The following is a 57,671-nucleotide window of genomic DNA, read 5'->3' on the forward strand; positions in this document are numbered from 1 at the left end:
GGTTTGTTTACCGATAACCACCGCTAGTTCTGATTCAAATTTCACCTTATCTATTTTATTTGGGATAACAATTGGTTCCCCGTTTCCGATTACGGAAGAAACCGGTTTATAAAAGAACACAGGTATTTCGGGCAACTCAGAAGGTAAATCATCTGTTTTGCCGACGTAATTTGCACCAATTCCAATGACATGCCGTGGCAGAAGCGGTTCCAGCAAATCAATGTCTTCTGCGCGATGGATTATTTCTGTCTGTTTCCAATCCGAAAAAATACTTCCATCAATTTGTTGAATGCCTCGATCCGTAACGATGCCGTACAAAATAGTATCATCCGTTGTTTTTTTAAACCTGGCAAATTTCATGCATTTCACTCCTTGGGACGGTGAATCACGTCCCCTTGTATATTTATTACAGGATAAAGAACCCGTTCCAGTCCTTATCCTGCACCCTTAACTTCAACACAGCGGCCCGGCTGCGGGAAAAGTTTCCCCGGATTTAATTGGTCCTTCGGGTTAAATACAGCGCGTATATCTGTTTGGGCAGCCATTTCTTCCTCACTGAAAATGAAGCGCATTTCGGCTGATTTTTCAATTCCCACACCATGTTCACCCGTGATGGAGCCACCAACATCGGCACAAACCTTCAAACACTCGGATCCAGCCTTTGATGCCCGTTCACTTTCACCGGGTACACTGGCATCGAATAATATGAGCGGATGAAGATTTCCGTCACCCGCATGAAAAATGTTCGCGATACGAAGCTCATACGCAGCACTTATTTCCGCAATTTTTGACAGCACTTCAGGCAATCGTGTTCGCGGAATAACTCCGTCCTGAACAAGGTAGTCCGGAGATATCGCCCCCATTGCACCAAATCCCATTTTTCGATTTGCCCACCAAAGGGACCGTTCCGCTTCATCTTTTGCCACTTTTACTTTGCGGACATTGTTATTTTTGCATACGGTAAGAATTTCATCGATTTGATCATCAATTCCAGCTGCAATACCATCAACTTCAATCAGCAAAAACGCAGCAATATCGTTTGGATGGCCAACCGGATATGCAGCAGATTCCACACCTTCAATTGCTATTGAATCCATCATTTCCAGCGCGGCCGGAATGATGCCTGCAGCAATAATCTCGGAAACGGCCTGGCTGGCGTCATTTATATCATCATAATAAGCAAGAACAGTTTTCTTCCCTTCAGGATTTTTTAATACCTTTACAGTTATTTTGGTCACAATACCGAGGGTTCCCTCTGAACCTGTCAACAGTCCGAGCAAATCGTAGCCTGGCCGATCAGGGACGCCATCTTCACCTATTTCCACAATTTCACCATTTGGAAGAACTATCTCTAGCCCTAAAATATGGTTTGTCGTTACACCATACTTTAAACAGTGAGCACCACCTGAATTTTCAGCAACATTTCCACCAATCGTACATGCGTATTGGCTGGAAGGATCTGGTGCGTAATAATAACCTTTATCTGAAATGGATTGTGTCAGCTTCAAGTTAATATAACCAGGCTCGACAACTGCTTTTCTATTTTCCAAATCAAGATCTAGCATCCGTTTCATACGAACCAGACTAATGATCACTTCGCCACCAAACGGAGTAGCGCCCCCGCTTAACCCCGTTCCCGCCCCACGTGCAATATATGGGATCTTTTCTTTGTTCAGGCATGTTACAATCTTCGAAACTTGTTTTGCATTTCGAACAAAGACAACTGCTTTCGGCATTCCTTTTGACATCGTATAGCCGTCACATTCGTAGGAAACGAGATCTTCCTTCATATAAAGAACTTCCTTTTCACCGACAATGCTGATTAATTGCCTGACAACCGCATCCGGCTTTTGTTTCACTTGTTTTCTTCCAAACAACCCCTTCACCTCCCATTAAGACTTGACGAATTTGTTTGCTGCTTCTTTATCTTTTTGATATGCCAAATCAAGCAGTTGAACGGTATGGACTACTTTTTCACTTCTTCCATATTTTTTAACACCCATCGCAATTTGCAGCATACAGCCAGGATTCCCCATCGAAATCATTTCAACGTTATCGGGAATATCCTCCATTTTCCGGTCGAGTAGCGCACCAGCCATATCGGGATGTGTAAGATTGTATATTCCCGCACTCCCACAGCATCTGTCCGCATCAGGCAATTCTGCCATCTCCACCCCTGGAATTTCGTTTAAAAGCTGACGGGGTTCAAAGCGGACACCTTGTCCATGGGCAAGATGGCACGCATCATGGTATGTTATTTTTGTATTGATTTCCGATTTGGGACGTTCAAAATCATGGTCATACAAAAACTTGGAAACGTCTTCAACTTTTGCCGAAAATTCTTCAGCTAAAGGCAGCATTTCCGGATCATTGCGGAACAGTTCATCATATTCCTGCAGTGCACATCCGCAGCCGGCAGCATTTACAAGCACCTTATCGTAATCCTTAAAAGCCTCGATATTTTGTTTCGCAAGCTTTTTCCCAGCATTCCGCTCACCAGCGTGAATATGAAGCGCACCACAACAACCCTGATTTTGCGGCAGACCAACTTCAAATCCATTATGTGTAAGCACACGAATGGTCGATTCATTTACATCACTGAACATGACATCCATGATACAGCCGGTTAACATTCCCACCCGCTGTTTTGGTTCGCCTTCAGCCGGAACAATTTCCGGATATCTGCCAAGTACTGGTTTTTCCACTTTTGGGAGAATGGATTCCATATCTTTCAGATGTGCTGGCATAACATTCAACAAACCTGTTTTCCGCACAGCAGATTGCATACCGCTATTTTGGTAAAAACGCATTAGACTGCCAACCGCGTTCATACGTTTCTGATACGGGAAAAGTCCCTTCAAAACTGTCCTGCCAAAAGCACCTTTAAAGCCTGTTAAAGGCATCGCCTGGCGAATTTGTCCGCGTGCTTCTTCAATCAGTCCGCCGACTTGGACATCTGCCGGACATGCTGTTTCACAAGCACGGCAATCAAGACAATCAAAGACAGGTTTTGAAAAAGCTTCATTAATATCAATTTTGCCTTCCGCAACGGCTTTAATTAAATAAACTCGACCCCTTGGCGAATTATGCTCTTCACCGGTTTCCTGATATGTCGGACATGCCTCAAGACACATACCGCAGTGTACACAGTCCGCCCACTTCGTTTCATCCGGAATATCATCCCAAAGATAGTTTCCTAAAGTCTTCGTCTGACAGAGTGCATCAGCTTTACCGTTTTTCAGCATTGCTGCCAATCTATTCTCATCCCTGCTCATTTATATCCCCCCTACAAAACGTTGACGGTTCAAAATTTTCCGAGGGTCAATTGTACGCTTAATTCCTTCCAGCAAAGCAAAGTATCCAGGCTTATCTCCCCAAACATCAATCGTATCCCGAAGTAAAAACGGCAAATGTGTACAGACGACATACCCATTCTTTTCTTCTGCCGTAGTCCTCAGTTTCTTAATATAGGAAACAATATCTTCCGGAAACCCTTCTATAAACACTTTGGAAATACCATGGCCAATACCGCCGTGTGCCTCGACTGCAACATGATGATCCAAGGCAAGCCGGTCAGCAGCTTTCAAATTTTCAATGACATCCAAATTATTGCTCCCAATTTTCAGTGCTGCTTGTGTTTGAGCAGCGTCATCCACATCATTGTATCCATTAGGACCAAAATGCCGGAACCTTTCCCACCACTGTCTCGCTTTTTCTTTATACAGTACAGAATGTGTTACACCGTCCGGCAAATGTTCCGCAACCCATTTTTCCTGATCAAGTACGGCACTTTCCCTGTCTTCAAATGCAATTGCCAATGTATATTGACTTTTGCCGGTCATTTTTTCCGAAATAGACGGATTTAAAATTTCAAGTGAAACAGGTTCCATCATTGAATCAAGAATAGATACAGAAAAATCGTGTATAACCTGTTCACTGCCTTCAGGAAAGTGCAGTAGTGTCAGTCCCTCATATTTTGGAAGCGGACGTAATTTAATTGTGATTTCACTAATGATACCTAGCGTACCCATTGCACCGACAAAAAGTTTGTTCATATCATATCCGGCAACATTTTTTACAACTTTTCCTCCTGTACGGATAACGTTGCCATTCGGATATACAATTCTTGTACCAATGACTAAATCTCTTGCAGATCCGTAATGCAGTCGTTTAGCCCCACTGTCGTTCGCAGCAATAATGCCGCCAATTGTTGCCATTTCCGGCCAGGAGGGGTCGAGGGAAATGTGCTGCCCTTTTTCACCTATTTCGTCAGTAATTTCCTTTAATGTTGTCCCTGGTTTCACCGTCATTGTCAGATCACCAACTGAATGTTCGACAATACCTTTGTATTTGGCAAGCGATACTAAAATATCAGCCTGTTCAATTGCACCACCGTAGCCTCGCTTCGTTCCACCTGAAATAACATTGACAGTTTTATCGTGTTTGTGCGCATAGGCAAGAACGTTTGAAATATCTTCCTCCGAATGAACTTCTATGAATTGATCCCCCCCGTTTCCCAGCGGATGCCCTTCCACATTATGTTGAATTTGCGCTGCAGGTAAAACCCCGGTTAAATCTTGGGAACTCATGTCATCACCCCCCCTTGATTTTGCACTCTAGCTATATGTTCTTTTCTAAATCCATTTATGAAAACGCTGTCATTTAATAGGAAATTCTTGCCCCCCTGATAACTTTGTCTACATTTAAGCACTGCATGATGGAAAAGTCAACATAATATTTATAAAAATGCAACTATTTGTACAACAATGATTTATTCCGGATTTCTCGAACAAACATATAAAATAATGAAAAATTAGAGTGAAGGTTGTAATGGAATGAGGGGAAGGACAAGGAAATCCTTCCCCTTGTCCTGTTAACTAAGTTTAAGTGAACCGTATTTTTCTTTTGCTTCCAGGCGGCGTTTGTGCAGAATTGGTTCTGTGTATCCGCTTGGCTGTTCTTTTCCCTTGAAAACAAGCTCACAAGCTGCTTGGAAGGCAACCGAGTCATCGAAGTCAGGCGCCATCGGACGATATAATTCATCTCCCGCATTTTGCCTGTCAACTATTGTTGCCATGCGCTTCAGTGTATCTGTCATTTGTTCTTCTGTACAAACTCCATGGTATAGCCAATTTGTCAGCATTTGGCTGGAGATACGCAATGTGGCCCGGTCTTCCATAAGGGCTACATCGTTAATATCAGGGACTTTGGAGCAGCCTACACCTTGCTCAACCCAGCGAACAACATAACCAAGCAAGGTTTGCGCACTATTATCAAGTTCCTCCTGAATTTCATTCGCCGACCAGTTTGGATTTTTGGCAGCCGGTATTTGTAAAATGTTATCGTGGTAAGTCTTTTTTTCGTTAGCGAGTTCCGCCTGCACCTTTTCGACATCCACTTCATGGTAATGCAGCGCATGCAATGTTGCTGCCGTTGGTGAAGGTACCCAGGCTGTATTCCCGCCAGCTTTTAAATGACCTGCTTTTTGTTCAAGCATCGCCGCCATCAAATCAGGCATTGCCCACATTCCTTTGCCGATTTGTGCTTTTCCCTTTAAACCTGTATCCAAGCCAACACGTACATTATTTTTTTCATAACCGTTCAGCCAAGTGGATGCTTTCATTTCTCCCTTGCGAATCATTGGACCCGTTTCCATTGATGTATGAATCTCGTCACCTGTTCGATCCAAAAAACCGGTATTAATGAAAACAATTCTATCCTTCACTTCATGAATACAATTTTTCAGGTTTATACTGGTACGGCGTTCTTCATCCATTAAACCAATTTTAAGTGTGTTGCGCTTCATATCAAGCATATCTTCTACACGATCAAACAATTCATTCGCGAATGCAGCTTCCCCTGATCCGTGCATTTTCGGTTTAACAATGTAAACAGAACCTTGTTGGGAATTTTGGTACGGACCATTGCCCAACAGACCATGTTTGGCCATTAAACTTGTCAGCACACCATCCATTATCCCTTCAGGAATTTCCTGTCCATTTTCATCCAAAATCGCACTGTTCGTCATTAAATGCCCGACATTCCGGACAAACATCAGTACGCGGCCGGATAGCGAGATTGCTTCACCATTTGGTCCTGTATATTTACGATCAGGGTTCAACGTTCGTGTTATTTCCTTGCCGCCTTTGTGGAACACAGACGTCAAGTCACCTCTGTTCAAACCAAGCCAATTGCGGTAAACGAGAGTTTTGTCCTCAGCATCTACAGCGGCTACGGAATCTTCACAGTCCATAATGCTTGAGGTAGCGGATTCCAAGTAAACATCCTTGACGCCTGCTTCATCCGTTTTTCCAATCGGATGATTGTGGTCAATTTGAATTTCAATGTGCAGTCCATTATTTTTCAGCAGGACAGCATTTGGATTTTTCGTTTCGCCCTGATAGCCGGCAAACTTGGATGTATCCTTCAATCCCGTTGTTTCCCCGCTTTTCAAGGTTACTGCCAGCCTGCCGTCTACAATTGCATAAAGTGTCGCTTGTGCATGTGAAGATTCTTGAAGGGGTACATGGTTATCCAGGAAGTTTTTAGCAAAAGCAATTACTTTTTCACCACGGACGGGGTTATAGGAACCTGTCTTCTCAGCGCCGCCTTCTTCACTAATGACGTCCGTACCATATAATGCATCGTAGAGTGAACCCCAGCGTGCATTGGCGGCGTTGAGGGCATATCGTGAATTGTCAATCGGCACAACAAGCTGCGGTCCCGCTTGACGTGTAATAACATCATCGACATCAGCTGTCGTTATCTTAAAATCTTCCACCTCAGGCTCTAAATAGCCGATATCTTGCAGAAATGATTTATAAGCATCAAAATCATACGCATTATTTTCTTGATGCCATGTATCAATTTGCTTTTGAAGTTCATCTCTTTTTTTCAGCAATGCTCTATTTTTTGGAGCCAGATCAGCAACAAGCTTTCCAAAATCGGCCCAAAACGTTTCACCGTCAAGCCCCGTTTCCGGAAGTGCTTCTGAATTAACAAAATCATAAAGCTCTTTAGCTACTTGAAGATTGCCTGCCTTTACGTAATTTGTCATTCCTATTCCTCCCTTTCCTGCATCTATCTATTATTCTACTATCAGCTGAACAGTTTCAGAAATACTTGTTTTGCATAAATCCTATTCCTTTTAGCTATACCTTTTAGTATAATAAGGCACAATTACATTATGGTTTTGAAAGGGTGCCTATAATGGATATCAGGCAGATTGAATATTTTGCGGAAGTTGCAAGACAATTGAACTTTACGAAAGCAGCTGCAGTTCTTCATATTTCCCAGCCGTCACTAAGCAAAACGATGAAAAACCTGGAGGATGAGCTTGATGTAACACTGTTTTACAGAGGGACCAAACAATTAGAACTAACAGATGCCGGGCAAGCTTTCTTAATCAATGCCAAAAATGTTCTGGATGCTTTTGAAAATTTAACCACAGAATTAAATGATGTCATTGACCTCAAACGGGGGGAAATAAAAATTGGTATCCCGCCAATCATCGGTGCTGCATTTTTTTCAAAGCTGATCAGCCGCTATAAAGAAACGTACCCTTCCATTAATATACGATTGACAGAAGTGGGCAGCAACACCATAAAAGCCGGTGTCAGTGATGGAGAACTTGACATTGGTTTAGTATGTAATTTGCCTGTTCAAAAGGAAAACTTTGAGACAATCAAACTTTTAAAAGACCCCTTAATGCTTATTGCACATAAAGATAATCCATTGGCATGGGAAAAAGAAATCAGCTTCTCTCAGATTGCAGAAGAACCTTTTATTTTATACCGGCACGATTTTTCGCTTCACGACAAGATTATCCATGCCTGTGATAAACATGGTTTTTATCCGAATGTCGTTTGTGAAAGTTCACAAAAAGACTTTATGGTCGAAATGGTTGAAGCCAAACTGGGCATTGCTTTATTACCAAGTAAGATATGCGAACACATAAATAGTGACCAAATCATAACCGTCCCTTTTCATAAACCTGTCGTTAATCTGGAATTAGGCATGATCTGGAAAAAGAATAAATATCTCCCGTTCGCTGTTCGTCAATTTATCGCGATGTCCGAAACAGGAATTGGCACTGAAGAAATAATCCCGTATCCCAACCAGCAATAAATAAAAAGCTGCCAGTTTAACAAACCAGCAGCCCTAATAACATTCGACAAATTTCAGGTAATGCCTGACACCTGTTGAAAAATCTTATGAAACGTTTTTCTTCGATACCAGTTTAAACACTTCACTGGACTCTTGCTTCGTCACGAGCGAGATGCCTATGAATGCTGCTGCGGATATGAGAAAGGCAATGGCACCGGTATCCAGCGCTGGTGCATAGATCCCTTTAACCTTCAGGATGTATAGTCCAATACTGAACACCAACCCCAAGGATGATGACCAGATTGCTGCAGTTTTTGTTGCCCGCTTCCAATAGAGCCCGATACTTAAGACCGGTACGAGTGAAGCAACAAATATACCCCATGAAGCGTTCCCCAACCAGCCGACCAGATCAGGCGGATTCAGTGACAGCAAAAAAGTCAGCGCAATAACTGCCAAGGTTAACCATCTGGAGAGGGCTAACTCTTTTTTCTGCGGCAATTTTTCACCCTTTTTAATAATTTGCTGATAAATATCCCGTACAATGGAAGAACTTGCAATCAGCAAGAATGCTTCACTAGTCGACATGATTGCGGCCATTACCGCAGCAAAAATAATTCCTGCTATTGCTGGATGAAAAAAATTTTCGATAAACAAAGGCGCCACAAGGTCAGGTGACGTTGGAGCAGGCATTTCCCCGCGCTGAACCATGACTTTTGTATATAAACCTACAAACCATAGCAACGCAGTAATCGCATAAGTTGACGCAGCAATCACACAGGCCCATTTCAGCATGGAAACCTTCCGAATCATATAAAACTTTGATACAACATGCGGCTGTCCCTGATGACCAATGACATAAATAAAAAAGTAGGAAATAAACGCAAAGATTCCAATTGGTCCGGCTGTATGATATGCATTGACCATATCCGGGTTGATTGCCGAAATTTCATTATTCAATTGCGTCATACCGCCAACAAGATTCATCCCGCCAATGAAAACAATTAAAGCCCCGACAACCATAACAATCATCTGAATGAAATCCGTCCACAATGCACTAATCATTCCACCTGCTACCACATAGATGGTCAGAATCGCAACACCGATAAACAAAGCTATCTTATAATCAACACCCAAAACTGTCTGCAGCATGTTGCCCAATGCTTTGTATTGGGCCATCTGATAACCGATCGCACCGCCAAGAATGGCAAGTGCTGTAATCGCCCGAACTGCTTTACTGTTATATCTGGCTTCCAATATATCCGGAATAGTCATCGAACCAAATTTCTCAGCAATTTTGCGCATTGGCTTTGCTAAAATTAAAAAACTGACAAATATCCCTGCTGTTGCAAAAATACCAATCATAAAAACCGGATAACCATTCTGATAGACGAGACCGGTCAGACCGATAAAACCATAGCCTGACATCGTTGTGGAGGAAACCCCCAGAGCCACTAGCCATGGTCCGAACCTTCTTCCCCCGGTGTAATAGGTATCCATATCCTTTTGGTGCTTCATCGAATACACCCCGATGACCAATATTACCAACAGATATGCAACACCAATCAATAAGATAATCAAATTCCCATCCATCAGCTATCTTCCCCCTCTTCATCCCTGAATGCCAGCATTCCCCATAAGCCAGCCGCCACTATGGAAGCCGGCCAGAAAATAAACAACATAAATGTCATTAACGGTGATAACCCAAACATAAAACAACCTCCCCTTTAATTAAAACTTTCTCCGCTATGAACCAGATCATTCTGCCCCTTATATATTCATCCCTGCCCCATCACCATACTGACTTCGCAAAATATATTTTTGGACTTTCCCGGACGGTGTGCGTGGCAGTTCTTCAACAAAAATTACTTTACGCGGTTTCTTGTAACTGGCAACAAAATTTTTACAGTGGTCCACCACCTCCTGTTTTGTCAGCTCAACTCCTTCTTTTTTAACGATGATGGCACAAACCGTTTCAATAAATTTAGGATCAGGGACACCAATGATGGATGCATCGATTACTTTGTCATGCCGCATCAGTACGTCTTCAATTTCAGCTGCATAAATATTTTCACCACCGCTTCGAATCATATCTTTTTTCCTGCCAGCTATTGATAGATAACCATCCTCATCAAAACATCCCAAATCCCCGGTAAAACACCAGCCATCGACAAACGTTTCCGCTGTTGCTTCCGGTTTTTTCCAGTAGACATTGGAAACGACCGGACTCCTGACCGCTATTTCACCGATTTCATCAGTTCCCAATATGTTTTTATCCGGATCAACAATTTTAATATCCGTAAGAGGGAGCGGCTTTCCAACTGTATGCCCCTTTGTAAAAATATCTTCTGCATCAAGGGAGGCGGCAATTGGTGTACCCTCCGTCAAACCATACACCTGACTAATTCCGATATGCGGAAAACGTACACTCATTTGTTCAACCGACCAGGGCATAAGCGAATCTCCGCCGGTATATATATGTTTCAATGTTTCCAGTTTTATAGAATCATTTTCGGCCTGCAGCATTTCATAAATCATAAATGGATACATGAAACAATCTGTCACACCCTGTCTTTCCATTACCTGCATGATTCGGTTTATGTCAAAACCCCCACTCTTCGATATAACCAATGTTCCACCTGCCATGATGATGGGAAGTGCAGTATCTTCCATTGCACCGACATGGTATAGCGGTCCGGTGGTCATCCCGATTTCCTTTCCCGTAAAATTCCATTTCATAATCTGCATCATCGAAAACCAATATGTATTGGCATGTGTCCATACCGCACCTTTTGGCCTGCCTGTTGTTCCCGAAGTATACATCAGCATAACCGGGTCTTCCATTTGAATAGCGTCAGTATTAACTTCCATAGCTGCTGCTTTATTCATCGTTTCCCAGTCCAATGCCCATTCCGGTGCATGCTGATTTTTATTTGGCAGACATATATATTCTTCAACTTTCACCATATCCTTAATTTCATTTATGGTGTCTGAAAGTGCGGAATGAAAGCATAAAACCTTTACCCCGGAGTCATTCAATACATACTCAAATTCATGGCTGGTCAATCGAAAATTTAATCTGACTGCAATTGCACCAATTTTTGCTGCGGCAAAATAGAGCCCGAAATATTCCAGACAGTTATACAATAAAATTCCAACACGATCTCCCTTTTCAACGCCCAGTTCCTTTAACCTGTTTGCGTATTGGTTTGAGATCCGATCGAGTTCTTCGTACGACCACTTTGTACCGTTTTCCAGTTGTACAGCGATTTTCTGCTGCTGTTTTTTACTGCCATGCTTCATAACCCCGCTTGTCATATAACCAATATCCATAACAATCTCCTTCCTTCGCCAAGTAAGCGCATACATTTCCATGCGCAGCCCTCTGTCTGCTTCCTAAATATAAAGCAAAAACCATGCCAAGAAGAAAAGGTGCTTACTTATGCCTAATCCGACAAAACAAATACCGAATAATTCCGACATCCCGGAATGCATTTCAATTCTATGTACAAACCGAACATATTCCTGAAGCTTCACATAAAATTCCGGAAATCTGGAAAGCATTCCAGATTTCCGGAATCAAAAACATGCTAATACGTAATTTTATGCCGATTAATCTTGTCATACAAGCTTGATTTACCGATCCCAAGACTTTCCGCAGTTTTTAGTTTATCGTATTGATGCTGCTTCAATGCCTCTTCAATTATTTGCCTTTCCTTTTCGTCAAGTTGCTGTTTCAGCGTATTGTTTTTTCCGGATGACACATCATTTTTTAAATAGGCGGGTAAAGACTTAACATCAATTGTATCTCCTTCACACAAATGAACGGCTACTTCAATTGCATTCTCAAGCTCCCGTATATTCCCGGGCCAATGATAATTGTTAATTAATGCTAATGCGTCTTTTTCAATTTTGCCTACACGTTTGTTCATTCTTGCTGTTACCTTTTTCAAAAAGTGGCGGGCCAGTATGTTAAGATCTTCCCTCCGTTCGCGTAATGGCGGCAAAATTAACTGAGCAGCATTAATTCGATAAAAGAGATCTTCCCGAAATTCACCGCGCTCAATCATTTTTTCAATCGGGCGGTTCGTCGCAGTAATCACCCGTACATCCACTTTTTCGGAATATAGAGCTCCGACAGGTTCATATTCTTTCTCCTGAAGGACCCGGAGTAATTTTACCTGCATATATTCCGACATATCGCCAATTTCGTCAAGAAAGATTGTGCCGCCATCGGCAAATTTAAATTTCCCCATCTTTCCACCTTTTTTTGCTCCGGTGAATGCTCCTTCCACATATCCGAACAATTCCGATTCAAGAAGATGCTCCGGTATGGAACTGCAATTCACTTTAACAAATTGTTTACGGCTGCGATTACTTAACTGATGAATACTATGGGAAATGAGTTCTTTTCCCGTTCCGCTCTCCCCGCGAATGAATACCGAAATATTCCCGCCGGCAAGTTTTACAACCTGTTCCTTCAGCCGGTCAATTTCCGGCGATATACCAACCAGATCCTGAAGTGAATAATGAGCACCATTGGTTTCATTCCACTCTTTTCGGTAAAACTCCAATTCCGAAAGAAGCTTCTTAATATGTACATTCATCTTTTGCCATTTTTCCAGATCATCAAAAACAACAGTACCGATTGCACCGATTAGTTTCCCATTATCATGAATTGGTATGCGGTTCGCGACCACATAATCCCCTTGCAAAAATTGCAGGTCATTGATCTCTTCCTTGCCTGTTTTAGCAACAATATGCATTCTGGTATTATCAATAACCATATCCACATGTGTATCAATAACATCCGTTTCATTTACCTGAAGAAATTCACAATACTTGCTGTTCATATATTGAATAATACCGTCGCAATCAACGATGACTACACCGTCATAAACCCGATCAAAAAAACTTTTAACAACCTCTTCCCTGAAAAAATTCACCGCACCAACCACACACTCACCCCCAACACTGTTATCTGACAGTTTCTACTATTCTATCACAGAAAACAAACAGCAAAAAACCTTTCGACAAAATTCAGGTGGTGTCTGATACCTATTGAAAAATCTTCATAGGAAAAAGCCGCCATACACGAGCGCGCCTGCTATGACAAATGCGGGGTGGAGTTTGACTTGTTCGAGCAGCAAGTAGCTTACAGCAATCAATAGAGCTGTCTGCCAGATTCCAATGCCCTGATAGGATTCTGCAAAGAAGTTCCATGCCATGATGCCAAGCAGCAGTGCAATAACCGGACGTACATACATGGTCAGACGCTGGACTTTCGGCGAATCCTTATATTTATAAAGTACACCCAATAACGCAATCATTAGGATTAGTGATGGTGCCACCGTGGCGAACACACCTATAATTGCACCCGGGATACCGCCGACTTCATATCCGATGTAGCCTGCCATCTTCGTGGAAATCGGGCCTGGCAGTGCATTTCCAAGTGCAAGCACCTCACTGAATTCCTGAATGGTCATCCAACCATAACGCTGAACCACTTCATTTTCGACGAGCGGAATCGAAGCGGGCCCTCCGCCATAACCGAGAATTCCCGGAATGAAAAATGCCAGGAAAATATGCCAGTACAGTATCATGATTCCGCTCCTTTCCTTGTTTTCCCGCTCTCATCACTGCCTTTATCCTTCTGTACCAATGCCAGAATTAAAAGCGCCCCAATAACAATCCCGGGATGAACACCTAACTGCAGGACAATCAGGATAACAATCGACATCCCAATTGTTTTCACCCAGCCAAGACCTTTACCTGCCTTGTTCAAAAACTGCCAGGTTAGCACGGCCAGCATAACACCGACAACAGGTATGACAGCAGCAGTCATACCCTTCACCCAATCAAAATCTTTAAATGACGATAACGTAGTCAATAATATAATCATTAATAATATGGTTGGCAGAATCGAAGCAATCACTGCATTAAGCATTCCGAGAAAACCAGAATTGCGATGCCCGATATAACCAGCCATCTTCGTAATGATAGGTCCCGGCAACGTGTTGCATAGTGCCAATATGTCACCAAATTCCTCATCGGTCACCCATTTATATTTTTTTACTGTTTCAACATGAATCAATGGGATTGACCCTGGTCCGCCGCCATATCCAAGCATACCTACCCTAAAAAAAGCAATAAATAAATTCCATTGTGTTTTCACGTTTACACCACCTGTCTACCAACTTGCAATTGCTCCGTCCGTTCGCGATTCAGTACCACCAATCAAGACACCCGTTTCCGGATCTCTTAAAATAATTTGCCCGCGTCCAAAGCTGTTTGGCTCAATCTGAATCTGAATGTCATGCCCTTTTTCAGCCAATCCTTGTGCGATATGATGCGGGAAGCGATTTTCAACATCCACTTTTTTATCTTTTATCCACTGCCATCTTGGTGCATCCAATGCTGCCTGCGGATTTAAATGGAAATCAATCATATTCATAACGACTTGAACATGTCCCTGCGGCTGCATATATCCACCCATAACACCAAACGGACCAATCGGATTATTATCTTTTGTTAAAAATCCCGGAATAATCGTATGATAAGTGCGCTTGCCGCCTCTTAAAGCATTCACACGATTTGCATCCAGAGAAAACTCACAACCGCGATTTTGCAGGGCGATCCCTGTACCGGGAACAACTAGTCCGGAGCCGAATCCTTTATAGTTACTTTGAATAAAGGAAACCATATTTCCATCGTTATCAGCAGCAGCCAAATATACTGTCCCGCTGGATGCGGGTTCACCGGCTTTTGGCCGCAACGCTGTCTCGCTAATCTCACTTCTTCTCAAATCACCATATTCATCAGATAAAATTTCATCCGCTGTATACCGCATATCTTTTTCTTCCGTTACATGTTCATAACCATCTGAAAACGCCAGCTTCATTGCCTCAAATTGTTTATGATATGTATTCACTGTATCCTTTTCGCCAAACTGAAATCCCCCAAGGATATTAAGTGCCTGAAGTGCAATAATGCCCTGGCCATTTGGAGGTATTTCCCATACATCATATCCCCGATAGTTAACTTTAATTGGCTTTACCCATTCCGGTTTATAATCAGCAAGATCCCCGGCAGCCAAATATCCACCTGTTTTTCCCGCAAAAGAATCCATCTTTTCTGCCAGTTCACCGCGGTAAAATGATTCAGCATTTGTTTCAGCAATGGATCGCAGTGTATCTGCATGATCTTTTGACGACCATATTTCTCCTACCCGTGGCGCCCTTCCTTTTGGTGCAAATGTATCAAACCAATTCGAAAAAACAGAACCCGTTAACTCCCTGCTGAATGTATCATATGCTTTTTTCCAATACTTTCCCAGTGTCGGGGAAATAGGGAATCCTTCTTCCGCATAATTTATTGCGGGTTCCATCACATCAGTCAGCGGCAGTTTTCCGAATCGCCTGGATAGTTCCGCCCAGGCCCCGGGCGCACCGGGAACTGTAACCGGCAGCCATCCATATTGTGGCACTTTATCATATCCTGCATTTTTAACCTCATCGAGCGAGATACTTTTTGGGGATTTACCGCTCGCATTCAGGCCATGCAGCTCATCATTTATCCAAACAAGCGCAAATGCATCTCCGCCAATTCCATTCGATGTCGGCTCAACTACTGTGAGACAGGCTGCAGTCGCAATTGCTGCATCCACCGCATTTCCACCCTTCTTTAAAATATCCAATCCAGCTTGAGCTGCTAATGGCTGGGATGTAGCAACCATCCCATTATTTGCATATGTTGCATTTCGATTAACCGGATAAGGATGAGCCTGATGTGTAAAAGAATTCATTAAAACAACTCCTTCATCGTATATATTCTGTTCATAGATTTATATATTTAGATTATTTATTGAGTTGTGAATTATATTAGGGTATAAGATAGGAAAAGTCAATACTTTGCCAACAAAAATATTCCATCAATGAACTTTTACTTTCTTTTTTTAATGCATTTTAGTCATTTTTTATACATTTTGTTTAAATCCCTCTTTGCCTTTTTGCTTCGTTACTTGTTATAATAAGAACAATTAACGCATTCGTTATAAGGGGCATGGATATGAGTCTTGATAATACAGACAAGAAAATTATAGAAGAATTAGTAGAAGACGGAAGGATTTCATATGTCGATTTAGCAGAAAAAGTGGGGGTATCCCGTGTTGCTGTTAAGGATAGAATCCAGAGTCTTATCGATAAAGGAATCATTGAAAAATTTACCGTTTCCATTAACTCCGAAAAAATTGGTAAAAAGGTTTCTGCTTTTTTCGAAGTGGATGTGGAACCGAAACAACTGCAGGAAGTAGCACAAAATCTGGCCGACAACCCAAGCGTAGCCAGTATTTATCAAATGACAGGTCCCAGTACACTCCATACACATGTGTTAGTAGAAGATTTTAACAAGCTGGAAACCTTTATCAATAATGAACTTTATTCTGTACAGGGGATTACAAGAGTTGAAAGTTCTGTGCTTTTAAAACGGTTTAAAAGCAGAACAGGCTACAAATTGTAATGTAAATAGTTTATGGGGCTGCCCTTCTTTTAAGCAGCCCCATAATTATTATTTATGAATTTCCTTGCTCCATCATCTGCACGACTTTTTTTCCGATTTCAATGCTGGCAGTTGCCGCCGGGGATGGAGCATTACAAACATGCAATGCACGTCTGTCATGAATGATCGCAAAATCGTCGAGCAAATTTCCTTCCCGATTCAGGGCCTGTGCACGTACACCAGCCTGTGCGGGAATCAGATCATCTATGGCAATCTCCGGAACAAACCGCTGAACCTCTTTAATGAAAGCTTTCTTACTGTACGAACGAACCATTTCTTTTAACCCTTCGGACAGATTTCCACTCGCCAATTTAAGAAATCCCGGATATGTGAGCCCTTCAACGAAGTCTTTTAATTGAAAATCAGATTTTTTATATCCCTCACGTTTAAAGCTGAAAACAGCATTTGGACCCACAAGTACCCTTCCATCTATCATTCTGGTAAAATGAACACCGAGAAACGGAAAGTCAGGATTCGGAACCGGATAAACCAGATTTTTTACAAGATGTCGCTTCTCAGGTTTCAATTCATAATACTCCCCTCGGAAAGGGACAATTTTTAAGTCCGGCCGAATATTGGCCATTTGAGCAATCCGGTCACTGAATAACCCGGCACAGTTAATAAGAAAACGACTCTCAAAAGCACCCTTATTTGTTGAAATTTCAACATGACTCTGTTTAAACGAGATATCCTGCACCTCGGTATCCAATGAAATTTCTCCGCCATTTTCGGCAATAATAGCACTGAACTGTTCCGCAACTTTCTTGTAATCCACAATACCCGTACTTGGAACTTTAATTGCTGCAATCCCATTGACGTGCGGTTCAGCCTGCCGTAATTCTTCTGTTGATATTTTCCTAACTGCGAGCTGGTTTTCCAATCCGCGTTGATACAACTTTTCCAACAGTGGAATTTCCGCTTCACTGGCAGCAGCAATGACTTTTCCTGAAATCTTATGTGGAATTTGGTATTCTTTGCAAAAGTCCACTAATTGCTTATTTCCCTGTCGAGCCAGTTCCGCTTTTAAACTGCCCGGTTTGTAGTATATCCCTGAATGAATAACACCGCTGTTTCTACCTGTCTGGTGAAGCGAAATCCCGGATTCTTTTTCCAAAATAATAACCGAGGCATCCGGATGCTTTTTGGTTAGTTCCATGCCAACAGACAGGCCGATAATTCCTCCACCAATAATTGCATAGTCATACGTCAAAACCCGCTCACTCCTAATTAAAACATGTTAAACAGTTCAATAACTCCCAGATAACCAAATAATAGGACACAGGCGGTCAATACAGCATTAGCAAGCCACCCGTTTTTGAAGTCCTTATCCACCGCTTTTGAATTCAACAGCCACATGAGTGAAATCGCCAGAAATGGCATGAACAATGCCCCAAGAGCGCCATATAAAATAACGATAAACACTGGTTTGCCAAAGAATAAAATCAGCATCGGCGGAAACGTCAGCCACAGCAAATATGCACGATACGCCGGATCTTTTTCCGATACCGGTTTGTCTGGTCGTTTCCCTTTTGCCTTCAATATCCGAACGAAGTCTGCAAACAAATACGGAACGCCATTCCAGACACCCAATAAAGATGAAAATGCTGCAGACCATGCACCAATCAGGAACATCCAGCGCGCCACCGTTCCAAATTCAGCTTCAAACAAATTTGATAGTGTGACCAGTCCTTCTTCACCATTGATTTCAATACCTGTTCCATACAGAAACTCCGCACCAACGATCAATAACGATACAGTAAAAATTGCTGTAATCACATAACCAGTGGCGGTATCCAATTTCATCATCGGTATCCACCGCTTACCTTCCCATTTCTTTTCACGGACCCAATATCCATAGGAAGCCATTGTAATGGTACCGCCGACACCGCCAAGCAGCCCCATAACTAAGAGAAGTGAACTGTCACCAGTACTCGGCACCAAGCCACTTAAAATATTTCCGATTTCCGGCATTATAATAACTGCCGATCCCACAATCGTTACAAACATGATACCAATCATTATCGTCATGATATTCTCAAACAGTTTGTACTTCCCTGTTAAAACAAGCGTCATCCCCGCAAGTCCATGGATAATCGCCCAGGCCCATAACGGCATAATCGGGAACATCGTCACCATCATGATCGCACTTGTCGACATCGCCGCAGCGCCATAGCTAAAGCCCCATAAAACAGAATAAACACCAAAATACCCTGTTGCCCACTTACCTAGTGAGTGCCAGCCTTCCAAGATCGTCCTGCCTGTTGCCAGTTGCCATCTCCCCATGCCTTCCGTAAAAAAATACTTAAAAATTGATCCGATGATAATTGCCCATAATAACGTTGTACCAAAACCTGCCCCCGCCACAAGCGCGGCAATCAGGTCACCCGTTCCAACACCTGTGGCAGCTGTCACAAACCCCGGCCCCACTGATTTTAGCTTTGCCTTAAATGTACCCGGTGGAATCGGCGCTTCCGGGGAAGTTGATGGTTGATAATTAACCCCTTGTTCTGAACTCATAAAACGTACGCCTCCTTTTTATTAATTACAAATAACGCTCCTTGACGTTCTGGAGATGGATAGTCATGCATTCCTGTGCCATTTGCGCATCACCCTTTTTTATCGCTGCATAAATATTACGGTGCTCTTCAACGATGGCCTTGCTGTTATACGGCTGTTTCAAAGTATTCGAGCGACTTTCTTTTAATCCTTCAAGAACCTGATCTGACAGCATGTACATCACTTTCTCAAAAACGGAGTTACCAGCAGCTTTAGCAATTGCCATATGAAATGTTAAATCCTCTTTTGCAGCAACGTCACCCTTTAAAACAGCATTTTCCAAATCACACAATGCATCGTATATTGCTTGAACATCCTTCTCCAAACCACGAATCGCTGCATAATAGGCAGCATCCCGTTCAATCGCCAGCCTAAGTTCCATTAGTTCCACGATATCTACGGTAACACCCCGGATAATCGTATTCATTTTCGAAATAAGCCCGCTTTTTGTATCTTTTCTGAGATACACGCCACTTCCATGCTTAATCTCAACCACACCGGCAGACTCCAGTACACTAAACGCTTCTTTTACAGACGTTCTCGAAACAGAAAATTCATTTGCCAAGGATCTTTCAGAAGGCAGCTTTTCACCATGTACTATTTCCTCCTTTTCAATTGCCGACTTAATCTGCTCCACAATAGTGTGATATACCCTTTTCTTCTTCACTGGCAATAGATTCATAGCATGCAATCCCTTCAAACAGATAAAGTGGTAAAGTGGATGGTCCAATTTGTTGTATTATAATATAAAAGCGTTTTCAATGAAATGGGGATAACAGACTATTTTAAATGGTTACAAAAGTTAATAATATCTGGTAGAATATAAAAAAATTTACAGGGGGGAATATCATGGAATCATCTTTTAATTTCTTCTGACAATACATGGGCTCTTTGGACTTTTTTGACCGGATGGGCTGCAATTAGTATCTATTTGGAACAGAAATATACGTGGGCTTCCAAGGTTTCCGGTGCCATTATTGCATTGATTGGAGCTATGGTGCTTGCTAACCTCAATGTGATTCCACTTGAATCGAGTGTTTACGATGCCGTTTGGAGCTATGTAGTCCCGCTTGCAATTCCACTTTTATTATTTCAAGCCAACATTAAAAAAATTTGGCAGGAAAGTGGTCGCATGCTGACAATATTCTTTTTAAGCGCTGCTGGAACAATTGCAGGGACAATCCTTTCATTCATGCTGTTAAAAGATCTTATCCCACACCTGGATAAGATCGGCGCAATGATGTCAGCATCCTATACAGGGGGCGGGGTCAATTTCGCCGCGATGGCAGCCAAATTCGAAACACCGGGTGAACTTGTTTCCGCTACGGTGGTGGCAGACAATATGATGATGGCAACATTCTTTTTCGTACTTATGGCCATCCCGACATTTAATTTTTTTCGCAACAAATTTAAAACCCCGCATATTGACGAGGTTGAATCAGGAGCATCCGGTGATCAAGATGAAACACAGGCAGCTTCATTTTGGAAACGGAAGGAAATTTCCCTGAAAGATATTGCACTTAGTGTTGCATCTGCTTTTGCGCTGGTAGCTGTGTCCTTTCACCTGGCTGATTATTTTGCTGAAATCATTCCCAGCGGTGAAAATGTAACTATTTTCTATCAAATTCTTAGCGGAATCATAGGTGACCGTTATCTCATGCTGACTACACTAACAGTCATTGCGGTCATTTTGCTGCCGAATTACTTTGAAAATATTAAAGGCACTCAGGAAATCGGAACATTTCTGATTTATTTGTTCTTTGTAGTGATTGGTGTGCCTGCATCCATAGCTCTTGTAGTAACTACTTCTCCTTTATTGCTGGTGTTTGTTTTAATCATTGTTTTATTAAATTTATTATTCTCATTAGTATTGGGAAAACTGTTCAAATTTAACTTGGAGGAAATACTTCTTGCCAGCAACGCAAACCTTGGTGGTCCCACTACTGCAGCTGCAATGGCGATTGCAAAGGGATGGAATAAGCTTATTGTGCCTATACTGCTGGTAGGAACCCTTGGGTATATTGTTGGGAATTATATTGGAACAGGGTTGGGGTATTGGTTTCAGACGTTTATATAAAATTCGGGTGGTGCCAGGCACCACCCGAATTTTGTCGAATATATCTCCCAAAACATCCCTATGCGGTGTTATGTTAATAGATGACTAACTAAAGCTTATTATACTCATCTACCACTTCTTCACTAGGACCGGATGCACCAAATTCATTTACACTCATCACACTGCCACTGGCTCCGGCATACTCTTTCCATCCGACTTTAGATCTCAGCTCATTTACTAACCTTTTCTTCAACCCAGGTGGCAAAACGGAATTTATATTCCTTCCCTGCTTTTCAATTAATTCCCAAGAAGGCATGCTAACTACATTATAATAGATAGACGCAATCAGGACAAAAACACCATTAAAGGCAATCCCAGACATTTCTTCTACACCCTCCAATATCCAGCTTGTACCTCTCTCACCCGATTAACAGCATCCATCTGATTCTGATACAACGGCCCTTCATGAAATCCCTGATCAAATGGATCTTTCACACCGCTTTGTTTTCCATTAAACGCTTCCAAAATCCGAATTGTGCAAAATGGTACGTAAGCTGTGCTGTACCCTCCTTCATGACAGGCAACAAGCCGTCCATCACAGTGCTTTTCGGCCATCGCCTTAACTTTTTCAGCCATTTGATAAAAGCCATCTGCAGTCATCATCATTCGTCCCAAAGGATCAAAGCGGCTTGGATCCTGTCCTGCTGAAATCATTATTAATTCCGGCTCATACTGATTTATGATTGGCTCAATTATATGTTCAAACGTATAAAGATATCCTTCATTGCCAGTCCCCGCAGGTAGTTCGATATTTACAGTATAACCTTCCCCGGCATTCTCGCCGGTATAGGTTACTTGTCCGCGATTTTTCGGAAAAATATTTTCCTGATGAACCGAGATAAACAGCACGTCCGGGTCATTTCGAAACGCACTCTCCGTTCCATTGCCATGATGCACATCCCAATCAATAATTACAATGCGCTTCAGTCCATACGTTGCCTTCGCGTATTTGGCTGCTATCGCAATATTATTGAATAAACAAAACCCCTGCCCTTCGCCCTGCTCAGCATGATGCCCCGGCGGCCGGGTCAGTGCATAAGCATTGTTTACCTTACCTTGCATTACTGCGTCTGTTGCTGTTATCGCTCCTCCGGCTGACAATAGCGCTATTTCATATGTGTTTGGTCCAACAATGGCATGCTCACCGGCATCACCGCCGCCGTTATCACTCAGCCTGCTGATTTTTTCAATATATTCCGCGTCGTGGTTCATTTCAATTTCCTTACGAGTGGCACTCCGCGGTTCAATTTGATGTAACTCTTTCATAAATCTGGATCGCTCCAATAAATTTTTTACCCGGCGTTTTGTTTCCGGATTTTCCGCATGCGTATCCTCTTGTATCCATCCGCCGGAACCAATATTTAATGCGCCATTTCCGGTTTGATGCCAAAAATAACTTTCATCCCAAATGAATCCTGTTATCTTTTCCATTGAATTTCCTCCTCGCATTACAACAACCCTTCCTTTTTGTCAGCCAAATGAATCATTGTATCAAGCAAAACATTCGTTCCTTTAAAAATGTCTTCATCCAAGGTTAACTCCGATTCAACATGACTTTTACCACCAACACTTGGCAAAAAAATCATCCCGGTGTAGTCAATCGATCCTTCATTCGTTCAAAATTAATCGTAAGTGGTTCCATCAAAACATCTCCATTAATTAGTTTACTTGTGACCATATATCTTCTTTTTCTGCCTCATTATGCTTAGATGCCAACGATACAATGATTAGCGTCAAAGTGGATAGTGGCAGCCCGATAAAAACGGGATGAATGCCAAATGGATGCCCGGCTAATTGCCAAATAACGGCAATAGACAATCCTATCCACATTGCTGAAATACCGCCAGCCTTTGTTGCTCCCTTCCAGAACAATCCGAAAACAGATGGTGCTAATAATCCGGAAACCAGCATTGCTGTACCAATCACCCATAAAACTACCAGTTCCGGCATATATAGGGCGAGTAATACAGAAATTATTGAAACGGCGATTACTGAGTAGCGGCTGTAGCGCAGCATCTTTTTTTCTGAAGCATGTTTTATTCTAGGTTTTATAATATCGTTAATAATAGAAGATGAACCTGCCATAAAAAAGGAATCCGCACAGGATATGACAGTTGCCATCAATGCAATTACCATTATAACTACCATTGGGAAATTGAATACGGCACCAATCGCTTCATAATAAACAAGGTTCGGATTTATCTCTGTCATCTGCAACCCATATTTCAGAAAAGCGCCGGTTGAAATAATCGCTGCCCCGATTAAAAAAGCAATAATAATCGCAATCCAGTATCCGGATAAAGCAGTTTTGTAATCTTTAGCTGCCCAAAAGCGCTGCCATAAGTCCTGTCTGACAAATTGATAACCGCCTATCGTAAAGAAATAGACAAGCACTTCACTCGTGGAAATACTAGTGACACTTAATGCCCCGGAGTCACCTAATGAAGCGGCAAATGATTTCATTTCACCCCAGTCACTGCCAACCCAAAGGACAACCACAAATAATAGAAACACACCTAAAGTTTGTACAGTACCATGAATGGCATCCTGCCAAACGACCGATTTAAGCCCTCCAAAAAATGTTTTTATCGTCAGTAATACCCAACTGATTATGATTCCTGTCGTCATACTCAGTCCAATTGTCAGGTTTAAAATGGTCGCTATCGCAACAAATTGCATTCCGGTGACAGCACAATAAGCAAGGAGCACGCTGATTACCGTCGGAAGCCTGGCACCTTCACCATATCTGAGGGCTGTAAAATCCCCCAAAGTAACCATTTGATGTTTTTCACCAATCAAACGAATCCGCTTAACGAGAAAGGAAGCTGTAATAATTCCGGTAATTAATATACTGATATTCAGCCAATGCTGCCCCATTCCGAAACGATACGCATTCTCCATAAACCCAAGTAAAATAGATCCCCCAACCGCCGTTCCGACAAACGTTAAAATTAGCGGAAACATCGAAACAGATCGTCCCGCAACATTGTAGTCTTCATAATTCTTTATTTTGTGGTGATTAATATAATACGAAAAACCAATTAATAGTAGAAAATAGACCACTACGATAACCCCAAGTATCATTCGTTCCTGATCTGTAAACAATTTTCTCATCCTCTCATTTGGTATAAGCTCCAATAGACTTATTGAACAAAATCCGGGGAAGTGTTTTCACCTGTGTAACCCCTTTCAAAATACAATACAGGTATGAGTATACAAAAATAAACCAGCACTATGAACAGAACAGAATTGACATTACCTCTTCCCTGTTCATATAACTGGTTTATCCCCCTAGGTTTGCTCCCCTTATCCAGAAGAGTCAACTAGATTCAGCAGCTATTTAAGTATTAAACTATAGTGAATAATATATCAAACTAAGAAATTTCAGTCAATTACAAATATATTTCGACAAAATTCGGGTGGTGCCTGTCACCTGTCGAATTTTCGACAAGTGACAGGCACCCTCTAGTACCCTCATCCGCAAAATGCTATACTACTTACTGAAAAGGGGTGTGACAATGATTGTTTTAATCGATAACTATGATTCATTTACATATAATTTGGCTCAGTATATTGAGGAATTTGGACAACAGGTGCTTGTTGCAAGAAATGATGTCATTACAATCGGGGAAATCGAGCATATGAGGCCTGCAGCAATTGTCCTCTCACCAGGGCCGGGAAATCCGGGTCAAGCTGGAATATGTCTTGAACTTGTTAGAAAACTACACAATAAAATCCCAATTTTAGGTATTTGCCTTGGACATCAAATCATTGCACAGGCTTTTGGGGCAACGATCGAAAAGGCTGCCGCTCCAATGCACGGAAAGGTCTCATACATAACGCACGATGGAAAAGGCATCTTTCATTCACTCGACAATCCGCTCCGGGTAACGCGCTATCACTCACTGCTCGTCGATGCCGAAACCATCCCCGATTGCCTGGAAATCAGCGCTTCCACCAACAATGGTGAGATCATGGCCATTCGCCATAAAACACACAAAATTGAGGGCATACAGGCGCATCCGGAAGCTATTTTAACCGACAGTGGCAAGCAGCTTCTCAAAAACTTTTTCAATAGAATGGATGGTGAAATAAATGGGCACAGCAGGAAAGCCATATCTATCATTTGAATTTGCAGATCAGGATGGTAATAAAAGTCCCAAAACATTTCAAAACCCGCAACAAATCATTACGACAGACACCATCCGGGAAGTTCTTCCATGTCTTGAACAAGTCCGGTCCGCAGTTAATGAAGGGTATTATGCCGCGGGCTTTGTGTCCTATGAAGCAGCACCGGCCTTTGATAAAGCACATAAAGTCCATTCTGAAAGTGAGATGCCACTGCTCTGGTTTGGAATTTTCACCGAACCGACAAATGAAGTGATCCAAGGAAACGAATTTTTTCAAACGACTGAGTGGGAGCCTTCCGTTTCTGCACATGATTACAAGACGAATATTGAAAAAATCAAGCAGTACATCGAAGCAGGCGATACATATCAGGTAAATTACACGATACGGCTGAATGCACAATTCACGGGTGATTCGATGGCCTGTTTCCGGCAGCTTGCCAATGCTCAGGAAGCTGATTATGCCGCCTATATTAACACAGGTGAGCACACCATAATGTCCGCTTCTCCAGAATTATTTTTCCGGCTTAAGAATGGAAAAGTAACAACACGGCCAATGAAAGGTACAGTTAACCGGGGGAAAACATTTGAAAAGGATGCGCTAAATGCCGACTGGTTGATTAACTCTGAAAAAAACCGTGCTGAAAATGTGATGATAGTTGATTTGCTGCGAAATGACCTGGGAACTGTTGCCAAAACAGGCACCGTAACTGTTCCGAAATTGTTTACGATTGAACAATATCCGACTATATACCAGATGACATCGACCGTAACCGCGGAAACAGACAAAACCATCGTCGATATTTTTAAAGCTTTGTTTCCGTGCGGTTCTATTACCGGCGCCCCAAAAATCAGTACAATGAACATCATCCATGAACTTGAATCTGCTCCACGCAATGTGTATTGTGGTGCAATCGGCTACATTACACCAAATAACCAGGCTGTATTTAATGTACCAATCAGGACCGTCATGTTGAATAACAAAACCGGGAAAGCTGTATATGGAGCCGGTGGTGGTATCACGTGGGACTCCACAGCCGACGAAGAGTATGAGGAAGTACGAACCAAAACAAAGGTTCTTAAAACAACACACACACCTTTCAAGCTTTTGGAAACACTTGGAATAATCGATGGGAAGTATATCGTTTTAGGTGAACATTTGACCCGGCTGCAACAAACCGCTGCCTATTTTGACTTTGATGTGGATATTAGCGTGGTACGAAAGTGTCTCTTGCAAGTTGCCCGGGATAACAATACCGGTTGCCATACAGTACGATTGCTCGTGCAAAATGATGGCAGCTTTTCAACTGATGTGAAAAGATCAATAACGGAAATGACTTTGCCCGCTACCATAGGACTGGCAAAAGAGCCAATCAATAAAGAAGACATTTTCCTTTATCACAAAACAACCAACCGTGCAGTTTATCATTATTTTCAAAAACAGCACCCTGACAAATTTGATGTACTATTATGGAACAAAGACAACGAGTTAACTGAGTTTACAATCGGTAATCTTGTCGTGGAATTTAACGGTAATCTGTACACACCACCTGTCGAATGCGGGCTGCTGCCAGGAACATTCAGACAAAAGCTGCTTGAAGAAGAAAAAATAACCGAACGAAAAATTCATCTGAATGAACTTAAATCCTGCACAAGAATCTGGCTGATTAACAGTGTACGTCAATGGGTAGAAGTTAGATTGAAATATTAATCGACAAAACTCGAGTGGTGCCAGGCTCCTGTCAAATAAATAATGCCGGCATACACCGGCATTATTTATTAATCTATTTTATTTTAATATACCCCTACATTATTCCAGGCATCTGCTACGGCATTATATTCTGATCCGTATCCATATAAATCCGCGGCGGATTGCAGCAATGCTGCACGTGCATCACTGAAATTGCTGTATGGTCCAAGGTAGATGGACAAGGCACGATAGTATATTTTCTCTGCTTTCGCAACACCAATGCTTTCAATTGTGTTATACCCGGCTTTATTCGGAATACCACTGTTAGTGTGCACGCCGCCATTATCAGCATTTGTATACACATAATCATTCATATGCTCCGGCTGGCCATATGCCGGCGGGTTGGAAAGACTTCGCAGTGCATCCCCGCTCCGGTACGGTGTATACACATCTTCCCCAAGCAAATAATCCTGCCGTTCTACAAACACGGAAAAGACATCAGACATGGATTCATTCAGCGCACCAGGCTGATCCCGGTAAACCAGACCGGCCGTGTGTCCAGTCACTGCATGAGTCAGCTCATGCGCGACAACATCCAGTGCACCTGATAACGGGGCAAATGTAGTTCCGTCGCCATCGCCGTATACCATTTGCTGTCCGTTCCAGAATGCATTGTTGTAGTTGTTTCCATAGTGAACAGTCGAGCGAATGGATGCACCATTGCCATCGTAGCTGTTCCGGCCAAATGTGTTGTAATAATAATCATACACCTGATCCGCATAGGCATGTGCATCGACAGCCGCAGCCTGATACCCCGATGTAAAGGCGTTATTGCTGTCAGATGAACGATATCCCGGAAGCGATGATCCATTCTCAGCCGTAAACGTTTCGATTACACCATTCATCGGATTGGTTACATCATATAGAAAATAATAACCATTCGATAAGTACGTGTTCAATTGCTTGTAATCACCAAGTACCCCGTATCCATAACCATTCGCTGCACCAGCATCTGTGACTGCATTATACGAATCAATCACAGAACCATCGTTGGCATCCACGAAAATTTGCCAGTTACCGGGATCTGGATAAATAAACTGCAGTTCAACATGATATGCCAAGTGACTTTGCCCATCATTAGAATAGACGACAAGCTCAGCTTTCTCAGCGGTATTCTTCACACCGGATTTTGATAGCTTACTTGCTTTTTTCAATTCTTTTTTATCCGTCTTTTTTACCTTTGTTTCCTTTTTACTTAAATCAATAGATTTCCATGCTTCCTCAATAGCATCCCTTTTGGAAAGCTCTGCTTTACTACTTTCCATAGTTTTTGCTGCTTTCGGATGAATCGTACCCGTTACAGCTGATATAATACCTTTTTTATTCGTGTGGACCGTAAATGCCGACCCATACACCGGAACGCCATCAACCGATTGCATAAATTTATAATGCGTCATTCCAAGTTCGTCTTTCTTTTTTTCAACAAATGTTACATCAGAATCCGGATCCAGTTTAAACAGTTCCTTGTTCTCTTCTAAATATTGCTTCACCTGTCCAACACCATGAACTTGCTGTTTTGATAATTTTCCGGATACAAATGATGGTGCAGACTTATTTTTGTTCCAAACGACATTGAAATTGGAAGTTGTCATTGATTTCATTTCCTGCAGTGCATTGTTCCCGGCTTCTTCAGCGTTGACAGTTCCAGTCATCCCCGTCAATGTCAGACTCGCGGCCAGTGCTGTTCCAGCAACCGTATTAATTAGTTTTTTCTTCTTCAAACTACATCACCCATCCCATTGTTTAATGTGAAAGGCGCGCGCTTTTCGTAATCTTATGTACGGACCGTCTATTCCACAATAGCAAAACAATTACTAGATTCCTATAGTCATATCGGAACTTTTTGAAAGCGCTTAAATAGTACCAAATTGTAATGTTTTAAGGAAAAAAGAATCAAAATACGACATTTTCGGCTGAATTTCCGTTTTACCCCCTAATTCCAGTAAATTCCTTTTTATGTAAGATTGTTGAATGTTATCGCCCTAAGTTCCCCATAGGACTTTTCGGTCGGGAAAAATCCAACCACCACAAAAAACCCACTCAAAACCTTGTATCCACAAATATAACCATATTCGACAAAATTCGGGCAGTGACAGGCATCCTAAATACAAAATCCCATTCCGTACATAAATGGCGGTACGGGATTTTGATTATATGTACTTTTTTATCATTCCGCTTCACTGTATTTGTGATTAATGATCGTGTAAATGATTTGTTTGGCAATTGACTTCATATGGGAATTTTCCCGATATTGGACATAGACCTTATTCGGGATTGTAGCAATTTCAGTAATATACCTGACTGTTAATTCCGTTGCATAGTTTTTATCAATTGCCAGTTCGGGTGTAATCCCAATACCTACATCATTTGCAACAGCTTTCGAAAGCATTTCATTATTGGAAACATCAATACGGGTTATATTTTTTGCTCCAATCAACTTTCTATCTATTAAGTTCCATAACTTTGTATTACGTTTATAACTAATGATTGTCTCTTCCTTTAAATCTTTTACACAAAGTGTCTCTTTCTCACACAGGCTGTGATTGCTGGGCATTATACATACGAGATTGTTATCGAACAAATATTCCGATGTAATATCAGGATTATTGGAAAGCATTTCTCTTGTGAAAATCAAATCAAAATCCCCTGATAAAGCACCCTCATTTAAACTGACAGAATCATATCCTTCGATGATCTGTATATCGATTTTCCATTTTGGTTGAATCGTTTTTAATACCTCCGTAATGAATGAATATGAAAATCCCGGAGAAAAACCGACCTTAATGCTGGGGTTCTTAACCATGTTGGAAACCTCTTTGGAATGATCCATATAGATTAAGATATTTTCGGCGTAATCCAAAAATAGTTCCCCTTCCTTTGTCAAAGAAATCTCGTGTCCCGTTCGTTTAAAAAGATCACATTTCAGAATTTCTTCCAATGCTTTAATTCGAGATGTAATTGTTGGCTGCGTGACATTAAGGTTAATGGCAGCTTTCGAATAGCTCTTATATTCAGCCACGGTCAAAAAGGTTCGAAGTTGACTTTCATTCATTTCAGTTCCCTCCAGAACACGCACATAATACACACGGATTTAAGAAATCGTTTTCATTTTAAATCTATTAACTAATAATAGATGAATCAAAAACCGGATGTCAATAAAAAACTGAAGAATACTATTATAAGCCACTTTTTGAAAATGATATAAAAGTTTTTTTGGAATTAAGGGGAAAGCCAAGAAAAGTTCAATTGGAATCAGAATTGTCACGCTTTTATAATAACAGTAAGCCACTTAGGAAAAATCAAGTATATGAAGGATGCACAGCAAAGGAGTGGTTTTTACTTAAACGTCTTATGAAAGTGCTTACAAGTATTTAGAAAAAGTAGAGCTGCTGCTGAAGTAGATTCACAGTACAGATGATTAGCATTGACGCCAAAGTACTAACAATACGGAAATGGAGGGTATCAATATGAATGGTTATATTCACGACGATATCGAAAAAAATGAATTTTTGGTTCACCGAAGTGTTTTTACCGACCGCGAAATTTTGGCAAGAGAACGTGCTGAAATTTTCAATAAATGCTGGTTGTTCATCGGACACGAATCAGAAGTTCCCGAAAAAGGTGATTACAAACGAAAAAAAGTTGGCGGCCGTAATTTACTGCTGGTCCATAGCCAAGACGATGAAATCAGAGTGCTGTACAATACTTGCCCACACCGCGGTGCACTCGTTTGCCGCGAAAATGAAGGAAATTCTCGGGTATTCCGTTGTTTCTATCATGCCTGGAGCTTTAAAAACGATGGAAGCTTGACAGGCATGCCTGGGAAAGACGCTTTTCCGGATGATTTCAATGATGATGGCACAAAAAATATGAAAGCTGTTAACCGCTTTGAAAGCTATCGCGGCTTCATGTTTGTCAATTTCGATGATGATGCCATCTCATTATATGACTATTTGGCTGATGCAAAAGAATATCTTGATCTTGTTGCTGACCAAAGTGAAACAGGTATGGAAGTACTTGGAGGCATACAGGAATACAGCGTCAGAGCTAATTGGAAATTGCTCGCCGAGAACAGTGCTGATCTCTATCATGGCCTGCCGACACATAAGACATACTTTGATATCAAGCAGCAGCAGGATCCGAACCTGAAAAAAGTGGGACTTCACGGGGTTGGAAAATCACTTGGAAATGGTCATGCGGTTGTTGAGTACAAAGCACCGTGGGGCAGACCTGTCGCACAGTGGACTCCCATCTGGGATGAAGATCTGAAACGTGATATGGAAAAAATGAAGGAGCGGTTAACCGAAAGATTTGGCGAAGAACGGGCCGACCGGATTGCCAATTGGAATCGTAACATTATTATTTTTCCTAACTTGGTCATTAACGACATTATGGCTGTAACGGCAAGAACGTTTTATCCAACATCTCCAGGCTATTTGGAAGCTACCGGCTATGCGTTAGCCCCTAAAGACGAGGATATGGTGCACCGTTTAGCCAGAAATAACAACTTCCTTGAGTTTCTTGGGCCGGGCGGTTTTGCAACACCGGATGATAATGAAGCCCTGGAATTATGTCAGGAAGCATACAACAACAATCAGGAAGTTGAATGGAATGATGTTTCCAGAGGGATGCTGCGCGGGGAGGAAAACGCTTTAGGTACAGACGAACTGCAAATGAGAAGCTTCTGGCGGGAGTTCGATGCACGCATGAAAAAGTCGCTGCAGAAGGAGGTTACCCGTGTATGACTGTGAAAACGTTGGAACGGCAGGAAATTGTTGATTTTCTGTATAAAGAAGCCTACTTGCTGGATGAGTGGAAGCTGAAAGAATGGGCTGCCTTGTTTACAGATGATGGTACGTACAAAGTTCCGCCACTGGGCGACCCGGATGCTGATGCGCGAACATCGTTATTCTTTATTCACGATGATCGGAAGCGAATTCAGGATCGTGCAGAGAGACTGCTGAAGAAGGAAGCACATGTGGAATATCCGCATTCAACAACCTTGCGCAATTACCATAACATTATCGTTGACGGTTTGGATTCAGACGTGATTACAGTAGTCTGCAACTTCACTGTCCACCGGACCAAACGTGAAGTGGTGGATGCATTTATCGGCAGAAGCACATACGAACTCGTTCAGCAGGATGGTCAACTGCGGATAAAAAACAAAAAAGTAGTCTTGAAACTGGATAGTCTGAGACCACATGGCAAAATCAGCCTTATTTTATAACGACAGGAAAATCAAATTAAGGTTGACCTTATAAGAAAAACTTCGGCACTCGCCATAAGATGTGGCGAATGCCGGGTTTTTCCAGTAGTAAGTTTATGCATTGGAGGGTTTGACGGAATGGATTATAACAACGAAGTCTATGATATTACCATTGTCGGCGGAGGTCCTGTCGGTTTATTCACCGCTTTTTATGCGGGAATGCGCCAGGCGAGCGTTAAAATAATCGAAAACCTCCCTGAATTGGGTGGCCAACTTACCGCATTATACCCTGAAAAATACATTTATGATGTCGCCGGATTTCCAAAAATAAAAGCACAGGATCTGGTAGATCAATTAAAGGGGCAGATGGATCAGTTTGAAAATGAAATTTGTTTGAATCAGGAAGTTCAACATGTCACGAAAGAAGATGACATTTTTAAGATATCAACAAATTCCCAGGTTCATTATTCCAGAACAATTATCATCACTGCCGGAAATGGTGCTTTTAAACCGAGGACAATGAAGCTGGAAAATGAAGAACGGTTTGACGGCAAGAATCTGCATTATAAGATTGACAAACTGGATCATTTCAAAGATAAAGAAGTTTGTGTGTTTGGCGGCGGTGATTCCGCAGTGGATTGGGCGCTGATGCTTGAAAATACGGCTTCCAAAGTATCCATTATTCATCGCAGAGACAAATTCAGGGCGCATGATTACAGTGTCAAACTAATGAAAGAATCGTCCATTGATATTCTAACGCCATATGTTCCGGTTGAATTATCAGGTGAAACAAACATTGAAAACATTAAACTCAAACAGCAAAAGGGAGATCAGATCATCAACCTGGAAGCAGATGACTATATTGTTAATTATGGTTTTATATCAAATCTGGGCCCTATTAAAGACTGGGGATTGGCCATCGATAAAAATCAGATTCTCGTCAATTCAAAAGCGGAAACGAATATCCCGGGCATCTATGCTGTTGGCGATGTCTCAACGTATGACGGCAAGGTGAAATTGATGGCTACCGGATTCGGTGAAGCACCGATTGCTGTGAGCAGTGCGAAAGTATACATCGATCCGAAAGTATCTTTTACTACTGCACACAGTACAACGATCATGGAAAAGAAAGAAAAGAAGGAACAAAAACAAAAAGTTGCTGCACATTAAAATAAAATATAGATTCACCAGGAGGTAATACTTGATGTCAAAAGTTAAAGAAGAAGTTCAAAACGAAGTATCAGCCCAGCAACGGCTGGAGCAACATTTACGAACGGTGGCCCATCTCGGTCATGTTGAAATCGGCGTTACTAAATTTGAAGATTCATTATGGTTCTATACAGAGGTTTTAGGACTTGTCTTGACTGAAAAGGAAGAAGGACGCGCTTATTTAAGAGCATGGCAGGATTTTGATCATTACACATTGGTACTGCAGGAATCAGAGACGTCTGAGGTTAACCGCATGAGCTGGCGAGTTGCTACAGAGGAATCGCTGGATTTATTCGAAAAGTATCTTAAAGACTCGAACATTGACTTTCAACGGATTGAATCCGGCCAGAAGAAAGCCCTGGGGGATGCAATTCATTTTAAATCACCATCCGGATTGCCTATCCAATTGTACTGGAAGAAAGAATTGTTTGAAACGGATGACCCAAAACTGCAGTCGCAACTGCCTAGTCACCCAAGTAAATACAATGTAAAAGGTGTATCACCGCGACGTTTTGACCATGTCAATATTATGGTAGATGACGTTAAGGCCGAACAGGAATGGTGGACTGATTTTCTGGGAATCCATCATCGTTATTATATTCAAAATGAAGAAGATACCCGTTTAGGATCTTGGTTAAGCAGAACGAATATTGCCCATGAAATTGCTTTCATGCGTAATGCCAACCAGAATGGGGCCAAATTCCACCATCTGGCGTATTTCCTGGATTCCCCGGATGAGCTGATTCGCGCTGCCAACATCATGGCGGAAAATGGCATCGAGATTGAGTGGGGCCCTGGAAAGCATGGAACAAGCGGCGCACAGTTTATCTACGTGTTTGAACCATCTGGTCACCGTGTGGAACTTTGGACTGGCGGCTTCCTGATTTTCTCACCAGATTGGAAAGCAATTGAATGGACTTCAGATGTTGGTGAGCTCGGACTGGAGATGTGGGGTAGTAAGCCGCCGAAATCCTACTTTACGTACGGTGTCGATATCGGCGAATAAAAGAATGAAAAGAAAGAAAGGTAGGTGCAATAGTCGCCTATCTTTCTTTCAACATGCAATATTGATGGATACTCGTACGACAATTTCACAAAAAATCTATGAATACTGGGAGAGTGTGTTTTGGGACAACATTTTAAAGTAGATTTTCATACACATGTTATATCGGAAGAATTTTTGAATCTTGCCGAAAAATATGGTGATGACCGCTGGCCGGTTCTGGAAAAAACGTGTGACTGCGGCGCCAACATTATGATAGCTGGAAAGAAATTCAGAGAAATTACCGATCACACGTGGGATCCGGAAGAACGCATAAGAGATATGGACAACGAAGGAATTAATGTCCAGGTATTATCACCGATTCCGGTCACATTCAGCTACTGGTCTGAACCTGAACAAGGTCTTGAAATGGCTCGTTTTCAAAATGATTTTATCGCATCCACTGCAAAGGAATATCCAAAGCGGTTTGTCGGATTAGGTACCGTTCCACTGCAGGATGTTGATTTGGCTATTAAAGAAATGGACCGGGCAATCCATGAATTAGGATTGAAAGGAATCGAACTGGGAAGCAATGTTAACGGGAAGAACCTGGACGATCCTTCATTACGAAAGTTCTTTCAATACGCTGATCAATGGAATGTCCCACTGTTTATTCATCCGTGGGCAACAATGGGACGGGAACGCATGCCGCGCCATAATTTCATGTATATGGTCGGAATGCCTTCTGAAACAGCACTTGCAGCCGGAAGCATCATCATGAGCGGGATGCTGGATGAGTATCCAAACCTGAAAATTTGCTTTGCACATGGCGGCGGTTCATTGCCGTATCTGCTGCCGAGAATGGACAAAGGCTGGAATGTCTGGCCGCAGATCAGAAAAACCGAAAACCTTCCAAGTCATTATGCGAAGCAGTTCTATTATGACACGCTGGTTTATGATACGCAGAATTTGCAGTTCATGCTGGACAAGTTTGGTCCAAAGCAGATTATGGTTGGGACGGACTACCCGTTTTTACTTCGTGAAGTTCCGGCGGGTAACATTGTTGAGCGTATATCTTTATATGATGAGGATAAGGACAGAATCCGCGGATTGAATGCCCTGGAATTTTTGAATTTGGATAAAGAAACATTTCAGCGTACACCTCAGACCAGCAACAACCATACATCATAAGGAGGAATCTGACATGGCTTTTGTTATAACATCACCTTGTAAGAATGAGAAATCAGGCGAATGTGTTGAAGTTTGCCCTGTGGATTGTATCGAAGAAGGCGAAGACATGTTTCATATCGACCCGGATCTCTGCATTGATTGCGGAGCATGCGAGGCTGCCTGTCCGGTTGAGGCAATCTATATGGAAGATGAAGTACCGGAGGAAGAAAGTGAATTTATCAGTCTTGCCCGTAAATTTTTTGAATAGAGTCACCAAGCAGCACTTTTCTTAAACTGCATTCCACAAATTACGGGAGATGATTTGCATCCCCCGTAATTTTTCATATTGAATCATTCCCTGCCTGCTTGATACCTATTTCCCAAATTCTTGAGAAATTAATATAAAAAAGACCAAGACACTAACTTGTGCCTTGATCTGAAATCATATTACGCATGAACTTTTTGTTCTTTTGCCAATTCCTGGGCAACCCCAATAATCCAATCTTCCTGACCGCCGACTGCACCCATTTCAGCGATTTTCGTTAGAATATAACGCGGGTCTACCCCATACTCCTTACCTGCTCTCTCGGCGAACAGCAAGAAACTGGAGTAAACGCCTGTGTAACCCAGTGTTAAGCTTAAATTATCAATTTGAACAGGACGTTCCATGATTGGCTTGATAACATTTTCCGCAGCGTCCATTGATTTATACAAATCCACATCATGAGGGATATCCAGTTTATTCAGCACAGCGACCAGCTGCTCGGTAGCCGTATTGCCGGCCCCGGCTCCCATCCCGGCAAGGCTTGAATCAATTCTATCGGCTCCCTCCTCATATGCTGCAATCGAGTTTGCTACACCTAAGGATAAATTATTGTGTCCATGGAAACCAATTTCTGTATTTAAATTTTCTTTAAACAGAGCGATTCTCCGGCGTGTATCCTCCATTGTTAAAGCACCGGCGGAATCTACCACATAAATGGTTTTTGCTCCATAGGATTCCATCTTTTTTGCTTCTGTCAACAGATTTTCCGGGGAAGTGCGGTGTGACATCATAAGGAATCCGACCGATTCCATTCCTAATTCATTTGCAGTTTTAATATGCTGCTCCGATACATCCGCTTCCGTACAATGTGTTGCAACACGGACAACCTGTGCTCCCCAGTCATTTGCCCGCTTCAGGTGTTCAATCGTACCAATTCCCGGCAGCAGCAATACACTTATTTTGGCATTTTTCGCATTGTTTACCGCAGTTGTAATAATATCTTTCTCCGTCTCTTTGGAAAACCCAAATTGAATGGAACTTCCACCTAGACCATCACCGTGTGTTGCTTCTATAATGTCTGCACCTGACTCGTCAATTAATCGTGTTATTTCAGCAATTTGATCCATCGAATACTGGTGACGGATTGCGTGCATTCCATCACGTAATGTAACATCATTAATGGTTACGCTTCTTTTGCTCATTGAACTGTCTCTCCCTTCAGTAAACTTTCTGCGATAACCTCACCGGTTTTTGTAGCAGCTGAAGTGATGATATCCAAATTCCCTGCATATTTCGGCAGGAAGTCACCATTGCCTTCCACTTCTACAGATACTGTAACAACATTCCCTTTAACTACAGGGTCTGCTTTATAACGATAACCTTTTACATATCCTTGTACTGTTTGAAGCATGGATTCCAATGATTTAAATATTTCTTCTTTATGTTCCTCGGCATTTCCGCCTGTTTTCACATGAATCGTATTTCGCATAAGTATTGGTGGATCAGCAGGATTTAGTGTAATAATTGCTTTCGATTCTTTGGCCCCCCCAACTTCCCGAAGTGCATCTGCTGTTGTTACGGTAAATTCATCGATATTTTGCCTTGTTCCAGGTCCTGCACTTTTACTGGAAATGGAAGCGACAATTTCAGCATAATCAACATCAATTACATCGGAAATTGCCTTTACCATTGGAATCGTTGCCTGGCCGCCACATGTAACCATATTCACATTGTCCAGGTGTGGAATTTCATTTTCTTTCAAATTGACAGCAGGCACGAGAAAAGGTCCAACTGCAGCCGGTGTTAAATCAATCGCCTTTTTACCCATTTCTTTCAAGATTGGGGCATTATATGCATGAGCTTTTGCAGAAGTAGCTTCATAGACTATATCTGCAAGTTCCGGGTTTTCTTTCAACCCATCGATTCCGTAATTAATTGCTTCCAGTCCATTCTCCCGCGCCCTTTGCAAACCTTTTGATTCCGGATCAATTCCAATTAGTGCGGTAACTTCCAGTTTGTCACTTCTCAGCAACTTGTACATCAGATCTGTTCCGATATTTCCCGAACCAATGATGGCACATTTAATCTTCTTCTCTGGCATGTTCATCTCTCCTTGAATTTCGTTTTTTTCCTTCACAGCAATAGTCACAGGCTTCTTCCAAATGTTGCTTCAGTATTTCTTGCGCTTTGTCGATTTTCCCAGCCGTTAACATCTCCACAACGTATAAATGCTGTGTTATAATTTCTTCCTGATTGGAGCGGCTCACCTCACTGGTTATATCAATCAGCGTCCGAAATAATTCTGTCAGTGATGACCAAAGCTGGATGAGTGTACGATTCGTTGTCATCTGTACAAGCAGACCATGAAAAGCAAGGTCGATTTCAATATCCCTTTCGCCTTTTTCATGGGCTTCTTTCATTTGATCAATATACAGAAAAAGCAATCCCTTGTTTTTTTCCAGTTCATCCTCGGATATTTGTGTCAAAGCATGACGCTCCAGAAGTAACCGGCTATTGTACAAATCCTGAATTTCCTTTACGTCAAAACCTTTCACAACTGTCCGGCCATTGGAATGCTTTTCAACGAGATTTTCAGATTCCAGCCTGGCAATTGCCTCTCTAATGGGACCACGGCTGACATTAAGTTCTTTTGACAATGTTGCCTCTACCAGGTAATCCCCTTTTGAATAACTACCCAGAATAATTTCCTTTCTCAAATGATCAAGTACTTGATTGAATATATTCTTTTTCACGATCCTCATAAACAACTTATCTCCTTAAATATTCTGAAAAGTTAACAGTTAACTAATTAGAATTATAGATACCGCTTTCAGAAATGTCAAGAAGATAAATAACATTTTTCAAGTTATTCAACCAAATTCGGATGGTACCTATAAAACTCCTTCCGGGCGTGGAAGGAGTTTTATATTCGTTTATTTATTGGCGGCTGCGGGTGATTTTACAAATGGTGTTCCGCGTTTAAAGTACGAGTCCGGCAGTGGGGCACCGTAGTAAATAATGGCTTTTTCAAGCTCTCCTTCTTCCCATTTAACAGGTTTCCAGTCCGGATCAAAGATAAGATAGCCGGAATCTCCAAACAACTCTATGCGATTGCCGCCCGGTTCGAAAACATACATGCACATTGCCTGTGATACGCCATGTTTTAATGGACCCGCTTCTATTTGAATTTCATTTTCCGTTAATATTTCCGACAAGTCATGTAAATGCTGCGGAAATCCATACCAGAATGCAATATGATGTAATCTGCCCAACCCCGGTTCAGGTGTCCCCTGATCGCCCATGAAAGCAAGTTCATGTACTAATGGGCTGACACTTAACCACGTACCAATTTCCGATCCATCATTTTTTACGACATGTTCCCTTAAATTAAAGCCAAGATCACTCATCATAAACTTCTTGTTTGCGGTTACATTACTGGACAACAGGTTAACATGATCAATACGACGAACCGGAACACCTCTTGTTGGGCGCTTTTGCGGCCGGTTTTTCAGCAATGTGCATTCACTTTCAGGAGCTTGATAATAATCTACATCCCACAAAATTTCCATGTTGTGATTGTCAGGTGTTACAAATTGATATGCTGCGCCATGACCGAGATCACCATCAATCCAGCCTTTTCCGGCACCCGATTTTTCAAGGTCTTTCACACGGCGTTCCAATGCATTTTTCGAACTCGCCCGCCAGCTGACATGACCCAGTCCCGGTTCATTTCGTTCCGTAATTTTTAATGAATGATGATAGAAGTCCTCATACGACCGAAGATATACAGACTGTCCTTCCCTGTCGACCTCAGTCATCCCTAAAATTTCTTTAAAAAACCACAGTGTTCCATCCGGATTCGGTGTAAACATTTCCACATGAGCCAGTTGAGCAACATCGAACCTTTTTAATTCATTTTCCATTACGATTTCCTCCCTGTAATTTTTAAATATATTGATAGCGCTTACACCAACTGTAAAAAAATTAGACTAGGCAAAACATACAATAAAAATATTTCCTCATAAGATTTTATCGCTATAATGCATTAAATAAAGCACCTGGTTCCTCTATGCGCAACACCATGAAATTTTTTATGAAAAAGTTCCTGGGCTGAAAGTGCTAGAATTGAAGTGAAAAAATGTGCCAGGAGATTCAACCCAGAATCCCCTGTCTGCACCTTATTTCCCTAACTCCTTTGCACTCTTTCCGCCAACTGACCAGTGTGTTTTCGGTACTTCACTGACAATAACCCGCACATTTTGCTTCGGAGCATCCAATGTTTCACTTACGGTATCTGCTACATTTGCCATCAGGGCATCAATTTTTTCCTGTGGTCTGCCCTCCAACACCTGAATATTAACAAGTGGCATTTAAATCTCTCCTTTCCATGAACCTATTTTACGAAGAACGAGATATCTCCGATTCCGCCATATTTTGCGCTGACATAATCCCCCGGTGATAAACGGACTGCTGTTGTGATTCCTCCTGATAAAATCGGCTGACCAACTTTCACTTTTTCGCCTTTTTTACTTAACATGTTCGCCAGTCTGGCAATCGAATTTGCCGGGTGTCCAAGCACAGCAGCACCGGCGCCTAATTGCTGAATTTCACCATTAATGGATAAGGTAACTCCGACAACATCCAGTTCCACCGTATCCGGTCTTTTCAAATTTGTTCCAAATACCGCTCCCGCTGCAGATGTGTTGTCAGCTACAACATCCGGCAGCGTAAAATTAAAGTTTTCATAGCGGCTGTCGATGATTTCAATAGCCGGGAAAACATATTCGGTGGAGCGGAGCACATCAAGCGGTGTCACGTTTGGCCCTTCCAAATCACGTGATAAAACAAATCCAATTTCCGGTTCCACTTTTGGGTGAATGTAATCATCGATTGAGATAGAATCTCCTTCATTGACAACCATGTAATCAAATACGTAGCCATAGATTGGATCATCCACATTCATCTGCTTCATCTTAGCCTCACTGGTGATACCCATCTTCGGTCCAATGATTTTATGGCCCTCTGCTAGCTTTTGATTAATGACTTCTTCCTGAACCAAATACCCCTCTTCAATTGTCAATTCCGGGTATAATTCGGCAGTTATTTTCGTGATTTCTCTTTTTTCTTTTTCTGCGTTATGTGTATAATCGGCAAGCTTTTTAATCAAATTTTTGTCCATTTTCTTCCTCCCGATGTATTCTGAAGTATGCATTATACCGTGCGAAGTCTGACTGAAACGTGCGATATTCATTTCAATCGTGCGAACTACAGCCCAAACGTGCGATATTCATTTCAATCGTGCGAACTCCGGCCCAAACGTGCGAAATTCCATTCAATTGCGCGAAATCTTCTTCACCAAAAACGCAAAATCTTCTTCAAAAGGTAAAGCTCCCGCAGCCCTGAACAACATTTCACCACGCCTCAAATATCCTTATTTATTCTGTAAATGTTACGCTCACTTCGCCCAGTTCAGCAAATTTCACATAAAAATGATCACCCGGTTCCGCTTCAATTGCCGCGGATAAGGCACCTGATAAAATAACCTCGCCTGCTTTCAGTGTAATATCGTATTTGGCCAATTTATTCGCAAGCCAGGCAACACATTTCGCCGGATCACCAAGTGCTGCAGCACCGACACCAGTGTTTTGCAATGTGTCATTCTTATAAACTGCCATACCGATCTGTTTCAAATCAATGTCGGTAATCTTTTTCGGATTATTGCCTAGCAGATATAACCCGGAAGAGGCATTATCCGCCACGGTGTCTGCAAGCGTAATCTTCCAGTCTTTTATTCTGCTGTCCACAATTTCAAGTGCCGGAACAACTGCATCTGTTGCCTGCAAAACATCGAGTGATGTTACATTTGGCCCAACCAAATCCTCTTTTAAAATAAAGGCAATCTCGCCCTCCACTTTTGGCTGAAGGACACGATTGGCAGGAATCTCTCCCCTGTTGTTCACTTCCATATCATCGGTCAGATGACCATAATCCGGTTCACCGACACCCAGCATTTCCTGCATTGCTTTAGACGTCAGCCCAATTTTCTTTCCAGTAACCTTCCTGCCGCTTTCCACATTAGCCTGGATTGTCTGCAGTTGGACATAATATGCCTCATCAATGGTGAGGTCGGGATCCACCGCGGTTAACGGTTGAACCCCTTCCCCATCACTCCAGGCCCTTGCAAGATGGTTAGCATGGCTTTCAATTTTGGATTTATTTTCTGTTACCATAAACAGCCTCCTAGAGTTTCAATGTGACGTTAGTCAGTTCAGAGTAAAAGTCGAAACTGTGTGCTCCGCCTTCACGGCCAAGGCCGCTTTGCTTCATTCCGCCAAATGGTGTGCGCAAATCACGCAGGAACCACGTATTCACCCAAACCATACCCGCTTCAATTTGTGAGGAAACTCTTGCTGCACGTTTCACATCACTTGTCCATACGCTTGCACTCAGTCCATATGGTGTATCGTTTACTTGTTCCAGAACTTCTTCTTCCGTATCAAATGGCGTAACCGTTACAACCGGTCCGAAAATTTCTTCGCGGACACATCTGGAATCATTGCCAAGACCGGTAATAATCGTCGGTTCCACAAAATAACCTTTGTCAGCATCGACTGCATTACCGCCAATCAGAAATTCGCCGCCTTCTTCTTTGGCAATATCCAAATACTTAAGCACTTTGTTGTAGTGTTCTTCACTGACCAAAGCACCAACATTTGTATCCGGATCAAATGGATTGCCGACTTTCATTCCTTTTGTTTTTTCCACAAACTTTTCCAGGAATTCATCGTAAATGGAGCGTTCCACATAAATTCGTGCACCACACAGGCAAACTTCACCCTGGTTAACAAAGCTCGACTTCAGTGTTGTCTCGATTGTTTCATCCAAATCCGCATCTGCGAAAATGACGTTCGGGTTTTTACCGCCAAGTTCAAATGATAATTTCTTCAATGTAGGTGCTGCTGCTTTCATAATCGCACTCCCGGTAATCGTTTCGCCGGTAAAGGCAATAGCATCAACATCATCATGGGATGAAAGCGCAGCTCCGGTTTCACCAAAACCATGTACCATGTTGACAACCCCATCCGGAACACCTGCATCTGTAAGAATTTGTGCCAATACTGTGGCAGTCATCGGGGTTACTTCAGATGGTTTCATAACAGCTGTATTTCCAGCGGCCAGCGCCGGTGCCAATTTCCAGGTCATCAAAAACAATGGCAGGTTCCATGGGTTAATCAGCCCGACAACACCAACCGGCTTACGAACCGCATAATGGATAGCAGTGTCATCCTGCTGATAGGATTCATTTCCAACTGTTGTCATGTAATCGGCAAAAAAATAGAAGTTATTTGCTGCCCGGTCAATATCGACACTATTGGAAAGCCAAAGTGGTTTTCCTGTGTCCAACGTTTCCAGTACGGCCAGTTCTTCTTGTCTTTCCTTAATTAGGTCGCCAATTTTACGAAGGATATTGGAACGCTTTTTTAAAGGCATTTTTCCCCATTCGCCATTAAGTGCTTTCCGTGCTGCCTTTACCGCCTGATCAACTTCTTCTTCACCGCCGATCTGAACATTTCCCAGCACTTCCTTTGTAGCCGGGTTACTATTTTCAAATGATTTACCGCTGCCTGACTGCACATATTTACCATTAATATAATGGTCGCAGTCAATTGACTTAACATTTGGTCTGTTTTCAGTTGTTTGCATGAAAATTCCTCCTTATAAGTAATTGGAAAGATAAGAATCATTTCCAATATTGATTTACATTGAAAATTGTTTGACTAATCTTGCATCTTCAGTATAGGTACGGTAGCGGAAATAAAAAAGGCTTTAGTTCCCCTATGTGGAACAAATGCTAAAAAATTTTAAAAAGTTATTGTATAATTGTAAGTAAGCGATGCCAAATGCAGTAAATAAAAGCATAAACTGAAACAAAGCACTGTTCGCATATAGGGAACATAAATGTAAGGAGGAAAATACATGCCTAAAAAAGGAGACCCGCAAATTCTTTCTTCAGTAAAGAATGCGCTGCGCATTTTAAAGAGTTATTCTACATTTGAATCGTCCAAAAAAGTGGGGGAACTAGCGGAATCTTTGGGACTTGCCAAAAGTACTGTCAGCAGATTGTTATCCACCCTTGCCAGCGAAGGATTTGTCCAAAAGGATCCGCAAACAAATGGATATCGGCTGGGATTATCCGTGCTGACCCTTGGCGGAATTGTAATTAATAATTTAGAAATCCACAGTGAAGCTGCACCGGTGCTGAACAAACTCGTAAATGACACCGGCGAAACAGCACACTTATCGATTTTGGACGGACTTGATAACATTTATATTCATAAAGAGGAGTGCACCCACCCTGTTCGGATTCTGACACATGTAGGCCGGCGGAATCCGGCTTATTGTACCAGTTCCGGGAAGGTGCTGCTTGCCTTTGCTGATGAGGAAATTGTTGAAGAAATCATTGACCGTGGACTTGTCGCATATACAAAAAACAGTATCACCAATCCTGAAAAACTGCGTTCCGAATTGAAGATTATTCACGAACAAGGTTACGCTGTCAGCACCGAGGAATTGACGGAAGGTACTAAATCAGTTGCAGCACCTATTAGAGATTATACCGGAAAAATTGTCAGTGCCATTACTGTTGTCGGACCGATCCAACGCATGACCGATCACAAAATCCCCGACATCGCCAAAAAGGTAATTGAAGCCGGAAACGAAGCATCCGAACGCCTCGGCTATGACAAACGCTACTTCAAACAACACCAATAAATTATTCAATAAGATGGTGCAAGTCACCTGTCTAAAAAATCGGCAGGTGACTTGGCATTTTTATTTGTTAAAGAATTCTGATAAATGTGTTTTGAATTTACTTAAAACAGGTATATAACTAATAGAATCGATTTGAAAGGAGGTGATACTATGGGCGAAAGAGCCACATCCGCCTATGGAAACCGAACTGCAGCAACGTCAGCAGTTGGTGCAGAAGCACAACAAGGAAATGGTCCTGCCTCGGCAAGTGCGAGCAGTTCTACAGCGAATCCGCAAACATCCAAAACGAGCACTACCTCAGCTGTTGCAGGGGTAAATAGTGCATCAGCTTCCTGTAATGTTGCAGCAGTTGCTGTTGGTCCACAAGGTGCTGCCGCTGCCAGCGAAGTTGGTGTCGCAACGATAGGACCTTACGGGGCTGCAGCATCAAGTAATGCAGCGAATTCCAGCAGTGTTGCAATTGACAGACAGAGAATAACGCCTTCTGCCGGAAACAATCAAACGGAACAAATTCAAAAATAAATTTTTTTGAATAAAATATTTGTAAAATTCAACCTTTTTGGTTTAATTAGTTCAGAATGTGGTAAACAAAACTGACGGAGTAAAGAAAGGAGGGTAGATAATGGCAAATACAAAAACTTCCAAAGCAAATACAAGCAAGTCAAATAAAACTGCAAAAGCAGCGAAAGGAGTGTCAAAAGATATGGCAAAAAAGATTGAGGAAAAACTGGAAGAAGTCGAAACAAACCTAACAGAAAAGATTGAACATGTCTCCGACCAAATTGACAATGTAAAAAATGATCTTAGTGATCGTATTGATAATATGTTAAGTGATATGTCCGATCGTATTGACAGTGTGCAAAGCGACTTAGCGGATCGAATCGACGACAATAGTTCGCATGAAAAGCTTGCCGATCGTATAGATCATGTATCCAATGACTTGTCTGACCGAATCGATAGTGTAAGCGAAGATCTATCGGACAGAATTGATGATTTAAAAGACCGTCTCTGATTCCAGCACTTGAAAAGAATGAAGGCTTCTATCAAACATTTTGGTGGAAGTCTTTTTATTTTCGTAAAATATCCCCTCTCTTCACCTTCAGTTTACAAAGTTTCCATTCATATATACTAGTAAAACTGCATAAATTAAGATAAGGAAAAAAACTCAACTACTACCATATATCAAAGTAGTAGTTGAGTTTGGGAGTATACCCTATTTGTTTATTTCCCGGTTTTTGTCGATTGGATTAAAAAAGTTTTTATTTTTTTGTTTTATTTCTTAACAAACGGGTAACTATGAGTATAGTAGATTGTTCCAGCAATCTATCTGCCGGCGGATTGTTCATTTGAGTGTGAATGTGTGCATATTTTGTCGGTTAACAACGAGATGCACCATGCCATTTACGGAAAACACAAGGGTGGTAACTCAATGTTAGTTTAAATCCGTCGGCATCCCTTTTTAAAAATATTCCTTGCCATGGGATGGTTAAGGGATCTCTTATAATATTTTGTAATGGTCATTTGTTTCACCTCATATTTATCATTGTTCTCCACCAGCATCAATCAATCTTAATCTGAAGAGCCTCCTTTATCCTGCTGTCCGGAAATCAAAATAGTCATCATAAGCATCATCATCATGGAGAACATGTCTGATTGTCCATTTTGCTGATTTGGCGGCTGCTGGGGTTGCTGTGGCTGTTGTGGCTGCTGTTGTTGATTTTCATTCACTTGGCTCACCTCCTTTAATAGTTTCGCTGCAGGCAGCGTGCAAATGAATCGTTACTATCAATACATCACATGAACTCTGCCGTCTTCCAAAATGCCGACAATGTAATAGCTCATTGGCAGTTCCAATCCGTTAACAATTCCTTTGTCCAGAAGTTTTTTGATTCCTTCTTTATAAGAGTCCTGATTGGTAATAAGATGATAAAAATAAATTTTTTCACCATTTACCTTTCCGGAACCCTTCAGAACAAATTGTTCCGAATAGTTTGCATAAAACCATTCTTTCGCCTCCGAGTGTCCGTTAAAAAACGTGCAGTTTTCCTCAAAATCTTTCCTTAATGTTCGCATTACATGACATCTCCTTTTAAAGTTTAATCATTTATATACCGCTTCGGTTTAATCATTCTTAGAGGATGTCTGATTCATATTATTAAGCATTCCCATGATCATGTTAAGCTGGTTTATTTGGTCAGATTTGGAAATGTTTTGCCCTGCTGAACCATTGGAATTCTCCAATAACCCGTACAATTGGGTCAGTTGACCAACTGTTAATGAGTCTTGAGGAACCCTCAGATAACGCGGGCCTTCATGAATCATTTCTTCACCAAAGGCTACAACCTTCATACCAGACACTGAAATGCAAAGTAATTCATTCCCTTGAAAATAGCCATTATGGGAACTCACCTCAAACATGTTATCCCCCCTTTCCATCAATTGTTTTAACACACTAGTCTTGTCCAGGAAGACTCTCAATCAAAGCCGTGACGATTTTATCCAGGATTTCATTATATTCCTGAATCATTTTCTCAATCATCTCGATAATCAGCCGAAGCAGTTCTTCCGCATTTCCAGCCTGTTGCGGTATTGCCTTATCTGCTGCCAATGAAAACACCTCCTTTTTTTCTTCTTCACCACATTAATCTGATGAGCCGCCACTATTTTGTTGTCCCGAAATCAGTACAGTCATCATCAGCATCATCATCATAGAAAACATTTCAGAATGATTCGTTTGTTGCTGCTCATACTGCTGCTGCGTTTCGGCCATTGTCCTCACCCCCTTTCAAAGATTAGAAAGCGGTTATAATCCATTTACAGTTGTATAATGCAAGTGATAAAGCAGATCCAAATATGCTTTCAGGTGTACTGCTCGATCTTGCGTTGAATAACCGGTTAATGGCAGCCTTATGTTTTCAAATAAACCATAAAGAACCGTTAACTGCTCAACCGTAAATGTTTCTTGTGAAATCCGTAAACAATGTGGGCCCAGTTGAATGATCTCCTCGCCAAACACATCAATTTTCATACCGGATATGGAAATGCAAATGATTTCATTTCCCAGTGATTCCCCCTGTTGGCATTTCACCTCGACCACGTTATCCCACCTTTTTTGATTAATGTCAGCTGGATTTTCTAATTCTAATTCGGAAGCTTCTTTATTAAGGCCTTAACAATTTGTTCGAGGGTCTTTTCCAAATCCTGAATCACTTTCTCAATCGATTGGATAATCAGGTGCAAAAGTTCCTCTATTTCCTTGACAGGTAACTGTTTAATTAAATTTTCACTCATCATATTCACCTCCTAATAATTGGAACTAACTTCCTTTACCCGTATAATTTCATTTTATTCATAATTTTCATAGGATTTTCGAATTATTTTTAACGTGACAAATCATTTGGAAAAAATTACAAAATTTTACATAATTTACAATTAATGTTTGTTTTTTATGAGAAATGGTCTATTTGGTTAATTTTGATGTTCCAAAAATAGGAAAGTATTATCATATACATAGTTAACCAAAGGATATTCTACGAAAATAGCACGCTGTCATAAGAACGATATAATTTTGTAATTTTTCCGTAATGTGTTTACTGAATCTAATCATCTTTAAAAAACATATAGCCAATACTGAGAATCGCCATAACGATCGAGGAGCCAAATACAAATGGCCAGTTCTCGATATTTACGGCATAACCAATAAGAGCAGTCAAAACACTGTTAAGCAATATATATACCGTTTTCAATCGCTTTTTTCTCTTCCTGCTCTTCTTATCAAAAATTTCATGAAGCGATAATCGGCATATTTGAATACCCGGTATAAGTCTTACAGGGGCCGAACCGTGATTTACAACCAGCGCCCTGACATGGCCGGTAAATCTTGGTCCGATATATTCCACCGGACTGATCTTTAAACCAAACATATCTTTATTCATTTCATCATAGACATGTGCCACCATATTCTTCGGTGTATGAAGGGTCTCAACAGATCTGATCATGGCGGAATGTCCAGGCTTCAAATAAAATTCTTCATATGAAATGTCTACCGTTTTACAATCATTCTCAGGGAATTGCCGATTTGATTTTACCGGACGATCCGAAACATACAGCTGAATATTCTTGTGCAGCGTAAGTTTGATTGTACCCTGTCCAATATTGGAAGAATTAAAAGGTACCACAATATTTTTATCTTTAACCTTTGTTAACAAATCATCATCAAGCATGTGAACCACCTCCCTTCAAAATAATAGAATTAAGTTAATTGGTCTCTTGTCCGGAATGATCCTGCTTTTTGTAATTACGGGTAACATAGACCCCGCAGCAAAACCAAAGCGTGATAAAAGAAGCATAGACTGCGTCGTGAAAAGACAGTGGGATTATCCCGCTTGAATTAAGAACCGTCCGCATGCTTGCAAAAATGATTACACCGCCTACTAGAACACCAAGGATGTAAGATGGTAGAACCTTAACCACCCATGCCGCGATCGGCGCAGCCAGCATACCTCCAATTGCCAGCGAGGCGGCCCATTCCCAATTAACATCATTAAGACCTAATCCAACAACGAAGCCAAGCGTAACGGAGAGAGCAACTGCAAATTCACTCGCATCTACTGAACCGATAACTTTTTTCGGTTTCATCCGAGTACGGCTAATCAGTACCGGTGTATTTACCGGTCCCCATCCCCCGCCGCCAATTGCATCCAGAAAACCCGCACTTAAAGCCAGCGGATATAAAAATGATTTTTTAAGCGGTTTTTCCTTCCTGCCCCGCCTTCCTTGTCCAATTCGAAGACTTTTCTTGCCAAAAACGTAAATGACAAGGATATAAAATCCGACCAGCAGTAAAGCCCCTGCAATATAAGGTTTAATAATTTCACCAGGCAGGTAACTCAGTAAACAGGCACCAACAAACGCGCCTATACAGCCCGGTGCAATCAACCTTTTAAATAAAGGTTTATCTATATTTCCAAATTTCAAATGGGATACACCGGAAACAGCAGTCGTTGCGAGTTCAGCCATATGAATCGATACTGAAGCTGCGGCTGGTGCAAGACCCATTGAAAGTAAAACCGATGTTGCAGATAAACCTGCAGACATTCCAAGTGAACCATCAAGAAGTTGAGTGAAGAAGCCTATTAAAATAAACACAATCAACTTTTGCATATTTTCACTCCTAAATAATTTATTTAAAAGTCAATTCAATGGAATTTTGTTGGCAGATTAGAAGTGTAAAAGATTTTAAATGATCGGGGCTTTTAAACGTTTCTCATAAAAGCCAAAGACACTTTCAACGAATCCTTCAGCAATCAGCATCCAAGAATTAACTTTAATGTATATATACCACCGATTATTTATTTTAAAACTTATAATATTCAAAATATTATGTTTAATATTCTTATCGCAGGGTACATAACTAATAGAATTAGACGCTGAACTGCAACATACTGGCGTCTAATCAAAGAATTGGAAAGGAGGAAAAAACAGTATTGGAACTACCAGCAAGGAGGTGAATAAAAATGGGTGAAAGAGCTGCATCCGGGGACGGGCGAAGAACAGTAGCGACATCAGCGGTAGGTGCAGAGGCACAACAGGGTAATGGTCCTGCTTCAGCTAGTTCCAGTAGCTCGGCTGCCAGTCCGCACATAAACAAAACGAGTACTTCTTCGGCAGTAGCAGGCATCAATAGTGCATCAGCTTCCTGTAATGTTGCCGCAGTTGCAGTTGGCCCTCAAGGTGCTGGGGCGGCAAGCGAGGTAGGTGTTGCTTCCATTGGACCATATGGTGCTGCAGCCAGCAGTAATGCGGCCAATTCAAGCAGTGTCGCTGTAGACAGGCATAAAATAACCCCTTCTGCGGGGATGGATCAAACTCAAACTACGCAAAATAAAGCGTAAAAAATTTTAAAATAATTATTCAGAAAATTATTAATATTAAGTTTAATATATTTAATATGTGGTACAACATAATTAACCACATAAAAAGGAGGAATAGTATGGCAAATACAAAAGCTGCTAAAGGGAATACCAAAGCAACTAAACCTAAGGCAAACAAAAGCACAACGAAGAATACAACAGATAACTTGTTTAAAAAACTGGAAAAAGTCGAAACAAATCTTTCTGAGGAGATTGATGATCTGTCAGAACAGGTTGATCAAGTAAAAAATCATTTTGCTGATCAGTTCAAACAGGCGCTTGGCAACATGTCGGAAAAAATAGATGATCTGAAAAGCAACCTGACAAAACGGATAGATGATACCTCCGTTCAGGATAATCTGGCAGATCAGATTGATTCGTTATTAAATGAACTGGAAGACCAGTTGGACGACTTCAAAGATGGCATCTCCGACAAGCTTGATGATCTAAAAAATCGCTTTTGATTAACTTTGAACTGCCCTCTATCTTCTGACTTGATAGAGGGCAGTTTTTTATCAACTTAATTGAGGAGGTTTCATAATGGCAATTGTATGGACATTAATTATCGGGGGATTAATTGGGTGGATATCCTCCCTCATTATTGGAATTGATATTCCAGGAGGGATCATCGGCAATATTATTGTTGGGTTTATCGGGGCATGGCTCGGTGTATTATTACTTGGAGAATGGGGACCCCTATTCAAAGGCGTGTACATTCTCCCCACCCTGATAGGATCCCTGATACTAGTGAGCGTAGTAAGCTATATAGGAGTAATCAGAAACAACTATCATTAGCTGCATTCAACAAAATGAGGCATGATCCGGGTGGTGTCTGTCACCAGGTGAATTAGGTATGAAGAAGGCACTTATACTTCTTGCAGTAACGCTGCCGCAGCAGGAAATATGGCATAGGTGAGACCCCGCAGCGCTTATACGCTGCGGGGTCTCCAGCCACCCGCGGTTAAGAATACACTGTTGTACGTATACTCGAAAATGAAAGCAAATATTGTCCAACCGTGTTTTGTATTATTTGGACAAAACTTTGTTTACTTTGTCAATTGCCCAATCAAGTTCGTCTTTACTGATGACGAGCGGCGGTGCAAAACGGATTGTGTTTTCATGTGTTTCTTTGCACAGTACACCTTCTGCCTTCAATGCTTCACAATATTCACGGACCGGATGATTGAATTCAACCCCGATGAACAACCCTCGGACACGGATTTCCTTTAATTCCGGATTGTCAATCTTACGTAATGCCTTCTCGAAGTAAGCTCCCATTTCCAGTGACCGTTCAACTAATTTTTCATCTTCAATCACATCAAGTGCAGCCATCGATACAGCACATGCCAATGGATTCCCGCCAAAAGTTGAACCATGTGAACCTGGCGTGAAGACGTCCATAATATTTTTGTTGGCAGCAATCGCGGATACCGGCATTACACCACCACCGAGTGCTTTCCCCATCACAAAAATATCCGGTACAACACCTTCCCATTCGCACGCGAACATTTTTCCTGTACGTGCAAAACCAGTTTGCACCTCATCCGCAATAAACAATACATTGTTTTCATCACAAATCTTGCGAATCGCTTTCAAATAACCTTCCGGCGGGATCACAATTCCTGCTTCCCCCTGGATTGGTTCCACGATAATAGCAGCAGTATTAGGTGTAATTGATTCGCGGATTGCATCTGCATCGCCATATTCCACTTTATTAATGTTTGGTACAAATGGACCGTAATCCTTCGTCGCACCGGGATCATTGGAAAGTGAAATAGCATTTAATGTCCGGCCGTGAAAGTTCCCTTTGGCGGCAATGATTTCCGCTTTGTTATCTTCCACACCTTTTACTTCATATGCCCAGCGGCGTGCTGCTTTAATAGCCGTTTCAACAGCTTCCACACCAGTATTCATCGGCAATACTTTATCTTTACCGGTCAAATCCGCAACACGCTTGGTCCATGGCCCCAGCAGTTCATTGTGAAATGCACGTGATGTCAATGTTACTTTACTAGCTTGATCTTTCAGTGCAGCAATGATTTTCGGATGACGGTGACCTTGATTTACAGCCGAATACGCACTCAGCATATCCATATACTTATTGCCTTCCGGGTCCTTCACCCATACACCTTCAGCCTCTGCCACAACAACAGGCAGCGGATGATAGTTATGTGCACCATAATGTTCTGTTTGCTCAATAATCTCATTGGATGAAACCATTTAAATTCCTCCTTTAATCCGGATGGAGCGGAATGTTATTGCAATCCGCTCCACTTCTGAAATTAATACATTTCCGATACTGTTTTTGCCATCATGTGAAGGGCAAGATAATCCGGTCCCCCAGCTTTGGAATCAGTACCGGACATTTTAAATCCGCCGAATGGCTGATACCCGACAATCGCACCTGTACAGTTACGGTTGAAATAAAGGTTGCCGACATCAAATTCCATTGTCGCTTTGTTCAAGTGTTCACGATTCCGCGAAATAACAGCACCTGTTAAGCCATACTCCGAATTATTGGCCATTTCAAGCGCCTCATCGAAGTCGTTTGCTTTAGCAAATGCTACTACAGGTCCAAATATTTCTTCCTGCATAATGCGGGCACTGATGTCCACATCAGCAAAGACAGTCGGCTGAATAAAGTAGCCTTTAGAGTAGTCGCCTTCTCCGCCTGCAACAAGTTTTCCTTCGTTCTTGCCAATTTCAATATAATCCATAATTTTATCATAAGCGCCTTGGTCAATAACAGGGCCCATATACGTATCGTGTGTTTTTGTTTCGCCAACAGTCAATTCATTCGTGCGCTTCACCACTTTTTCCAGCACTTCATCATAAATATCTTTGTGCACAACCGCACGGGATCCCGCTGAACATTTTTGTCCGGAAAATCCGAATGCGGAAGTGACAATAGCTTCCACTGCAACATCAATATCTGCTTCACTGTCAACAACTACGGTATCTTTACCGCCCATTTCCACGATAACGCGTTTCAGATGATTTTGTTCTTCCTGGACTGCAGCCGCACGTCCATACAAGCGCGTACCTACATCACGAGATCCAGTAAACGTGATTAGAGACGTTTTCGGATGATCAACAAGATAATCTCCGACTTCTGCACCGCTGCCGGGAAGGAAATTAATAACACCATCCGGCATACCTGCCTCTACCAGCACATCGACAAATTCAGCTGCAATAACCGGTGTCGCACTCGCAGGCTTCAAAATTGTCGTATTACCAGTTACAAGTGGTGCAACGGTGGTACCAACCATGATTGCAAAGGCAAAATTCCATGGTGGAATCGTTACTGCAACTCCCGTTGGAATATACATATAACGGTTATACTCACCAGGTCTGCTGTTGATTTTCTTCCCCTGATCCAATTCAATCATTTGACGTGCATAATATTCCATGAAATCAATACCTTCAGCGATATCCGCGTCCGCTTCTTTCCATGGCTTACCACCTTCTTTAATAAGCAGTGCCGTAAATTCCGCTTTTCTGCGGCGGACAATAGCAGCTGCACGGATGAGAATATTAGCACGGTCCACAGCTTTTGTGAACTTCCACGTTTGAAACGCTTTTTCTGCAGCCTGAACAGCTTTTTCAGCTTCTTCCTGACCTGCTTTTGCTACGGTTCCAATAATTTCTTCTTTATTCCCGGGGTTTATGGATGTAATTTTTTTATCGGTTGATACATCTTCGCCACCGATTAAAAGATCATAATGCTTGCCAAGTGTCCCCTGTACTTTTTTCATTGCAGCATTAAGCTTTTGACGGTTTTCGTCTACTGTAAAATCTGTGAATGGTTCGTGTTTATATGGTGTTAACATGTAAGCCCTCCCAAAATAATTAATCCGTACTTATGACTCTTCAAGCAATTTTCGTGCCAACTATAAAATGCCAGCAGTAGCAGCATTCCTTGTGAGCATATGCAAAATTACTTTGCATATATTTGCTGGTTCTATGCAAAATTATTTTGCATAAATGGTGACCTTCTTTTAAAATAAATTTATAGGAGGATACAATTTTATGAACAAACATGATGTGCAGTCCCTGGTTCATATGAACGATTTATATCAACAACTATTGGACGAGGTAAATGTCGGTATCCATGCTATTAATGAACAGGGGAATTCAATTATTTACAATAAAAAAATGATGGAAATCGAATCGATGGAAAGTGCCGATGTTCTTGGCAAAAATGTGCTGGATGTATTTTCTTTTCACGAAAATCAGCACAGTACGCTTGTCCATGCCTTGAAAACAGGAAAAGTCACCAAAGATGTCAGACAGACGTACTTCAACAATAAGGGCGAGGAAATTACCACAGTAAATAATACATTTCCGATCATAAGGAATGGAAAAATTACCGAGGCAGTTGAAATCGCCAAAGATGTGACCCAGCTCGAGAATGTTATCAAGGAAAATGTACTGCGTAAGAAAAACAGTAACTATACATTTGACCAAATTATCGGAAATAGTGAAGCATTTACTTCAGTCATTGAGGAGGCGAAATTGGGAACAAGAACTACTTCATCTGTATTGATTGTCGGTGAGACCGGGACCGGTAAGGAACTGTTTGCTCAGAGCATCCATAATGGCAGTAACCGGTCGGATGCACCATTCGTCGCCCAAAACTGTGCAGCCATTCCGGAAAGTCTAATGGAAAGTCTATTGTTCGGCACGCAAAAAGGTGCATTCACGGATGCCGTCAATTCACCCGGCCTTTTCGAACAGGCAGATGGCGGCACATTGCTTCTTGACGAAATTAACTCGCTTGATATGGCGCTGCAGGCAAAACTGCTGCGTGTCATCCAGGAAAAAACAATCCGGCGAATCGGCGGGACAAAAGATAAAAAAATTGATGTCCGCATTATCGCAACCGTAAACGAAGACCCGGCTGAAATTTTGGCGAACAATCAAATACGAAAAGATCTATTTTACCGTCTAAGTGTGATTACATTGCACATTCCGCCATTACGGGAACGAAAGCAAGACATTATGCCCTTGGTTCAGGAATTTATAAAAAAGTATAATGCCCTATTCCATATGCATGTACAGGAAATCAGCAGCAAAGCCATTTCACTTCTTTACCAGCATGACTGGCCAGGCAATGTGCGGGAACTGGAACATACGATCGAAGGAGCTATGAACCTGATTATTGATGAGTCTGAAATCCAGCCGCATCATCTGCCCATCCGCTTCCGGAAAAGGTATCAGCGTAACAATAAGGAACACGAAAGCAATAGGACTGCTCCAGTGAATCATTCAGCAAACTTGCATGATAAACTAAATGATGTCGAAAAGGCGTATGTCAAACAAGTGCTCACTGAAAATAATCACAATATCACACAAACTGCAAAAAAACTTGGCATCAGCAGACAGAGCCTGCAATACAGAATGAAAAAGTATACGCTTTAAATACCGCTATGGGCAGGCATTGCTGCATATTAATCCACATTTTCAAGCCTGCCCTCAAGCATTTGCATACGATTATTGAACAATGTCGGATATGACAGAAAACCGAGCATGATACTCGAGATAACTGCTGTAGTCAAAAGAAGAAATAAAATCAGCAATTGAAATAACACTGCCTGAACCGGATCAGCACCTGCAATAATTTGCCCGCTCATCATACCCGGAAGCTGTACAAGACCCATCGTTTTCTGTTTTTCGATTGTTGGAATGGTGCTTGCCCTGATTGAAGTCATCAGCTGCCTATGTACCGCCTGTTTTGGTGTACCGCCAAGTGACAGAATCAATTCAACTTCTTCTGTACGTGATCCCAATTCAGACGTGAACCGGTTCAGAAAGAGAATTCCAAGCACCATCGCGTTGCCGATAACCATTCCGCTAATTGGGATTATGTACTGTGCAGTCGGTGGTGTAATGTTCAAAAGAAGTAAAATTGCCTGCGTTAATATTTCAATAAAAACAAACGTGACCACTAATTTCCAGGTGATTCCAGTAATGGATGCACCTTTTTTTCGGGCATTCTCCGTAGCCGCCACAATCATAAGCACAATCATTAATACGATGTAAATCATATTTTCCGAATCAAATACAAATTGCAACAGGTATCCAACGACAAGTAATTGGATAATGGATCGTACTGTCGCAATAATGGTATCCTTCTCCAAGCCCAGATTTAAAGTTTTGGAAAGGATAAGCGGAATAATAACAAAAACCAGCGTAATGGCCAATGTAAGAAAACTCATTCCACTTCCCCCTTTACAAAATGCCTTACCCGGTCATTCTTCGGATTTTTCAGGAAGTCGCTTTTTCCTGATTCAATCAATTCCCCGCCCATCATCACCCACGTATACAGACCAACATCCAAGGCCTGTTCCAGGTTATGTGTGATCCAAACAATGGTTGTCCCGTATTCCGAATTGATTCGTTTAATAAGCTGTTCGATATCCTGCTGAGAAACATTATCCAGTGAAGAAGTAATTTCATCAAGCAGCAGTATATCCGGACGATTCACTAGCGTACGGGCAATTGACAGCTTTTGACGCTGTCCCCCGGACAAGTCCTTATTGTTCCGATTCAGGAATGTTTTTTCCAGTCCAACTAACTGCAATAATGATTCCGCCTTATCATCAGGCAATGTTTTTCCCTGCAGTTTGAGTGGAAGTTCGAGATTATCCCTGACACTACCGGGAATCATCGTCGCATCCTGCAAAGCAATCCCGACATTCCGCCGCAATTCCACCGGATCATAGCTGTTAATATGCTTTTCATGTATGTAAATATCTCCTGCATTCGGTGATTTCAGTCCATTACACAACCGGAACACTGTTGTTTTTCCAGCGCCCGAAGGACCAACAACAGTCGTTATAGCACCTTTTAAAAAGGAACCGGTAAGATTATGAAGAATTTGTGTACCATTTAATGCATAACTGACTTCCTTGAATTCAATTGCCTTGTCTTCCTGAGCGTTC

At 41.8% G+C, this 57,671-nt stretch carries 59 protein-coding genes (2 of these 59 cut by a window edge); 18 read left to right on the plus strand and 41 right to left on the minus strand.

Features of this window, described 5'->3' with window-relative positions:
* The 5 genes from B1K71_RS14985 to B1K71_RS15005 form a co-directional block, all read right to left on the minus strand.
* On the minus strand, nt 1–360 hold the 5' portion of the coding sequence (locus B1K71_RS14985; RefSeq protein ID WP_077328450.1) for a fumarylacetoacetate hydrolase family protein. Its footprint begins 405 nt before the window's first position; only the first 360 of its 765 coding nucleotides appear in the window; the start codon lies at nt 358–360; its stop codon lies beyond the left edge, outside the window.
* A gap of 74 nt (nt 361–434) precedes the next feature.
* Complete coding sequence (locus B1K71_RS14990; protein WP_077328452.1) at nt 435–1,877, minus strand: FAD-linked oxidase C-terminal domain-containing protein; 1,443 nt, start codon at nt 1,875–1,877, stop codon at nt 435–437.
* 15 nt (nt 1,878–1,892) lie between these two features.
* Complete coding sequence (locus tag B1K71_RS14995) at nt 1,893–3,275, minus strand: (Fe-S)-binding protein (RefSeq protein ID WP_077328454.1); 1,383 nt, start codon at nt 3,273–3,275, stop codon at nt 1,893–1,895.
* A complete protein-coding gene (locus B1K71_RS15000) occupies nt 3,276–4,589 on the minus strand; it encodes an FAD-binding oxidoreductase (RefSeq protein WP_077328455.1) in 1,314 nt (437 codons plus the stop codon).
* A gap of 284 nt (nt 4,590–4,873) precedes the next feature.
* Nucleotides 4,874–7,057, minus strand: coding sequence for a malate synthase G (locus tag B1K71_RS15005; RefSeq protein WP_077328457.1), 2,184 nt, complete (start codon nt 7,055–7,057; stop codon nt 4,874–4,876).
* A gap of 152 nt (nt 7,058–7,209) precedes the next feature.
* On the opposite strand from B1K71_RS15005, the gene B1K71_RS15010 reads away from it, so the two are divergent.
* Nucleotides 7,210–8,127, plus strand: a complete 918-nt coding sequence (locus B1K71_RS15010) for a LysR family transcriptional regulator (protein ID WP_077328459.1) — start codon at nt 7,210–7,212, stop codon at nt 8,125–8,127.
* Nucleotides 8,128–8,211: 84 nt separating this feature from the next.
* Here the strand turns inward: B1K71_RS15010 and B1K71_RS15015 are convergent, their stop codons facing one another.
* From B1K71_RS15015 to B1K71_RS15040, 6 genes are all read right to left on the minus strand, one after another.
* The gene (locus B1K71_RS15015) at nt 8,212–9,696 is read right to left on the minus strand and encodes a sodium/proline symporter (RefSeq protein WP_245799301.1); all 1,485 of its coding nucleotides are present in this window, start codon (nt 9,694–9,696) and stop codon (nt 8,212–8,214) included.
* A 177-nt stretch (nt 9,697–9,873) separates the two neighbouring features.
* Nucleotides 9,874–11,436: a class I adenylate-forming enzyme family protein gene (locus B1K71_RS15020; protein ID WP_077330287.1), complete on the minus strand. Its 1,563-nt coding sequence runs from the start codon at nt 11,434–11,436 to the stop codon at nt 9,874–9,876.
* 257 nt (nt 11,437–11,693) lie between these two features.
* Nucleotides 11,694–13,061: a sigma-54 interaction domain-containing protein gene (locus B1K71_RS15025; RefSeq protein WP_245799303.1), complete on the minus strand. Its 1,368-nt coding sequence runs from the start codon at nt 13,059–13,061 to the stop codon at nt 11,694–11,696.
* Between the two features lie 114 nt (nt 13,062–13,175).
* Entirely contained in the window at nt 13,176–13,703 is a 528-nt protein-coding gene (locus B1K71_RS15030; RefSeq protein ID WP_077330291.1) for a chromate transporter, read from the minus strand.
* Nucleotides 13,703–14,278 carry a chromate transporter gene (locus tag B1K71_RS15035; protein WP_077328461.1) on the minus strand — a complete coding sequence of 192 codons (576 nt, stop codon included), beginning with the start codon at nt 14,276–14,278 and terminating at the stop codon, nt 13,703–13,705. The genes B1K71_RS15030 and B1K71_RS15035 overlap by 1 nt, the downstream gene beginning before the upstream one ends.
* A 15-nt stretch (nt 14,279–14,293) precedes the next feature.
* Nucleotides 14,294–15,907 (minus strand): gamma-glutamyltransferase family protein, encoded by a 1,614-nt coding sequence (locus B1K71_RS15040; RefSeq protein ID WP_077328463.1) that lies wholly within the window; start codon nt 15,905–15,907, stop codon nt 14,294–14,296.
* A 263-nt stretch (nt 15,908–16,170) separates the two neighbouring features.
* Here B1K71_RS15040 and B1K71_RS15045 point away from each other — a divergent pair, with 263 nt between their 5' ends.
* On the plus strand, nt 16,171–16,620 hold the full coding sequence (locus B1K71_RS15045) for an Lrp/AsnC family transcriptional regulator (protein ID WP_077328465.1): 450 nt from the start codon (nt 16,171–16,173) through the stop codon (nt 16,618–16,620).
* 52 nt (nt 16,621–16,672) lie between these two features.
* On the opposite strand, the gene lhgO is transcribed toward B1K71_RS15045, so the two are convergent.
* The 3 genes from lhgO to B1K71_RS15060 are packed head-to-tail and all read right to left on the minus strand — an operon-like array spanning nt 16,673 to nt 19,897.
* On the minus strand, nt 16,673–17,869 hold the full coding sequence (gene lhgO, locus B1K71_RS15050) for an L-2-hydroxyglutarate oxidase (RefSeq protein WP_077328467.1): 1,197 nt from the start codon (nt 17,867–17,869) through the stop codon (nt 16,673–16,675).
* 17 nt (nt 17,870–17,886) lie between these two features.
* Complete coding sequence (locus B1K71_RS15055) at nt 17,887–19,176, minus strand: Nramp family divalent metal transporter (RefSeq protein WP_077328469.1); 1,290 nt, start codon at nt 19,174–19,176, stop codon at nt 17,887–17,889.
* 25 nt (nt 19,177–19,201) lie between these two features.
* A complete protein-coding gene (locus B1K71_RS15060; RefSeq protein WP_077328471.1) occupies nt 19,202–19,897 on the minus strand; it encodes a FadR/GntR family transcriptional regulator in 696 nt (231 codons plus the stop codon).
* Between the two features lie 219 nt (nt 19,898–20,116).
* Here B1K71_RS15060 and B1K71_RS15065 point away from each other — a divergent pair, with 219 nt between their 5' ends.
* Entirely contained in the window at nt 20,117–21,292 is a 1,176-nt protein-coding gene (locus tag B1K71_RS15065; protein ID WP_245799304.1) for a DUF819 family protein, read from the plus strand.
* Between the two features lie 88 nt (nt 21,293–21,380).
* On the opposite strand, the gene B1K71_RS15070 is transcribed toward B1K71_RS15065, so the two are convergent.
* The 4 genes from B1K71_RS15070 to B1K71_RS15080 form a co-directional block, all read right to left on the minus strand.
* On the minus strand, nt 21,381–21,653 hold the full coding sequence (locus tag B1K71_RS15070) for a transketolase-like TK C-terminal-containing protein (RefSeq protein WP_077328474.1): 273 nt from the start codon (nt 21,651–21,653) through the stop codon (nt 21,381–21,383).
* Between the two features lie 5 nt (nt 21,654–21,658).
* Nucleotides 21,659–22,762: a class II histone deacetylase gene (locus B1K71_RS15075; protein ID WP_077328475.1), complete on the minus strand. Its 1,104-nt coding sequence runs from the start codon at nt 22,760–22,762 to the stop codon at nt 21,659–21,661.
* 17 nt (nt 22,763–22,779) lie between these two features.
* Nucleotides 22,780–22,908: a hypothetical protein gene (locus B1K71_RS20280; RefSeq protein WP_281250350.1), complete on the minus strand. Its 129-nt coding sequence runs from the start codon at nt 22,906–22,908 to the stop codon at nt 22,780–22,782.
* Nucleotides 22,909–22,990: 82 nt separating this feature from the next.
* The gene (locus B1K71_RS15080) at nt 22,991–24,436 is read right to left on the minus strand and encodes a sodium:solute symporter family protein (protein ID WP_077328477.1); all 1,446 of its coding nucleotides are present in this window, start codon (nt 24,434–24,436) and stop codon (nt 22,991–22,993) included.
* Nucleotides 24,437–24,849: 413 nt separating this feature from the next.
* Between B1K71_RS15080 and B1K71_RS15085 the strand changes: the two genes are divergently transcribed.
* Together B1K71_RS15085 and pabB are read left to right on the plus strand one after the other, a co-directional pair.
* Nucleotides 24,850–25,461, plus strand: coding sequence for an anthranilate synthase component II (locus B1K71_RS15085; protein WP_077328479.1), 612 nt, complete (start codon nt 24,850–24,852; stop codon nt 25,459–25,461).
* Nucleotides 25,427–27,169 carry an aminodeoxychorismate synthase component I gene (pabB, locus tag B1K71_RS15090; RefSeq protein WP_077328480.1) on the plus strand — a complete coding sequence of 581 codons (1,743 nt, stop codon included), beginning with the start codon at nt 25,427–25,429 and terminating at the stop codon, nt 27,167–27,169. Before B1K71_RS15085 ends, pabB begins: the two co-directional genes overlap by 35 nt.
* Before the next feature lie 83 nt (nt 27,170–27,252).
* Here the strand turns inward: pabB and B1K71_RS15095 are convergent, their stop codons facing one another.
* Together B1K71_RS15095 and B1K71_RS15100 are read right to left on the minus strand one after the other, a co-directional pair.
* The gene (locus B1K71_RS15095) at nt 27,253–28,929 is read right to left on the minus strand and encodes a M4 family metallopeptidase (RefSeq protein WP_245799306.1); all 1,677 of its coding nucleotides are present in this window, start codon (nt 28,927–28,929) and stop codon (nt 27,253–27,255) included.
* A 446-nt stretch (nt 28,930–29,375) separates the two neighbouring features.
* Entirely contained in the window at nt 29,376–30,260 is an 885-nt protein-coding gene (locus B1K71_RS15100) for a LysR family transcriptional regulator (RefSeq protein ID WP_077328481.1), read from the minus strand.
* Between the two features lie 415 nt (nt 30,261–30,675).
* Here B1K71_RS15100 and B1K71_RS15105 point away from each other — a divergent pair, with 415 nt between their 5' ends.
* From B1K71_RS15105 to B1K71_RS15130, 6 genes are all read left to right on the plus strand, one after another.
* Nucleotides 30,676–31,953: an aromatic ring-hydroxylating oxygenase subunit alpha gene (locus tag B1K71_RS15105; RefSeq protein WP_077328483.1), complete on the plus strand. Its 1,278-nt coding sequence runs from the start codon at nt 30,676–30,678 to the stop codon at nt 31,951–31,953.
* Nucleotides 31,950–32,438 (plus strand): aromatic-ring-hydroxylating dioxygenase subunit beta, encoded by a 489-nt coding sequence (locus tag B1K71_RS15110; protein ID WP_077328485.1) that lies wholly within the window; start codon nt 31,950–31,952, stop codon nt 32,436–32,438. The genes B1K71_RS15105 and B1K71_RS15110 overlap by 4 nt, the downstream gene beginning before the upstream one ends.
* Before the next feature lie 117 nt (nt 32,439–32,555).
* Complete coding sequence (locus B1K71_RS15115; RefSeq protein WP_077328487.1) at nt 32,556–33,587, plus strand: NAD(P)/FAD-dependent oxidoreductase; 1,032 nt, start codon at nt 32,556–32,558, stop codon at nt 33,585–33,587.
* 34 nt (nt 33,588–33,621) lie between these two features.
* Nucleotides 33,622–34,632 carry a VOC family protein gene (locus B1K71_RS15120; RefSeq protein WP_077328489.1) on the plus strand — a complete coding sequence of 337 codons (1,011 nt, stop codon included), beginning with the start codon at nt 33,622–33,624 and terminating at the stop codon, nt 34,630–34,632.
* 120 nt (nt 34,633–34,752) lie between these two features.
* Nucleotides 34,753–35,799, plus strand: a complete 1,047-nt coding sequence (locus tag B1K71_RS15125) for an amidohydrolase family protein (RefSeq protein ID WP_077328491.1) — start codon at nt 34,753–34,755, stop codon at nt 35,797–35,799.
* 13 nt (nt 35,800–35,812) lie between these two features.
* Nucleotides 35,813–36,046: a DUF362 domain-containing protein gene (locus tag B1K71_RS15130; protein ID WP_077328493.1), complete on the plus strand. Its 234-nt coding sequence runs from the start codon at nt 35,813–35,815 to the stop codon at nt 36,044–36,046.
* A 179-nt stretch (nt 36,047–36,225) separates the two neighbouring features.
* Here the strand turns inward: B1K71_RS15130 and dmpG are convergent, their stop codons facing one another.
* The 8 genes from dmpG to B1K71_RS15170 form a co-directional block, all read right to left on the minus strand.
* The gene (gene dmpG, locus B1K71_RS15135) at nt 36,226–37,245 is read right to left on the minus strand and encodes a 4-hydroxy-2-oxovalerate aldolase (RefSeq protein WP_077328495.1); all 1,020 of its coding nucleotides are present in this window, start codon (nt 37,243–37,245) and stop codon (nt 36,226–36,228) included.
* Nucleotides 37,242–38,144: an acetaldehyde dehydrogenase (acetylating) gene (locus B1K71_RS15140; RefSeq protein WP_077328497.1), complete on the minus strand. Its 903-nt coding sequence runs from the start codon at nt 38,142–38,144 to the stop codon at nt 37,242–37,244. Before B1K71_RS15140 ends, dmpG begins: the two co-directional genes overlap by 4 nt.
* Complete coding sequence (locus B1K71_RS15145) at nt 38,125–38,805, minus strand: GntR family transcriptional regulator (protein ID WP_077328498.1); 681 nt, start codon at nt 38,803–38,805, stop codon at nt 38,125–38,127. Before B1K71_RS15145 ends, B1K71_RS15140 begins: the two co-directional genes overlap by 20 nt.
* A gap of 171 nt (nt 38,806–38,976) precedes the next feature.
* Nucleotides 38,977–39,966 carry a catechol 2,3-dioxygenase gene (locus B1K71_RS15150; RefSeq protein WP_077328500.1) on the minus strand — a complete coding sequence of 330 codons (990 nt, stop codon included), beginning with the start codon at nt 39,964–39,966 and terminating at the stop codon, nt 38,977–38,979.
* Between the two features lie 255 nt (nt 39,967–40,221).
* Nucleotides 40,222–40,413, minus strand: a complete 192-nt coding sequence (locus tag B1K71_RS15155; protein ID WP_077328502.1) for a 4-oxalocrotonate tautomerase — start codon at nt 40,411–40,413, stop codon at nt 40,222–40,224.
* 23 nt (nt 40,414–40,436) lie between these two features.
* A complete protein-coding gene (locus tag B1K71_RS15160) occupies nt 40,437–41,222 on the minus strand; it encodes a 2-keto-4-pentenoate hydratase (protein WP_077328504.1) in 786 nt (261 codons plus the stop codon).
* Nucleotides 41,223–41,478: 256 nt separating this feature from the next.
* Nucleotides 41,479–42,273, minus strand: coding sequence for a 2-keto-4-pentenoate hydratase (locus B1K71_RS15165; RefSeq protein ID WP_077328506.1), 795 nt, complete (start codon nt 42,271–42,273; stop codon nt 41,479–41,481).
* A gap of 10 nt (nt 42,274–42,283) precedes the next feature.
* Entirely contained in the window at nt 42,284–43,747 is a 1,464-nt protein-coding gene (locus tag B1K71_RS15170; protein ID WP_077328508.1) for an aldehyde dehydrogenase, read from the minus strand.
* Between the two features lie 273 nt (nt 43,748–44,020).
* Here B1K71_RS15170 and B1K71_RS15175 point away from each other — a divergent pair, with 273 nt between their 5' ends.
* From B1K71_RS15175 to B1K71_RS15185, 3 genes are all read left to right on the plus strand, one after another.
* Nucleotides 44,021–44,815, plus strand: coding sequence for an IclR family transcriptional regulator (locus B1K71_RS15175; RefSeq protein WP_077328509.1), 795 nt, complete (start codon nt 44,021–44,023; stop codon nt 44,813–44,815).
* A gap of 150 nt (nt 44,816–44,965) precedes the next feature.
* Nucleotides 44,966–45,337, plus strand: coding sequence for a hypothetical protein (locus B1K71_RS15180; protein WP_077328511.1), 372 nt, complete (start codon nt 44,966–44,968; stop codon nt 45,335–45,337).
* 100 nt (nt 45,338–45,437) lie between these two features.
* Nucleotides 45,438–45,827, plus strand: coding sequence for a hypothetical protein (locus tag B1K71_RS15185; RefSeq protein ID WP_077328513.1), 390 nt, complete (start codon nt 45,438–45,440; stop codon nt 45,825–45,827).
* A gap of 557 nt (nt 45,828–46,384) precedes the next feature.
* On the opposite strand, the gene B1K71_RS19970 is transcribed toward B1K71_RS15185, so the two are convergent.
* From B1K71_RS19970 to B1K71_RS15210, 9 genes are all read right to left on the minus strand, one after another.
* Nucleotides 46,385–46,543, minus strand: a complete 159-nt coding sequence (locus B1K71_RS19970; protein ID WP_175631925.1) for a hypothetical protein — start codon at nt 46,541–46,543, stop codon at nt 46,385–46,387.
* 57 nt (nt 46,544–46,600) lie between these two features.
* Nucleotides 46,601–46,888, minus strand: a complete 288-nt coding sequence (locus B1K71_RS15190; protein ID WP_077328515.1) for a hypothetical protein — start codon at nt 46,886–46,888, stop codon at nt 46,601–46,603.
* Between the two features lie 48 nt (nt 46,889–46,936).
* Nucleotides 46,937–47,233: a hypothetical protein gene (locus tag B1K71_RS15195; protein WP_077328516.1), complete on the minus strand. Its 297-nt coding sequence runs from the start codon at nt 47,231–47,233 to the stop codon at nt 46,937–46,939.
* 34 nt (nt 47,234–47,267) lie between these two features.
* Complete coding sequence (locus tag B1K71_RS19975; RefSeq protein ID WP_175631926.1) at nt 47,268–47,423, minus strand: hypothetical protein; 156 nt, start codon at nt 47,421–47,423, stop codon at nt 47,268–47,270.
* Nucleotides 47,424–47,456: 33 nt separating this feature from the next.
* The gene (locus B1K71_RS20285) at nt 47,457–47,585 is read right to left on the minus strand and encodes a hypothetical protein (RefSeq protein WP_281250351.1); all 129 of its coding nucleotides are present in this window, start codon (nt 47,583–47,585) and stop codon (nt 47,457–47,459) included.
* Between the two features lie 33 nt (nt 47,586–47,618).
* Nucleotides 47,619–47,912: a hypothetical protein gene (locus tag B1K71_RS15200; RefSeq protein WP_077328518.1), complete on the minus strand. Its 294-nt coding sequence runs from the start codon at nt 47,910–47,912 to the stop codon at nt 47,619–47,621.
* A gap of 44 nt (nt 47,913–47,956) precedes the next feature.
* The gene (locus tag B1K71_RS19980) at nt 47,957–48,106 is read right to left on the minus strand and encodes a hypothetical protein (RefSeq protein ID WP_175631927.1); all 150 of its coding nucleotides are present in this window, start codon (nt 48,104–48,106) and stop codon (nt 47,957–47,959) included.
* Nucleotides 48,107–48,414: 308 nt separating this feature from the next.
* Nucleotides 48,415–49,038, minus strand: a complete 624-nt coding sequence (locus B1K71_RS15205) for a dCTP deaminase domain-containing protein (protein ID WP_077328520.1) — start codon at nt 49,036–49,038, stop codon at nt 48,415–48,417.
* Nucleotides 49,039–49,072: 34 nt separating this feature from the next.
* Nucleotides 49,073–49,978, minus strand: coding sequence for a sulfite exporter TauE/SafE family protein (locus tag B1K71_RS15210; protein ID WP_077328522.1), 906 nt, complete (start codon nt 49,976–49,978; stop codon nt 49,073–49,075).
* A gap of 353 nt (nt 49,979–50,331) precedes the next feature.
* On the opposite strand from B1K71_RS15210, the gene B1K71_RS15215 reads away from it, so the two are divergent.
* The 3 genes from B1K71_RS15215 (at nt 50,332) to B1K71_RS15225 (ending at nt 51,522) form a co-directional block, all read left to right on the plus strand.
* Nucleotides 50,332–50,709 carry a hypothetical protein gene (locus B1K71_RS15215; protein WP_077328524.1) on the plus strand — a complete coding sequence of 126 codons (378 nt, stop codon included), beginning with the start codon at nt 50,332–50,334 and terminating at the stop codon, nt 50,707–50,709.
* A gap of 98 nt (nt 50,710–50,807) precedes the next feature.
* On the plus strand, nt 50,808–51,191 hold the full coding sequence (locus B1K71_RS15220) for a hypothetical protein (RefSeq protein ID WP_077328526.1): 384 nt from the start codon (nt 50,808–50,810) through the stop codon (nt 51,189–51,191).
* Nucleotides 51,192–51,267: 76 nt separating this feature from the next.
* Nucleotides 51,268–51,522, plus strand: a complete 255-nt coding sequence (locus B1K71_RS15225) for a GlsB/YeaQ/YmgE family stress response membrane protein (protein WP_077328528.1) — start codon at nt 51,268–51,270, stop codon at nt 51,520–51,522.
* Between the two features lie 231 nt (nt 51,523–51,753).
* Here B1K71_RS15225 and B1K71_RS15230 read toward each other — a convergent pair whose 3' ends face one another.
* Together B1K71_RS15230 and pruA are read right to left on the minus strand one after the other, a co-directional pair.
* Nucleotides 51,754–52,947 (minus strand): ornithine--oxo-acid transaminase, encoded by a 1,194-nt coding sequence (locus B1K71_RS15230; RefSeq protein ID WP_077328530.1) that lies wholly within the window; start codon nt 52,945–52,947, stop codon nt 51,754–51,756.
* A 62-nt stretch (nt 52,948–53,009) separates the two neighbouring features.
* Nucleotides 53,010–54,557: an L-glutamate gamma-semialdehyde dehydrogenase gene (pruA, locus tag B1K71_RS15235; RefSeq protein WP_077328532.1), complete on the minus strand. Its 1,548-nt coding sequence runs from the start codon at nt 54,555–54,557 to the stop codon at nt 53,010–53,012.
* 199 nt (nt 54,558–54,756) lie between these two features.
* Here pruA and B1K71_RS15240 point away from each other — a divergent pair, with 199 nt between their 5' ends.
* A complete protein-coding gene (locus tag B1K71_RS15240; RefSeq protein WP_077328534.1) occupies nt 54,757–56,148 on the plus strand; it encodes a sigma-54 interaction domain-containing protein in 1,392 nt (463 codons plus the stop codon).
* Nucleotides 56,149–56,177: 29 nt separating this feature from the next.
* On the opposite strand, the gene B1K71_RS15245 is transcribed toward B1K71_RS15240, so the two are convergent.
* On the minus strand, nt 56,178–56,945 hold the full coding sequence (locus tag B1K71_RS15245) for an ABC transporter permease (protein ID WP_077328536.1): 768 nt from the start codon (nt 56,943–56,945) through the stop codon (nt 56,178–56,180).
* Nucleotides 56,942–57,671: the 3' portion of an ABC transporter ATP-binding protein gene (locus B1K71_RS15250; RefSeq protein ID WP_077328538.1), read on the minus strand. 2 nt of this gene lie beyond the right edge of the window; only the last 730 of its 732 coding nucleotides appear in the window; only part of the start codon is in view: it crosses the right edge, with 1 base visible at nt 57,671; the stop codon is at nt 56,942–56,944. Before B1K71_RS15250 ends, B1K71_RS15245 begins: the two co-directional genes overlap by 4 nt.

It is taken from the genome of Virgibacillus siamensis (assembly GCF_900162695.1).
In the GTDB taxonomy this organism is placed as follows: Bacteria; Bacillota; Bacilli; order Bacillales; family Amphibacillaceae; genus Lentibacillus; species Lentibacillus siamensis_A.

Bases quoted from the DNA above. Each gene is read 5' to 3' on its own strand.
- B1K71_RS14995 (WP_077328454.1), bottom strand. From the start codon at position 3,275: ATGAGCAGGGATGAGAATAGATTGGCAGCAATGCTGAAAAACGGTAAA.
- B1K71_RS15000 (WP_077328455.1), bottom strand. From the start codon at position 4,589: ATGAGTTCCCAAGATTTAACCGGGGTTTTACCTGCAGCGCAAATTCAA.
- B1K71_RS15005 (WP_077328457.1), bottom strand. From the start codon at position 7,057: ATGACAAATTACGTAAAGGCAGGCAATCTTCAAGTAGCTAAAGAGCTT.
- B1K71_RS15010 (WP_077328459.1), top strand. From the start codon at position 7,210: ATGGATATCAGGCAGATTGAATATTTTGCGGAAGTTGCAAGACAATTG.
- B1K71_RS15015 (WP_245799301.1), bottom strand. From the start codon at position 9,696: ATGGATGGGAATTTGATTATCTTATTGATTGGTGTTGCATATCTGTTG.
- B1K71_RS15020 (WP_077330287.1), bottom strand. From the start codon at position 11,436: ATGGATATTGGTTATATGACAAGCGGGGTTATGAAGCATGGCAGTAAA.
- B1K71_RS15040 (WP_077328463.1), bottom strand. From the start codon at position 15,907: ATGAATTCTTTTACACATCAGGCTCATCCTTATCCGGTTAATCGAAAT.
- B1K71_RS15045 (WP_077328465.1), top strand. From the start codon at position 16,171: ATGAGTCTTGATAATACAGACAAGAAAATTATAGAAGAATTAGTAGAA.
- B1K71_RS15055 (WP_077328469.1), bottom strand. From the start codon at position 19,176: ATGAGTTCAGAACAAGGGGTTAATTATCAACCATCAACTTCCCCGGAA.
- B1K71_RS15060 (WP_077328471.1), bottom strand. From the start codon at position 19,897: ATGAATCTATTGCCAGTGAAGAAGAAAAGGGTATATCACACTATTGTG.
- B1K71_RS15070 (WP_077328474.1), bottom strand. From the start codon at position 21,653: ATGTCTGGGATTGCCTTTAATGGTGTTTTTGTCCTGATTGCGTCTATC.
- B1K71_RS15075 (WP_077328475.1), bottom strand. From the start codon at position 22,762: ATGGAAAAGATAACAGGATTCATTTGGGATGAAAGTTATTTTTGGCAT.
- B1K71_RS15085 (WP_077328479.1), top strand. From the start codon at position 24,850: ATGATTGTTTTAATCGATAACTATGATTCATTTACATATAATTTGGCT.
- pabB (WP_077328480.1), top strand. From the start codon at position 25,427: ATGGGCACAGCAGGAAAGCCATATCTATCATTTGAATTTGCAGATCAG.
- B1K71_RS15100 (WP_077328481.1), bottom strand. From the start codon at position 30,260: ATGAATGAAAGTCAACTTCGAACCTTTTTGACCGTGGCTGAATATAAG.
- B1K71_RS15105 (WP_077328483.1), top strand. From the start codon at position 30,676: ATGAATGGTTATATTCACGACGATATCGAAAAAAATGAATTTTTGGTT.
- B1K71_RS15110 (WP_077328485.1), top strand. From the start codon at position 31,950: ATGACTGTGAAAACGTTGGAACGGCAGGAAATTGTTGATTTTCTGTAT.
- B1K71_RS15115 (WP_077328487.1), top strand. From the start codon at position 32,556: ATGGATTATAACAACGAAGTCTATGATATTACCATTGTCGGCGGAGGT.
- B1K71_RS15120 (WP_077328489.1), top strand. From the start codon at position 33,622: ATGTCAAAAGTTAAAGAAGAAGTTCAAAACGAAGTATCAGCCCAGCAA.
- B1K71_RS15130 (WP_077328493.1), top strand. From the start codon at position 35,813: ATGGCTTTTGTTATAACATCACCTTGTAAGAATGAGAAATCAGGCGAA.
- dmpG (WP_077328495.1), bottom strand. From the start codon at position 37,245: ATGAGCAAAAGAAGCGTAACCATTAATGATGTTACATTACGTGATGGA.
- B1K71_RS15140 (WP_077328497.1), bottom strand. From the start codon at position 38,144: ATGCCAGAGAAGAAGATTAAATGTGCCATCATTGGTTCGGGAAATATC.
- B1K71_RS15145 (WP_077328498.1), bottom strand. From the start codon at position 38,805: ATGAGGATCGTGAAAAAGAATATATTCAATCAAGTACTTGATCATTTG.
- B1K71_RS15150 (WP_077328500.1), bottom strand. From the start codon at position 39,966: ATGGAAAATGAATTAAAAAGGTTCGATGTTGCTCAACTGGCTCATGTG.
- B1K71_RS15155 (WP_077328502.1), bottom strand. From the start codon at position 40,413: ATGCCACTTGTTAATATTCAGGTGTTGGAGGGCAGACCACAGGAAAAA.
- B1K71_RS15160 (WP_077328504.1), bottom strand. From the start codon at position 41,222: ATGGACAAAAATTTGATTAAAAAGCTTGCCGATTATACACATAACGCA.
- B1K71_RS15165 (WP_077328506.1), bottom strand. From the start codon at position 42,273: ATGGTAACAGAAAATAAATCCAAAATTGAAAGCCATGCTAACCATCTT.
- B1K71_RS15170 (WP_077328508.1), bottom strand. From the start codon at position 43,747: ATGCAAACAACTGAAAACAGACCAAATGTTAAGTCAATTGACTGCGAC.
- B1K71_RS15175 (WP_077328509.1), top strand. From the start codon at position 44,021: ATGCCTAAAAAAGGAGACCCGCAAATTCTTTCTTCAGTAAAGAATGCG.
- B1K71_RS15180 (WP_077328511.1), top strand. From the start codon at position 44,966: ATGGGCGAAAGAGCCACATCCGCCTATGGAAACCGAACTGCAGCAACG.
- B1K71_RS15185 (WP_077328513.1), top strand. From the start codon at position 45,438: ATGGCAAATACAAAAACTTCCAAAGCAAATACAAGCAAGTCAAATAAA.
- B1K71_RS15190 (WP_077328515.1), bottom strand. From the start codon at position 46,888: ATGCGAACATTAAGGAAAGATTTTGAGGAAAACTGCACGTTTTTTAAC.
- B1K71_RS15195 (WP_077328516.1), bottom strand. From the start codon at position 47,233: ATGTTTGAGGTGAGTTCCCATAATGGCTATTTTCAAGGGAATGAATTA.
- B1K71_RS20285 (WP_281250351.1), bottom strand. From the start codon at position 47,585: ATGGCCGAAACGCAGCAGCAGTATGAGCAGCAACAAACGAATCATTCT.
- B1K71_RS19980 (WP_175631927.1), bottom strand. From the start codon at position 48,106: ATGAGTGAAAATTTAATTAAACAGTTACCTGTCAAGGAAATAGAGGAA.
- B1K71_RS15205 (WP_077328520.1), bottom strand. From the start codon at position 49,038: ATGCTTGATGATGATTTGTTAACAAAGGTTAAAGATAAAAATATTGTG.
- B1K71_RS15210 (WP_077328522.1), bottom strand. From the start codon at position 49,978: ATGCAAAAGTTGATTGTGTTTATTTTAATAGGCTTCTTCACTCAACTT.
- B1K71_RS15215 (WP_077328524.1), top strand. From the start codon at position 50,332: ATGGGTGAAAGAGCTGCATCCGGGGACGGGCGAAGAACAGTAGCGACA.
- B1K71_RS15220 (WP_077328526.1), top strand. From the start codon at position 50,808: ATGGCAAATACAAAAGCTGCTAAAGGGAATACCAAAGCAACTAAACCT.
- B1K71_RS15225 (WP_077328528.1), top strand. From the start codon at position 51,268: ATGGCAATTGTATGGACATTAATTATCGGGGGATTAATTGGGTGGATA.
- B1K71_RS15230 (WP_077328530.1), bottom strand. From the start codon at position 52,947: ATGGTTTCATCCAATGAGATTATTGAGCAAACAGAACATTATGGTGCA.
- pruA (WP_077328532.1), bottom strand. From the start codon at position 54,557: ATGTTAACACCATATAAACACGAACCATTCACAGATTTTACAGTAGAC.
- B1K71_RS15240 (WP_077328534.1), top strand. From the start codon at position 54,757: ATGAACAAACATGATGTGCAGTCCCTGGTTCATATGAACGATTTATAT.
- B1K71_RS15245 (WP_077328536.1), bottom strand. From the start codon at position 56,945: ATGAGTTTTCTTACATTGGCCATTACGCTGGTTTTTGTTATTATTCCG.